Origin of the sequence: Pseudomonas sp. UBA6323 (assembly GCF_002439135.1) — a bacterium.
Lineage (GTDB): Bacteria > Pseudomonadota > Gammaproteobacteria > Pseudomonadales > Pseudomonadaceae > Aquipseudomonas.
In genome coordinates this window covers 59,172-114,888 of record NZ_DJSX01000093.1, presented here as the reverse complement: position 1 = coordinate 114,888, position 55,717 = coordinate 59,172, and the positions used below count along the sequence as shown (strand labels likewise).

General features: G+C 62.5%; 54 protein-coding genes and 1 pseudogene. 42 read left to right on the top strand and 13 right to left on the bottom strand.

What is annotated here, in order from left to right; genetic code table 11:
• Positions 1-216 precede the first annotated feature (216 nt).
• The 4 genes from B3P22_RS22110 to B3P22_RS22095 all read left to right on the top strand — a co-directional run bounded on the left by B3P22_RS22110 (position 217) and on the right by B3P22_RS22095 (position 2,665).
• Positions 217-612: a DUF6957 family protein gene (locus B3P22_RS22110; protein WP_003464209.1), complete on the top strand. Its 396-nt coding sequence runs from the start codon at positions 217-219 to the stop codon at positions 610-612.
• Between the two features lie 36 nt (positions 613-648).
• Positions 649-993: a hypothetical protein gene (locus B3P22_RS22105; protein ID WP_050572642.1), complete on the top strand. Its 345-nt coding sequence runs from the start codon at positions 649-651 to the stop codon at positions 991-993.
• 227 nt (positions 994-1,220) lie between these two features.
• Complete coding sequence (locus B3P22_RS22100; protein ID WP_125835803.1) at positions 1,221-1,469, top strand: hypothetical protein; 249 nt, start codon at positions 1,221-1,223, stop codon at positions 1,467-1,469.
• A 404-nt stretch (positions 1,470-1,873) separates the two neighbouring features.
• Entirely contained in the window at positions 1,874-2,665 is a 792-nt protein-coding gene (locus B3P22_RS22095; protein WP_230585266.1) for a site-specific integrase, read from the top strand.
• Positions 2,666-2,703: 38 nt separating this feature from the next.
• On the opposite strand, the gene B3P22_RS22090 is transcribed toward B3P22_RS22095, so the two are convergent.
• The 4 genes from B3P22_RS22090 to B3P22_RS22075 form a co-directional block, all read right to left on the bottom strand.
• Complete coding sequence (locus tag B3P22_RS22090; RefSeq protein WP_080695116.1) at positions 2,704-3,183, bottom strand: very short patch repair endonuclease; 480 nt, start codon at positions 3,181-3,183, stop codon at positions 2,704-2,706.
• A gap of 319 nt (positions 3,184-3,502) precedes the next feature.
• Positions 3,503-3,667 (bottom strand): hypothetical protein, encoded by a 165-nt coding sequence (locus tag B3P22_RS22085; RefSeq protein WP_010563435.1) that lies wholly within the window; start codon positions 3,665-3,667, stop codon positions 3,503-3,505.
• Positions 3,667-4,701 carry a DUF4105 domain-containing protein gene (locus B3P22_RS22080; protein WP_003464218.1) on the bottom strand — a complete coding sequence of 345 codons (1,035 nt, stop codon included), beginning with the start codon at positions 4,699-4,701 and terminating at the stop codon, positions 3,667-3,669. Before B3P22_RS22080 ends, B3P22_RS22085 begins: the two co-directional genes overlap by 1 nt.
• A complete protein-coding gene (locus tag B3P22_RS22075) occupies positions 4,698-6,575 on the bottom strand; it encodes an esterase/lipase family protein (RefSeq protein WP_010563434.1) in 1,878 nt (625 codons plus the stop codon). The genes B3P22_RS22080 and B3P22_RS22075 overlap by 4 nt, the downstream gene beginning before the upstream one ends.
• 345 nt (positions 6,576-6,920) lie before the next feature.
• Here B3P22_RS22075 and phaR point away from each other — a divergent pair, with 345 nt between their 5' ends.
• Positions 6,921-7,445, top strand: a complete 525-nt coding sequence (phaR, locus tag B3P22_RS22070) for a polyhydroxyalkanoate synthesis repressor PhaR (RefSeq protein ID WP_010563433.1) — start codon at positions 6,921-6,923, stop codon at positions 7,443-7,445.
• 34 nt (positions 7,446-7,479) lie between these two features.
• Here the strand turns inward: phaR and B3P22_RS22065 are convergent, their stop codons facing one another.
• Entirely contained in the window at positions 7,480-8,046 is a 567-nt protein-coding gene (locus B3P22_RS22065; protein WP_003464225.1) for a phasin family protein, read from the bottom strand.
• Positions 8,047-8,104: 58 nt separating this feature from the next.
• Between B3P22_RS22065 and B3P22_RS22060 the strand changes: the two genes are divergently transcribed.
• Genes B3P22_RS22060 through gltS form a run of 6 tightly spaced genes read left to right on the top strand, consistent with a single transcriptional unit; the run spans position 8,105 to position 14,989 of the window.
• Positions 8,105-8,254, top strand: coding sequence for a hypothetical protein (locus tag B3P22_RS22060; RefSeq protein ID WP_153336801.1), 150 nt, complete (start codon positions 8,105-8,107; stop codon positions 8,252-8,254).
• 39 nt (positions 8,255-8,293) lie between these two features.
• Entirely contained in the window at positions 8,294-10,843 is a 2,550-nt protein-coding gene (locus B3P22_RS22055; RefSeq protein ID WP_003464227.1) for a DUF3141 domain-containing protein, read from the top strand.
• The gene (locus B3P22_RS22050) at positions 10,840-11,772 is read left to right on the top strand and encodes a phosphate acetyltransferase (RefSeq protein WP_003464230.1); all 933 of its coding nucleotides are present in this window, start codon (positions 10,840-10,842) and stop codon (positions 11,770-11,772) included. The genes B3P22_RS22055 and B3P22_RS22050 overlap by 4 nt, the downstream gene beginning before the upstream one ends.
• The gene (locus B3P22_RS22045) at positions 11,769-12,977 is read left to right on the top strand and encodes an acetate/propionate family kinase (protein ID WP_003464233.1); all 1,209 of its coding nucleotides are present in this window, start codon (positions 11,769-11,771) and stop codon (positions 12,975-12,977) included. Before B3P22_RS22050 ends, B3P22_RS22045 begins: the two co-directional genes overlap by 4 nt.
• On the top strand, positions 12,974-13,753 hold the full coding sequence (fabI, locus tag B3P22_RS22040) for an enoyl-ACP reductase FabI (protein ID WP_010563431.1): 780 nt from the start codon (positions 12,974-12,976) through the stop codon (positions 13,751-13,753). The genes B3P22_RS22045 and fabI overlap by 4 nt, the downstream gene beginning before the upstream one ends.
• A 15-nt stretch (positions 13,754-13,768) precedes the next feature.
• Positions 13,769-14,989, top strand: a complete 1,221-nt coding sequence (gene gltS, locus B3P22_RS22035; RefSeq protein WP_296272540.1) for a sodium/glutamate symporter — start codon at positions 13,769-13,771, stop codon at positions 14,987-14,989.
• Positions 14,990-15,040: 51 nt separating this feature from the next.
• Here gltS and B3P22_RS22030 read toward each other — a convergent pair.
• Positions 15,041-15,979 (bottom strand): annotated as a pseudogene (locus B3P22_RS22030) (AraC family transcriptional regulator); the annotation flags it as partial.
• Positions 15,980-16,262: 283 nt separating this feature from the next.
• On the opposite strand from B3P22_RS22030, the gene phbB reads away from it, so the two are divergent.
• The 13 genes from phbB (at position 16,263) to B3P22_RS21965 (ending at position 32,196) form a co-directional block, all read left to right on the top strand.
• The gene (phbB, locus tag B3P22_RS22025; protein WP_011911905.1) at positions 16,263-17,018 is read left to right on the top strand and encodes an acetoacetyl-CoA reductase; all 756 of its coding nucleotides are present in this window, start codon (positions 16,263-16,265) and stop codon (positions 17,016-17,018) included.
• A gap of 36 nt (positions 17,019-17,054) precedes the next feature.
• Positions 17,055-18,233: an acetyl-CoA C-acetyltransferase gene (locus B3P22_RS22020; protein ID WP_003464250.1), complete on the top strand. Its 1,179-nt coding sequence runs from the start codon at positions 17,055-17,057 to the stop codon at positions 18,231-18,233.
• A gap of 140 nt (positions 18,234-18,373) precedes the next feature.
• Positions 18,374-20,074: a class I poly(R)-hydroxyalkanoic acid synthase gene (gene phaC, locus B3P22_RS22015; protein ID WP_296272539.1), complete on the top strand. Its 1,701-nt coding sequence runs from the start codon at positions 18,374-18,376 to the stop codon at positions 20,072-20,074.
• A 25-nt stretch (positions 20,075-20,099) separates the two neighbouring features.
• Positions 20,100-21,173, top strand: a complete 1,074-nt coding sequence (locus B3P22_RS22010; protein ID WP_003464255.1) for an HlyD family secretion protein — start codon at positions 20,100-20,102, stop codon at positions 21,171-21,173.
• Positions 21,170-23,908: a ribosome-associated ATPase/putative transporter RbbA gene (gene rbbA / locus B3P22_RS22005; protein WP_106733390.1), complete on the top strand. Its 2,739-nt coding sequence runs from the start codon at positions 21,170-21,172 to the stop codon at positions 23,906-23,908. Before B3P22_RS22010 ends, rbbA begins: the two co-directional genes overlap by 4 nt.
• A 1-nt stretch (position 23,909) precedes the next feature.
• Positions 23,910-25,025, top strand: coding sequence for an ABC transporter permease (locus tag B3P22_RS22000; protein WP_038664457.1), 1,116 nt, complete (start codon positions 23,910-23,912; stop codon positions 25,023-25,025).
• A gap of 65 nt (positions 25,026-25,090) precedes the next feature.
• A complete protein-coding gene (locus B3P22_RS21995; RefSeq protein ID WP_038664460.1) occupies positions 25,091-26,542 on the top strand; it encodes a TolC family outer membrane protein in 1,452 nt (483 codons plus the stop codon).
• Positions 26,539-26,754, top strand: coding sequence for a YgdI/YgdR family lipoprotein (locus tag B3P22_RS21990; RefSeq protein WP_010563423.1), 216 nt, complete (start codon positions 26,539-26,541; stop codon positions 26,752-26,754). The genes B3P22_RS21995 and B3P22_RS21990 overlap by 4 nt, the downstream gene beginning before the upstream one ends.
• A 141-nt stretch (positions 26,755-26,895) precedes the next feature.
• Positions 26,896-28,323: an arginine-ornithine antiporter gene (arcD, locus tag B3P22_RS21985; protein WP_011911900.1), complete on the top strand. Its 1,428-nt coding sequence runs from the start codon at positions 26,896-26,898 to the stop codon at positions 28,321-28,323.
• Between the two features lie 51 nt (positions 28,324-28,374).
• Positions 28,375-29,625, top strand: a complete 1,251-nt coding sequence (gene arcA, locus B3P22_RS21980; RefSeq protein WP_296272538.1) for an arginine deiminase — start codon at positions 28,375-28,377, stop codon at positions 29,623-29,625.
• A gap of 63 nt (positions 29,626-29,688) precedes the next feature.
• Positions 29,689-30,699 (top strand): ornithine carbamoyltransferase, encoded by a 1,011-nt coding sequence (locus B3P22_RS21975; RefSeq protein ID WP_197854904.1) that lies wholly within the window; start codon positions 29,689-29,691, stop codon positions 30,697-30,699.
• 157 nt (positions 30,700-30,856) lie between these two features.
• On the top strand, positions 30,857-31,783 hold the full coding sequence (gene arcC / locus B3P22_RS21970; RefSeq protein WP_197854903.1) for a carbamate kinase: 927 nt from the start codon (positions 30,857-30,859) through the stop codon (positions 31,781-31,783).
• 47 nt (positions 31,784-31,830) lie between these two features.
• Positions 31,831-32,196, top strand: a complete 366-nt coding sequence (locus B3P22_RS21965; RefSeq protein WP_197854902.1) for a DUF5064 family protein — start codon at positions 31,831-31,833, stop codon at positions 32,194-32,196.
• 120 nt (positions 32,197-32,316) lie between these two features.
• On the opposite strand, the gene lpdA is transcribed toward B3P22_RS21965, so the two are convergent.
• Together lpdA and B3P22_RS21955 are read right to left on the bottom strand one after the other, a co-directional pair.
• Positions 32,317-33,717, bottom strand: a complete 1,401-nt coding sequence (lpdA, locus tag B3P22_RS21960; RefSeq protein WP_296272537.1) for a dihydrolipoyl dehydrogenase — start codon at positions 33,715-33,717, stop codon at positions 32,317-32,319.
• A 15-nt stretch (positions 33,718-33,732) separates the two neighbouring features.
• Entirely contained in the window at positions 33,733-34,932 is a 1,200-nt protein-coding gene (locus B3P22_RS21955) for a Bcr/CflA family efflux MFS transporter (RefSeq protein WP_296272536.1), read from the bottom strand.
• Positions 34,933-35,025: 93 nt separating this feature from the next.
• Between B3P22_RS21955 and B3P22_RS21950 the strand changes: the two genes are divergently transcribed.
• The 5 genes from B3P22_RS21950 to B3P22_RS21930 all read left to right on the top strand — a co-directional run bounded on the left by B3P22_RS21950 (position 35,026) and on the right by B3P22_RS21930 (position 38,913).
• On the top strand, positions 35,026-35,595 hold the full coding sequence (locus B3P22_RS21950; RefSeq protein ID WP_296272535.1) for a PaaI family thioesterase: 570 nt from the start codon (positions 35,026-35,028) through the stop codon (positions 35,593-35,595).
• 29 nt (positions 35,596-35,624) lie between these two features.
• Entirely contained in the window at positions 35,625-36,191 is a 567-nt protein-coding gene (locus B3P22_RS21945; protein ID WP_296272534.1) for a TetR/AcrR family transcriptional regulator, read from the top strand.
• A 422-nt stretch (positions 36,192-36,613) separates the two neighbouring features.
• On the top strand, positions 36,614-37,420 hold the full coding sequence (locus tag B3P22_RS21940) for an outer membrane protein OmpK (protein ID WP_296272533.1): 807 nt from the start codon (positions 36,614-36,616) through the stop codon (positions 37,418-37,420).
• Between the two features lie 119 nt (positions 37,421-37,539).
• Positions 37,540-38,385: a DMT family transporter gene (locus tag B3P22_RS21935; protein ID WP_296272532.1), complete on the top strand. Its 846-nt coding sequence runs from the start codon at positions 37,540-37,542 to the stop codon at positions 38,383-38,385.
• 54 nt (positions 38,386-38,439) lie between these two features.
• Positions 38,440-38,913 carry an LEA type 2 family protein gene (locus B3P22_RS21930; RefSeq protein WP_296272531.1) on the top strand — a complete coding sequence of 158 codons (474 nt, stop codon included), beginning with the start codon at positions 38,440-38,442 and terminating at the stop codon, positions 38,911-38,913.
• Positions 38,914-38,939: 26 nt separating this feature from the next.
• Here the strand turns inward: B3P22_RS21930 and B3P22_RS21925 are convergent, their stop codons facing one another.
• Positions 38,940-39,734 (bottom strand): gamma-glutamyl-gamma-aminobutyrate hydrolase family protein, encoded by a 795-nt coding sequence (locus B3P22_RS21925; protein WP_296272530.1) that lies wholly within the window; start codon positions 39,732-39,734, stop codon positions 38,940-38,942.
• A 452-nt stretch (positions 39,735-40,186) separates the two neighbouring features.
• On the opposite strand from B3P22_RS21925, the gene B3P22_RS21920 reads away from it, so the two are divergent.
• Both B3P22_RS21920 and B3P22_RS21915 read left to right on the top strand, forming a co-directional pair.
• Positions 40,187-40,528, top strand: coding sequence for a zinc ribbon domain-containing protein YjdM (locus tag B3P22_RS21920; protein WP_296272529.1), 342 nt, complete (start codon positions 40,187-40,189; stop codon positions 40,526-40,528).
• Positions 40,529-40,602: 74 nt separating this feature from the next.
• Entirely contained in the window at positions 40,603-41,325 is a 723-nt protein-coding gene (locus tag B3P22_RS21915) for a substrate-binding periplasmic protein (protein WP_296272528.1), read from the top strand.
• Between the two features lie 4 nt (positions 41,326-41,329).
• Here the strand turns inward: B3P22_RS21915 and B3P22_RS21910 are convergent, their stop codons facing one another.
• The 4 genes from B3P22_RS21910 to B3P22_RS21895 all read right to left on the bottom strand — a co-directional run bounded on the left by B3P22_RS21910 (position 41,330) and on the right by B3P22_RS21895 (position 45,676).
• Positions 41,330-42,103, bottom strand: a complete 774-nt coding sequence (locus B3P22_RS21910) for a hypothetical protein (RefSeq protein ID WP_296272527.1) — start codon at positions 42,101-42,103, stop codon at positions 41,330-41,332.
• A gap of 142 nt (positions 42,104-42,245) precedes the next feature.
• A complete protein-coding gene (locus B3P22_RS21905) occupies positions 42,246-43,577 on the bottom strand; it encodes a spinster family MFS transporter (RefSeq protein ID WP_296272526.1) in 1,332 nt (443 codons plus the stop codon).
• 161 nt (positions 43,578-43,738) lie between these two features.
• Entirely contained in the window at positions 43,739-44,761 is a 1,023-nt protein-coding gene (gene hemH / locus B3P22_RS21900; RefSeq protein WP_296272525.1) for a ferrochelatase, read from the bottom strand.
• Between the two features lie 12 nt (positions 44,762-44,773).
• Complete coding sequence (locus B3P22_RS21895) at positions 44,774-45,676, bottom strand: TIGR01777 family oxidoreductase (protein ID WP_296272524.1); 903 nt, start codon at positions 45,674-45,676, stop codon at positions 44,774-44,776.
• A gap of 204 nt (positions 45,677-45,880) precedes the next feature.
• Between B3P22_RS21895 and B3P22_RS21890 the strand changes: the two genes are divergently transcribed.
• The 11 genes from B3P22_RS21890 to B3P22_RS21840 all read left to right on the top strand — a co-directional run bounded on the left by B3P22_RS21890 (position 45,881) and on the right by B3P22_RS21840 (position 55,604).
• Complete coding sequence (locus tag B3P22_RS21890; RefSeq protein ID WP_296272523.1) at positions 45,881-46,867, top strand: NAD(P)/FAD-dependent oxidoreductase; 987 nt, start codon at positions 45,881-45,883, stop codon at positions 46,865-46,867.
• Positions 46,864-47,106: a TIGR02450 family Trp-rich protein gene (locus B3P22_RS21885; protein ID WP_296272522.1), complete on the top strand. Its 243-nt coding sequence runs from the start codon at positions 46,864-46,866 to the stop codon at positions 47,104-47,106. The genes B3P22_RS21890 and B3P22_RS21885 overlap by 4 nt, the downstream gene beginning before the upstream one ends.
• Positions 47,107-47,272: 166 nt before the next feature.
• On the top strand, positions 47,273-48,223 hold the full coding sequence (locus B3P22_RS21880; protein WP_296272521.1) for a DUF523 and DUF1722 domain-containing protein: 951 nt from the start codon (positions 47,273-47,275) through the stop codon (positions 48,221-48,223).
• A 4-nt stretch (positions 48,224-48,227) separates the two neighbouring features.
• On the top strand, positions 48,228-49,184 hold the full coding sequence (locus B3P22_RS21875; RefSeq protein WP_296272520.1) for a MerR family transcriptional regulator: 957 nt from the start codon (positions 48,228-48,230) through the stop codon (positions 49,182-49,184).
• The gene (gene phrB / locus B3P22_RS21870; RefSeq protein WP_296272519.1) at positions 49,172-50,608 is read left to right on the top strand and encodes a deoxyribodipyrimidine photo-lyase; all 1,437 of its coding nucleotides are present in this window, start codon (positions 49,172-49,174) and stop codon (positions 50,606-50,608) included. The genes B3P22_RS21875 and phrB overlap by 13 nt, the downstream gene beginning before the upstream one ends.
• Positions 50,605-51,027: a nuclear transport factor 2 family protein gene (locus tag B3P22_RS21865; RefSeq protein ID WP_296272518.1), complete on the top strand. Its 423-nt coding sequence runs from the start codon at positions 50,605-50,607 to the stop codon at positions 51,025-51,027. Before phrB ends, B3P22_RS21865 begins: the two co-directional genes overlap by 4 nt.
• Positions 51,024-51,779 carry an SDR family NAD(P)-dependent oxidoreductase gene (locus tag B3P22_RS21860; protein ID WP_296272517.1) on the top strand — a complete coding sequence of 252 codons (756 nt, stop codon included), beginning with the start codon at positions 51,024-51,026 and terminating at the stop codon, positions 51,777-51,779. The genes B3P22_RS21865 and B3P22_RS21860 overlap by 4 nt, the downstream gene beginning before the upstream one ends.
• Positions 51,776-53,023, top strand: a complete 1,248-nt coding sequence (locus B3P22_RS21855; RefSeq protein WP_296272516.1) for an NAD(P)/FAD-dependent oxidoreductase — start codon at positions 51,776-51,778, stop codon at positions 53,021-53,023. The genes B3P22_RS21860 and B3P22_RS21855 overlap by 4 nt, the downstream gene beginning before the upstream one ends.
• Positions 53,023-53,823 (top strand): DUF1365 domain-containing protein, encoded by an 801-nt coding sequence (locus tag B3P22_RS21850; protein ID WP_296272515.1) that lies wholly within the window; start codon positions 53,023-53,025, stop codon positions 53,821-53,823. Before B3P22_RS21855 ends, B3P22_RS21850 begins: the two co-directional genes overlap by 1 nt.
• Positions 53,810-55,084, top strand: a complete 1,275-nt coding sequence (locus tag B3P22_RS21845; protein WP_296272514.1) for an SAM-dependent methyltransferase — start codon at positions 53,810-53,812, stop codon at positions 55,082-55,084. Before B3P22_RS21850 ends, B3P22_RS21845 begins: the two co-directional genes overlap by 14 nt.
• Positions 55,077-55,604: a DUF2878 domain-containing protein gene (locus B3P22_RS21840; RefSeq protein WP_275547124.1), complete on the top strand. Its 528-nt coding sequence runs from the start codon at positions 55,077-55,079 to the stop codon at positions 55,602-55,604. The genes B3P22_RS21845 and B3P22_RS21840 overlap by 8 nt, the downstream gene beginning before the upstream one ends.
• Positions 55,605-55,717 lie beyond the last annotated feature (113 nt).

Genomic DNA, 55,717 nt, shown 5'->3' with positions numbered 1-55,717 from the left:
AGATGACCGTGGAATCCGCACATTTATCAGCATGACCGCTCGAAATCGCCAAGCCAGATGCCTGTTTCACAACGGGTCGACGCGATCATCAAATCCATCGTGGATGCCCGCCCTCAGCGCATTCATCTGCTCGACTCGGACTTTGCGGCCCTGTTGTGCAGCATTGAGCTTGAGGAGCACCACCATAGCAGCGCTCAGCACGAACAGCCTTAGACCATGGCCACACTTAGGGAAATGGCGGACTTGCTGTATTCAGCAGGCGAGCCGATGAGCGGCAGTGGCATGAACGACACTGAGGCCATGGCCTATGCACGGCAGCATTTTGTTTATGGCGGCTATTGCTTGGTGCGGAACTGGCGGTGGCTTGATCTGGATGTCACTGAAAGCCAGCGCCTACAACTGGCAAAGACCCGACGACAACCTGCTCTGGTCTATGCACACACGGTTATCTTCGACAGTGAAAGACGGTGGGATGTCGGAGACTTCGTCCGAACGTCGCTTCTGCACCATCACGAGGAGTTCCATTTCAGAACGCTCAATACAGCCTACTTGCTTCTAGGACCAGGCACGCGCATCCAGGTCAGCGCAGACGCCGTTGCGAGCATTTTCTGATCGAGCCAACACATTTACTGATCTGTCGACATAGCCATGTATACACACCCAGTCTTGCAGAAGCTGCTGGAGCAGGTCGAAGACCTTCCTTTCAGCAGACCCGTCACCGGATACCTGACTGATGCCTATATTCGCGGATCAAGCGGCTACGGGATCACTTACCGGCATGTGAGAGCTGATCGTTTCAGTGACGGTGCCTACATTCATACATCAGCCATCGTTCAGGCTGAGCGAGAGGGGCCGTTTTGGGTGCTGCACACGCTAAGTGGCAGCTTCTACGTAATCCTCAGCTTCAACATTTTAAAAGGTGCGCAATCGCTGGATGACTATCTGCATCGAATGCTAACTATGGAGTATCCAGAGCCATGGCAGCTGCACTAGCAGTGCGATGGGATAGCCGATGCGACATGACCTGCGTATCGCAGGAGGCACTGCGACACTCAGTGAGTGTCGCGGAACCCCTATGCGACACACGTGGACTGTCGCACAGATACGCTGCGACACGCTGGCCATGTCGCAACGATACACCGTGTATGTCGCACCATGACTTTGCGACACTCGGGGTCGTGCCGCTAGCGGCAGTTTGAGTGCCCAATACGGCGCTGAAAGTGGCCCAAACCGACACCGAGCTGGCCAGTTATGGCGCTCAGCGTGCCAAAACTGGCACTCCTTTTTTTGGTTATATTATCGCTACAACCCTTGAAAACACTGACTTCGGCGACTTTTTTCATAACCAAATCGCCACTGCGTGGCTAGCATTTTTGAATGCCCCATTTCGACACGCCAGCCACGCACCGCTTCGCGCTACCCCGGCTCGTCCTTTCAGCGCCATGGCGCTGGCTGCTCTTCGATTTTGATGACAAAACGCTTGCGCGCGCTTTTGCTCACGGCGCACGCTGAATTTAGATGAAGCGGGTCGCGTGAGTGAGAGCGCGCAACCCTTACTCGCGCCGCGAGTAAGGGGGCGTTGAGGCAGTTCGGACGTAACGAGAAAAACGGAGCGGCTGCGGAGTGTTTCAGTGGAGTTCGAGCTGACACAACGCCGTTCGCGAAGCGGCTTAGCTTTGTCATCAAAACAACAAGAAGAGAGATGACAGCGATGCAACCTACGACCTTGCAGCGGTACCAAACCCGGGCACAAAACTTTTATCGGTCTCACTGCGGTGAGGACGATCCATCTTCGGCGCAGATCTGCGCAGCTTTGCTTGCCTGTGCACCGGACTATCGACCGAATGCGTTCAGCACCCTCAAGAACACCCTAATGAATGACCAGCTTGCCCGGCGAAACATCGAGGCAGCAAACACCATCAGAGCGCTGGTCAACCCGGTCACGGCACCAGGCAGTCAGATAGTGAAAAAGCCCAAGCCGGGGCAGATTCGGAAAGTCCCCTTCGAAGACTTTAAATTGCTGCACCAGCACCTGCGCGCAGGCGGCAATCTCGACGAAGCCGCATCACTGGTGCTCGCTTATTGCCTCGGTGTACGCCCATGCGAGATGCGCACGATCACTATCTCCGGCAACCACGTGCACATCATTGGAGGCAAGAAATCGGCTGAACTGCACCGTGGCGCTGACCGCACCTTGGTAATCGACAAACCAAGAACGCTGAAGTTGGTGGAATGGGCCGCGCAGTGGATGGCCGGGTGCCCACGCACTAATACCGCCATCAGAGACTGCCTGCGCAAGGAGTGCCGACGCCTCTGGCCCAAGAGGAAAAAGCAGCCAACGCTGAAAAGCTTCCGGCACCAGATGGGATCAATTCTGAAAGCATCCGGAGAAAGCCCAGAAAGCATGGCTTACATCATGGGGCACCAGTCCATCTCGTCGATCAGCGTGTACGGTGATGGCCGACTGGGCGCAGGCATGAAATCACATGTACGCCCCGCAGAGAGCGCCGTCTTGGCGAGCATTCGCCAGCCGCAGAAGCCACCTCGATATGGTCAGGGGCGCATTCTGGGAGCAATCGAATTTCCCGCCGCAACCCGGGGCCATTGGTATACGGAGATGAAGCAACGGCAAGCAGGCAAGATCCTACCTGCTCCGCAGTCGTAGCCACGTGACTGCTGTGAGTGGCCCCTAGTCGCAGGGATCTATAGCTCGCATGAAAAATCTCCAGACATGCTCGGGGCTATTGAATGAGCTATTGCGGCCAAGCACTCTGGGGCCGGGGAAGTATGGCTGTGGCACCTTGTGACCACCACCGTGGATGGGCACCACCCACATTCCCACAGCTGTATCACCCGCCACCCCGATGCCAGTAACACAGCCTTGTTCCTGGTATCTCGGGCGACGTTCTGGTCAAATTTTCTCTGCCAGAAGTCCAACCGGGTCTTGGGGCTAGTAGCGTAGCGACATCCGGGGTGTCTGTGCCAAAAGCAACCGTGAACAAAAATGCAGACACGATAGCGAGAAAGCACCAAATCAGGCTTTCCAGGAAGATCCTTCTGGTGCAGGCGATACCTGAAACCATGCCGATGCAGCAGGCGTCGGACCTTCATTTCTGGTGACGTGTTGCTGCCCCGAATGCCCGCCATCATGCGAGACCTGACTTCCTTACTGACTATGTCCATGACTCAAGGCCAAAAGAATCTTTTCGATAGTACGCCCACAGACCCTACAGGTGAGCTCGACCACGCCATTCAGGTGGTGGACCTCTTCGCGGGGCCGGGTGGCCTGGGTGAGGGATTCACTTCATTCGGGGACGGTAGACGGTTCGACATAGTTGTGGCAACCCAAGCGACATCACCCATTGGTAAAGTCATCAGGCTACTTTATCGAAATTCAAAACTAGCTCACCAATACCCCATCGAGAGCCTCCGCCCCGACTTAAGCTCACGGAACGGGCGCTCTGCTGCAAAAACTAACAAACAACGAGTGCAGGATGGTTCATTACCTCAGCTCAATGTAGATTTTGTAACCAATGGTAGCCAACATCACCACTATCCCTGTGGCCATCACCAGCACACCACTGTCCCGTTCCCGCCGGCTGTAGCCGACCATCAGGAGCAGGAATCCCAGGCCGATCAGGCCAATCATCACTTCAAGTTCTCGCATCAGTCTCTGCCTTCATCATTGTGGCTGGTATCGGTGGGAGAGACCCAGCCGGGCACTCCGCGCCGGATCTGCCTGGAAAAATCGCTCGCATCGTTGGCCATCCGTGCCCGTTCGGTAAAGCGCCCGTGCTGACGCAACGTATCGAGGCTGTAGCCACCCTGCAGGCCACCGACCGACATGACATAGGCCGGCAGGTAGCCTGTCAGCAGCAAACGGTAATCGACCGGCAGTCCGCCAATGATCGTCTGCAGCATGTCGAAAACGATGGTGGTGCAGTTGGCCGTAATGGTGTTGTAGAAACGCGGCTGATCGACCAGGGCGTTGGCCTGCTGCACATAGGAGAGCAGCAACGCACGCATCGCCTCGTCGGGCATAGCAATACGATAGAGATAGCTGTCTTCGCCGCGCACGTTGGTGCGCACGCGCAAGGCATCACGCTCGTCAGTGGCGACGATGCTCAACTCGAACTGCTTGAAGAAACCGCCAATCTCCGAATAGGCCTCGCCTTGCTCCTTGCGCACCTCAACGGTGAACGTCAGAAAACGCCCATCCGTGAAGCCGAAAGAAACCAGAACATGGGCGATGGCCGGCATGCCCCAATAGGAGGTGATCAGGTCGACCGAGGCGAGCTGGTCGAGATCGTAGCGACGTGTTTCCCAGGCAACGTCATAGTCATCATCGCTGCGCCAGTTGAAGTTGCGCACATTGTGCAGGATGAGCTGATTGCCCACGAGCTCGCCCTGGGTCATCTGCGCGACATCACCAGCCCAGATACGCTGGTTTGACGGTTCCAGGCTTGTCCACCAGACCAGCAACGCGGCGAAGACAAGCACCTGACCGACAAGCGCCAGTATGGGACGCCCGCGCCACAGCAGAACCTGCAGAATGCAGCCAAGCAGGCACCAGCCCGCAATCAGCACCCAGGTTGCCAGCCCTCCAGTCTGGTAGAACAGCGCCAGCACGCCCCAGGCCATGATCAGAAAAAACGACAGCGCGAGGACACTGCGCAGGAGAAGACCCAACAGCCCGTTCATGGCGCTCGTACCGTAGCCACCTTGGGGCTGGCCAGGCCGGTGAGGTGTTCATGCAGCACGCGGCGAATTTCGATGATCGCCTGCGGTGTTTCCTGCACGCTGTGCCACGATGGCACGACCAGCTCCGAGTCGGCGCCAGCCAGGTGCGAGCTGGCGTACGGCACCACGCCGTCACTGGACAGCAGGACCTCGAGGTCTGGCGTGTAGTTGCCGATGATCGAGTGATAGTGCACTCGTGGCGAAATGGGCAGGTCGGCTGCGGCCTTGACGAAGGGGTCCTGGTTGCTCAGGTTGTCGATGCTGTTGAGGGGGCGCACCAACGCGACCGGTGCCGCCGCATTGGGGTCAACCAGCACTTGGGCAACCTCCTTGAAACGGTTCAACATCGACACCGGCATCTTCACCAGCCCTGCGGCCCAGCGCGACACGCGATTTTCGGCAAACGGGGTACCCCGGTGTGGCGCCGCAGCGAATACGGCCCGGCTCACCTGAGGCAATGGCTCGAAATACAGGTAGGGCCCGAGCTTCGCCCGGGCTTTTTCCAGGCGCGCGCCTTGCATCCCGTAACTTCCCAGCATGGCATCCCACAACTGGTCACCCGATGAGGACAGCATCAGCCGTGACAACACGCCCCCCATGCTGTGCCCGACCAGCACCATATCGTGGCTGGCCTTGGCCGTGCCTTGCGGATCGAAATTCGCCAAGGTCTGCTCGATGGCCTCGCGGATGGCCTGATTGTTGACGGCCAGCGGCAGGTTGGTCGGGTAGTAGACCTGCCAGATCTGGTAATTGCGGCGCAGTTCCTCGTCGCCCAGCACTTCATTGGCCACGTTGATCCAGGCCTCCGGGCTGCTGGCCAGGCCATGCAGCATGACCACGATGCGCCGGTCGGGATCGAACGGCTGCAGCAGGTAGACATGGGGGCGTTCCAACACTTCGCCGCGTCCGACCAGAGTCAGCAGGGACTGCCGGGCAAACCCGGAACGCGCCAGCCACAGGCCATAGCCCGACGTGAAGTTGGCCGCCAGGGGCGCCTGCACACCTGCCATGTCCACCGAATCCTGCCGGTAGGGGTCATAACCGATCACTTCCACCTGATAGGTGGACAACACCTGCTCCAGGGTCTCCCCGGGAAAGCGCGCCACGGCAGTAATCGCCGGGAAGGGGGTTTCGCTCCAGGGTATTTCATCGCTCCCCTTGCTCACCACGCGCTTGGCCGTCACCGCTACCAACTCGGCACCCAGTCCATCCCGACGGTACTGGTTGCGCAACCCGCCAAAGGACAGGGACGCAGCCGGAATCAGCTCCTTCGGCAACAGGCGGTCATCGGCCAGCCTCACATCGGTCATGCGCCCGCCGATCGTCCAGCGCCCGGTCTTGAGGCGGAAATTACCCTGAGTGTCCTCGGGTGATGGTGGCCGTCCACGGTAGCGATCGAAGACCTCGACGAGCGCCTGCTGCACCGAAAAGTTGTAGTAGTCGCGCACCTGCGTCTGCCGGTCTTCCAGGGCGCGCTGGCTCGGTGTGCGGGTGGTCAGGAAGAGGTAGGCGTAGGCATACCGGGCACTCTCCAGGTAGGCATCGGTGCGGGCCTCCGCCGCCATCACCTTGCCGCCGTCCTGGGCTTCCTTCAGCCACAGCTCGGCCAGCGTGGAAAGCCGCTGTTCGTCACGCAACCCCGTTGTGCTGTCCAGCGCCTCGCGGCAGGCCGGCAGGTCAGCAAGGCAGCGCTTCTCATCACTGCCCACGACCTGCAGGGCAGCAACCGCCGAAGCACTGAGGTTGCCGGTGGTCAACACATCACCGCGGCGCTGGGCCAGGTAATCATTGTTGCTGACCGCCGTGACCTTGACCCCTGCACACCCGGCCAGCACTAGAACCAGCAGGACTGACGGAAAGCAACGCAGTGAACGACTCACAGTGAACGAAGTGGTGGTATAAGTTGAAGAGCTCACAATCGGTAGATACCCATTACGTCGGAGATGGCGCGGATCATCACGATCCGCATATGGTTCAGACGCCATCTCGACTGATACAGCGCGAAGTGATTCTGCTGGCGGTAGATGCCAGCCCCAAGTAAGTATCTGCGAATATCTTACGGCCTTATATCCGAAAAACTAAAACAACCAATTATCCCCGCATTAACAATATATCTACACCGGGAGAGGCCTGAGATAATACCTGCCACAGACACTCCGACTCATAATGAGACGCTACACATGTCCGATGACGGCCACAGAGCCCCACGCCTGATCAAGAAATACGCCAACCGCCGTTTGTACGACACCCATACCAGCACCCACGTCACCCTCCCCGACATCCGCCAGTTGGTCATCGACGAAGTACCGTTCCAGGTGGTCGACGCCAAGACTGGCGAGGATCTGACTCGCAGCATCCTGCTGCAGATCATTCAGGAAGCGGAAAGCGACGGCGAGCCGCTCTTCTCCAGCGATATGCTCAAGGGCATCATCCGTTTCTATGGCCCATTCCAGGGCATGCTCGGCAACTATCTGGAAAAGAGCATCCAGACTGTGATCGAAATCCAGACCCAGACCGGGGTGCAATCCTCACAGGCCTGGAGCGACTTTATGCACAAGCAGGTGCCCGTCATGCAGGAGATGATGAGCCAGTACGTAGAACAGTCGAAGAAGCTCTACTTGGGCACCCAGAACCTATTCGGTATGTTCGGCGGCATCCCACCCGGCAATTTCAGGCAGACGAAAAAAGACGGTGATGAGCAATGAAACTCATCACCGTCCGTGACACGGCCGCCCTGCCTTACTTGCGCCCGCCCGCAGCCTTGCCGGCTTCACGAGTGGCCTGACCGGCCGCGGAAGCGGCGGCAGCGATGCCGTTCTCAGCGATCTCGGCTGCCTGCTTGGCGGCTTTCTGCGCGCTTTCATAGACACTGCCGGCGCTTTCCAGTGCCGACTTGAGCACGGCTACCGCCGGTTCCGCACCCGCCGGGGCGTTTTTGGCGATAACGTCCACCAGTTCCCGCACCTGCTTGGTGCCCGCCTCGACCTGGCGCTCGGCAAGCTTGGCGATATCCGCCTGCGTGCTGGAGACCAGATCGTACACCTCGCGATTGAACTCCAGCAGGCGCTCCGCCTGGGCTGCCGGCTGAGCGAAGGACGCCTGCAACTCGGCGAAGGCCTGCGGGTCACGCACTGACAGCAGCTTGCGCAAGCTGTCGAACTGCTCGCCACTGGAAGCGCGTAGCGCCTTGAATTGCAACTGACTGAGCTGCTCGACGCTCTCGAATACCTTGCCACTGATCTGCTGCAGCAGGTCAAGGTTGGCTTTCTGTGCGCTTTGCAGTTTTTCCGAATCAAAAAAAGACATGGTCGGATCTCCTGGCAATGGGGAAGGCCACCTACGGCCTGACACGCGAAAGCCATCCATGATGGAGCTGCCGCGCCAGCATAATATTGCACCGCACAAAAAAGATCGCAAGAGCTTTTTTGCACTGCAAAAAAATTTTGCCCAAGCCGCAGCGATTCGCTATAAACCTAGCCTTAACGCCATGCAGCCTCTCCAAGGGGAGGATTGAGCGCAGGCCTTTAGCACGCCACCGAGATAGGAAATGCTCATGAGCCAGGAAAGTTTTTTTGCGAAGCGAGAAGACAGCTTTTCCTCATTCCATAATCTGTTCGAACACCTCAGCCGTCTGCAGCAGTTGCACGGCAAGCTTATGCTCGATGCCTTCGGCCAACGCCATGCGGCCCTGCTCGCGCCCCTCAACGAAGGTCGCCTGCGTGCCCCCAGCCCGGGAGACTGCTGGGAATACCTGGTCGACTGCGGGCAACGCGGCCTGCTGTTCTGGGATGCACTGCGCCAGCGTGGCGACAATACCCTGGCCCACGAGCGCGCCGGCTATCCCCTGCTGCTCAAGTTTCCCTACGAGGTGCTGATCGACGGCCACGACCTGCCTCATCCGGTCAACTATTCCCTGCTGCGCATCCTTCCAACGGCTGACCAGCCAAGCGATGCCACGCGTCAGCCGGTCATCGTCATCGATCCGCGCGGCGGTCATGGCGCCGGCATCGGCGGCTTCAAGCAAGACTCCGAAATTGGCGAAAGCCTGCGCGCCGGGCATCCGACCTATTTCATCGCCTTCAGCCATGCCCCCGCGCCCGGCCAGACCCTGCTCGACATCGCCGAGGCCGAAGCCCGCTATATCGAAACGGTCAGCGCGCGCCATCCCGAGGCCGGCAAGCCGGTGGTGATCGGCAACTGCCAGGCCGGCTGGGCGCTGATGGGCCTGGCGGCGGCACGTCCGGAACTGCCGGGCCTGGTGATCGTCAACGGTGCGCCGCTGTCCTACTGGGCCGGCGTCAACGGGCGCAACCCGATGCGCTATGCCGGCGGCCTGCTCGGCGGCGCCTGGATGACCCGCCTGGGCAGCGACCTGGGCAACGGCCGCTTCGACGGCACCTGGCTGGTGAGCAACTTCGAGAGCCTGAACCCGGCCAACACCTACTGGAGCAAGTACTACAACCTGTTCCGCGACGTCGACGCCGAAACCCCGCGCTTTCTCGATTTCGAACGCTGGTGGGGCAGCCCGACCCTGCTCAACAGCGAGGAGATCGAGGTGATCGTCGACGACCTGTTCATCGGCAACCGCCTGGCCGGCGGTTCCGGTCGCACGAGCGGCATCGATCTGAAACGCATCGAGGCGCCCGTGGTGGTGTTCTGCTCGTACGGCGACAACATCACTCCGCCGCAGCAGGCACTGAACTGGATAGCCGACGTCTACCCCAGCGACCTGGCACTGCGCAGCGCCGGACGCACCATCGTCTACCTGCAGCATGCCAGCATCGGCCACCTGGGCATCTTCGTCTCCGGCAAGGTCGCCCGGCGCGAACACCGGCAGCTGCTCGGCGCCATCGATGCCATCGCCCTGCTGTCGCCTGGCCTGTACGAGTTGATGATCGACGATCTACCGGCATCCCCCAGTGGTGACCAGGCGTATCAGGTACATTTCGAGTCCCGGCGTATCGCCGATATTCTCGCCCACGATGAAGATGGCCGAAGCGACGAGCGTGAATTCGCCCTGGTCGACCGCGTCTCCGGACTCAACAGCACGCTTTACGACTGGTTCGTGCGGCCCTGGATGCGCAGGGCGATCAACGAACCACTCGCCGAATCCCTGCGCAAGAGCCACCCATTTCACCAGCAGCAGATCGTCTGGAGCAGCCTCAATCCAGCCCTCTGGTGGCTGGCGGGAAGCGCGGCCCTGACCCGCACCAATCGCCGCCCGGCATCCCCCAACAACCCCCTGCTTGCCTGGCAAGAGGTATTCTCCAGCGTCATCGAGGCCCAGCTCGATGGTTATCGCGACATCCGCGATGCATCCCAGGAGTTGCTCTTCCACAGCTTCTACGGCGGGCTGAGCACCCTGACCGGAGGGCAAGCACCGCGCTCGCAACAGAGCCACATAGAACAACGGGACAAGGCTCTGATCGAGCATCTGCACGACTCGCTTCTCCAGGGTGGGGAGCGGGAAGCGCTCATTCGCATTTTCTGCCTGCTCGCACGTGCCAGCGGCAGGTTCGGCAAAGAACGCATCGAAGAGCTCGCCCAGCGCGCTCGCACGCTCTCGCAACAGCTCGGCATCGACCCTCTCGCCGTACGTGACAGCGTCCGCCTGCAGGATCTACTGGTCTTCGCCCACCCCGAGGAAAGCCTGAACACCTTGCCCCTTTTGCTAGCCAAGGCCAGCCAGCGTGAAGTCGTCCTGACAGCCGCCACGCACCTCGTGCCTGAGTTGCTGTACGCCGAGGGTGCCGTGGGTGATCTTTGGCGTCGGTTGCATGATCTGCTCGAACACCCATTGCCGGATTTCGCCCAACCATCCGTGCCACTCATCACGGTGGACAGCCCGCCAGAGCAAATCCAGGCAAGCCTGCGCCTCCCCGAGGCGGACGCCCCTACGTCCAAGGCCGCCACGCGACCAAGGAAGAAAAATGCCGCCCGGCCTGCCAAGGCGCAGGCACAGACTGATGCCAGCCCGCCCCCGGCAGCGACCCGGAGCAGGAGCCCAGTGGCCGCGCCGGAAAAACCAGCACGCATCAAGGCAACCCGCTCCGCGCCCGCACCTGGCCTCGCGAGCCCGGACAAGGGAGGCAACGCCGAATGAGCTTGGATCACTACCAGGCGCTGCTGAACCGCTGCGCCGAGATTGGCCCGCTGCCCACCATCGTCGTGCATCCTTGCGAGGCGAACGCGCTACGCGGGGCGCTGGAGGCCACCCAGGCCGGGCTGATCACACCGATTCTGGTTGGCCCGCGCCAGAAGATTGCGGCAACCGCCAGCGAAGCCGGTCTGGATATCGACGGGCTGACCGTGGAGGACGTGCCACACAGCCACGCCGCCGCCGAGCGTGGTGTCGCCCTGATCCGCCAAGGCCGTGGCGAGTTGCTGATGAAAGGCAGCCTGCACAGCGATGAACTGCTGCATGCCGTGGCCGACCGCGAAAACGGTCTGCGCACGGAACGGCGCCTCAGCCATGTGTTCGCCATGAGCGTGCCCAGCTACCACAAGCCGCTGTTCGTCACCGACGCGGCGGTCAACATCTTCCCCGGCCTGGAAGACAAGGCCGACATCTGCCGCAATGTGATCCAGATGCTGCACGCTCTCGGCATCGAACAGCCCAAGGTGGCGCTGCTGTCGGCGGTGGAAACCGTCACCGCCAAGCTGCCTTCAACCCTGGAGGCCGCCGCACTGGTGGTCATGTCCCGGCGCGGACAGATCGACGGCGCGCTGCTCGACGGGCCACTGGCCTTCGACAATGCGATCAACGCCGAAGCCGCGCGGGTCAAGGGTATCCACTCAGAAGTCGCCGGCGACCCGGACATCCTGCTGGTACCGGACATGGAAGCGGGCAACATCCTCGCCAAGCAGCTGATCTATCTAGCCGGAGCCGAAGCTGCTGGCATCGTCCTTGGCGCCCGAGTACCTATTGTTTTCACCAGCCGCGCTGACAGTCCAAGAGCGCGCATCGCCAGTTGTGGGCTGGCCGTGCTACTTGCCGAAGCACGGCGCGCTCGCCTGGGGATACCTGTATGAGCCCTGTTCAGGACGAACTCATCGTCACCGTCAACGCAGGCTCTTCGAGCATTAAGACCGGCCTATTCTCCGGTCGCCGGGGCGAAGATCAACCTCGCTTGCTGGCGCGCGGAAAGCTGGACGGGATTGGCGTGGCGCCACGTCTACAGGTCGTCATGGCCGACGGAACGATAATGCAGGACACGAGTTTCGAGCCGGAACAGATTGCCAATATGCAGGCGGCCTTCCAGCAGATCTATCGTGTCCTTGAAGAAGGCCTACAGGATCGCCCACCGGTGCTGATCGGCCATCGTGTGGTGCACGGGGGCATGGATTTCAGCGCACCGGTGCGCGTGGATCACACTACACTGGCACGTCTGAAGACGCTGGAGCCTCTGGCACCACTGCATCAACCGCACAACCTCGCGGCAATCCATGCCGCGCTCGAGCACGACCCTCAACTGCCCCAGATCGCCTGCTTCGACACGGCTTTCCATGCTGGACGCAATGAAATCAGTCAACTCTTCGGCTTGCCCTACGCGCTATACGAACAGGGCGTACGCCGTTACGGCTTTCATGGCCTGTCCTTCGAATACGTCAGCCAGCGCCTAATCGACAAAACACCGGAGCTCGCTACTGGCAAGCTGGTCATCGCTCACCTAGGCAATGGTTCCAGCCTTTGCGCTATCGAAGCTGGCCGCAGCATCGAAATGACAACAGGTTTTAGTGCTCTCGACGGCTTACCCATGGGAAGCCGCTGCGGCGCCGTGGATCCAGGCGTATTGCTGTACCTGCTGGGGCAAGGCATATCTGTTGATGAGCTGGAAAAACTGCTGTACAGACAATCCGGCCTGCTCGGCATATCCGGGGTCAGCAGCGACATGCGCAAGCTACGCGCCAGCAACGAGCCGCGCGCGGCCCTGGCCATCGACTACTACGCCTACCGTATCGCCCAGGAAGTCGGTCGGCTTGCCACATGCCTGGGCGGACTGGACGCACTGGTATTCACGGCCGGTATCGGCGAGAAGGATGCTGAGCTGCGTGCCCAGGTACTACAGCATCTCGCGCCGCTCTTCGGGCTGCAGCTAGACGACACGGCGAACCGACGCAACGCCGAGCTTATATCCGGTACATCCAGCACCCGATCAGTATGGGTCATCCCCACCGACGAAGAGAGCATCATCGCGCGCCATAGCTGGCACCTGTATCAGGAGCAACACCCATGAGCATCAAAGAAAGTCTGTCCCTGGCTGGCAAGCGCGGCCTGGTGGTAGGCATCGCAAACACCCATTCGATCGCCTGGGGCTGTGCCCAAGCGCTACATGAAATGGGCGCGGAACTGGCCATCACCTGGCTGAATGAGAAAGCCAGGGCGCATGTCGAGCCCCTGGCGCAACAGGTGCAAGCCAGCGTGCGGATGCCGCTGGACGTCACCCGGCCCGGCGAGCTAGAGGCTCTATTCGAGCACATTACAGAGCAATGGGGATCACTGGACTTCGTCGTACACTGCCTGGCCAGCGCACCCAAAGAGGAAATCCGCGGCCGCCTGCTGGACAGTTCCAGCAGCGGCTTTCAGCAGGCCATGGACATTTCCTGCCACTCCTTCATCCGCATGGCGCACCTGGCCGAGCCGTTGATGCCCCAGGGCGGCAGTCTGGTAACCATGAGTTACTTGGGAGCCCAGGAAACGATCGAAGGATACGCACTGATGGGCCCAGTCAAAGCCGCCCTGGAATCAAGTGTGCGCTACCTGGCCACCGAGCTGGGGCCACACAACATCCGCGTGCATGCCATTTCCCCCGGCCCCATGCCGACTCGAGCAGCATCCGGGCTGAAAGACTTTGATCACCTGCTGCAAACCTCTACCCATCGCGCGCCCCTGCGCCGCCTAGTCAGCTTGGAAGAAGTCGGCGGTCTGTGCGCATGGCTGGTCAGTAATGCCAGTCAGGGCCAAACTGGCGGCGTCCACTTCGTCGATGGCGGCCTGAACATCCTCGGCTAACCGCAAGGACTCTTCATGCAGGACAATACCTTTCTCGTTGAGGGGCTGGTCAGTTTTACTCTGGCGATCATGCTGCTGTTCGCGGGCAAGAGGCTCGCACAGCGTTACGAACCACTAGGCCGCTACAGCATTCCAGAACCAGTGCTCGGTGGCTTCCTTTGTGCCGCTGTTACCGCCGTTCTGTTCTACATACTGGATATCGAAGTGGTCTTCGACCTGGAGGTACGCGATGTACTGCTGCTCTACTTCTTCGCAGGCATCGGGTTGAAGTCGGATATCCGCAACCTGGTCAAGGGTGGCCGCCCGCTGCTAATTCTGCTGGTACTCGCCAGCGTGTTCATCGTCTTGCAGAACCTGCTGAGTATGGGCGTGGCCAGCGGTTTCGGCCTGGATCCCAGAGCCGGCCTGATGCTCGGCTCGATCTCGCTCACCGGCGGCGTCGGTACCACCCTGGCCTGGGCACCGCTGTTCACCGAGCAATTGGGCATCGAAAATGCCATGGAGCTAGGTATTGCCAGTAACACAGTGGGGTTGATCGCAGCGTGCTGTATCGGCGGGCCGATCGCTAACTACCTGATACGCCGCCACGCCTTAACCCCCTCTCGCGATTCAGACCTGGAAGTTGGAGTACCAGCAACCTCGGCAGACATCTCCGCCCCCATCAGCCATTACGACATCCTGTGGGCCTGGATGTGGTTGAACATGACGCTGATGTTGGGCCACGGCTTCAACTTGCTGCTGCTCAACAGCGGAATCACCCTCCCCTCGTTTGTCAGTTGCCTGTTGGCCGGGATCGTCATTCGTAACCTGTTGCAAGCAGCCATCGGCGGTCAACGCATCAAGCACTGGAGCGGAGCCGGCCAAGGGTTGGCGCTGATATCCGATATCTGCCTGGGTATGTTTCTAGTCATGGCGCTGATGGGACTGCAGTTGTGGCAGTTAGGCGGTGTTCTGGTCTTCGTCGTCACAGTCCTAGCATTGCAGATAACATTGACGATCCTCTATACCGTATTGCTGGTTTTCCGTTGTATGGGCCGCAACTACGAAGCCAGCGTGATAGCCGCCGGCTTCGGCGGCATCGCCCTGGGTTCAACTGCAACGGCCATCGTCAACATGACGGCAGTTACTCAGCGCTACGGAGCCGCGCACCAGGCGTTCATTATCGTTCCGCTGGTCTGCGGCTTCTTCATCGATATCGTCAATGCACTGATCATCAGCCTGATGAGCGGCATCTGAGACATCCTCATGGGGCGTACTCTGCTCGCCTTCGTCCAGCCGGTATCGACCCGGAGACCTCCCGAACCAGCGCAGGCAGGCCTTGTGGAAACTGCTCTGATCGTGGAACCCCAGGTACTCGGCCACCTGGGTCAGACTGTATGAGCTGCGGCACAGGTAATAATCGGCCGACTGCCGGCGAACATCACCGAGAATGTCCTTGAACTTCAGCCCTTCCTTTTCCAGGCCTCGCTGCAGGGTACGCTTGCTTATGCAAAGAGCCAGTCCGATCGACTCCATGTCGCATCCTTCCTGACCCAGGCGCTCGATTATCAGGCCACGCACGCGCCCCCCCAAGGAGACACCACCCAACTGCCCCAGACGAAACTCGGCGAAGCGCTTATGTAACAACGCAAGCGCCTCATTGGCCGTGCTCAACGGGCGCAACAATTCTTGCTGGTCGAACAGGACACTAGTGTGCTGGGCACCGAAACGTAACGAACACCCGAATAACTGCTGATATTCAGGGAGATTACCCGGCTCGTCATGGACAAAATCGAATTGCAGCGGTTGCGGCAGCCCTCCCCCCATCAGCCAACGGCAAAAACCCAACAGGGCTGCGGCACCGGCATCCTCAAACGCTCGATTTCTGGGACAGCCCTCTTCAGGATGCTCCAAACATGTCAAACGCAGACGCCCGCCTTGCTCAGGAGACAGTGCGAGAGTGACACCATTGCCAAGTAGCAAGTGAAAACGCACAAAATGCTCCAGAGCCTGTTTCAGGTTGGCACTGGACATCATCACGTAGCCCACCAACTGGAAACTGCCAGGTTTGAAATGCACGGCAGCCTTGAGGCCGAGATTCGGATTGTCCGAATCCAACTCGGCCAGCGCCATCAGTCGATAGGCGCTAGCGCGCGTGAAGAACGCATCCTCCTGTGCCAGCAAACACATATCGATTCCTGCCTCACGACACAAACGCACCGCATCCAGTCCCTCCGCCTGCAGCATAGCCACCAGCATCCCGACGTAACTGGAACTGATCCTGTACATAGCATCCCTCTGCGCCCGTTCCCAGCCGAAAGGCAAACGATTGATCGCCGTGAAATACGCATATTAGAGGCCCGCAAGGCATTCTTCCTGATCCAGATCAAGACCAGGCCGAACCACTGTCAAAACGCGACAGAATTGGCGCGCAAGGACAACCCAGCGTCACCCAGAAACATTGTTCCTGCCCGTGAAGCACCGGAAGCTTGACCAAAATATCAAGGCTTCGATTAAGGAGGCATGGTCAGTGGCTACTTCGAGTAATTCGACACGTATAGCACTGGTCACCGGCGGCATGGGCGGCATCGGCACAGCGATCAGCCAGCGCCTGCACCAGGATGGTTTCACCGTAGTGGTGAGTTGCGGCCCCTACTCAAGCCGCAAAGCCTCTTGGATGGCGAAGCAATTAGAGGCTGGCTTCCACTTCCACTGCATCGACTGCGACATCACCGACTGGGACAGCACCCGCCAGGCTTTTGAGATGGTGCGCGAAAATGTCGGCCCGATTGATGTACTGGTCAACAATGCGGGGATCACCCGAGACGGTACGCTACGCAAGATGCCTCCCGAAAACTGGAAAGCAGTGATCGATACCAACCTCACCGGCCTGTTCAACACAACCCGTCAGGTCATCGAGAGCATGCTGACCAAGGGCTGGGGGCGTGTCATCAACATATCCTCGATCAATGGACAGCGGGGTCAGTTCGGCCAGACCAACTACTCTGCAGCCAAAGCCGGTATCCATGGTTTCAGCATGGCTTTGGCCCGAGAAGTGAGTGGCAAGGGCGTGACCGTCAATACGGTTTCCCCTGGCTATATCAAGACAGATATGACTGCGGCAATTCGCCCAGACATCCTTGAAGGCATGATTGCCGGAATCCCCGTCGGTCGCCTCGGCCAGCCTGAGGAAATTGCCTCGATCGTAGCCTGGCTAGCCTCTGATCAATCCGCCTATGCCACCGGCGCCGACTTCTCGGTGAACGGCGGCATGAATATGCAGTGATGCGCAATCGACTAGTCATAACATGAGGCATTCCAGATGATCGACGTCGTTATCGTCGCTGCAACCCGCACCGCCATCGGTAGCTTCCAAGGCAGCCTGGCCGAGATTCCGGCACCGGAACTCGGCGCCATCGTCATCCGGCGCCTGCTCGAGCAGACCGGCCTCGATGCTGCCCAGGTCGATGAAGTGATCCTCGGCCAGGTGCTCACTGCCGCGTCCGGACAGAACCCCGCACGCCAGGCTGTGATTCGCGCCGGCCTGCCCCACGTCGTTCCTGCGATGACCCTGAACAAGGTCTGCGGCTCGGGCCTCAAGGCCCTGCACCTGGCTGCCCAGGCTATCCGTTGCGGCGATGCCGAGGTGATCATTGCCGGCGGCATGGAGAACATGAGCCTGTCGCCCTACGTGCTGCCCAAAGCCCGCACCGGCCTGCGCATGGGCCATGCGCAGATGCTCGACAGCATGATCGTCGATGGCCTGTGGGATGCCTTCAACGATTACCACATGGGCATCACCGCCGAGAACCTGGTGGACAAGTACGGCATCAGCCGTGAAGCCCAGGACGCCTTTGCCGCCGCCTCGCAGCAGAAGGCCGTGGCCGCCATCGAAGCTGGTCGTTTCGACGCCGAGATAACCCCGGTGCTGATCCCGCAGCGCAAGGGCGATCCAATCGCCTTCGCCCGTGACGAGCAGCCGCGTGCCGGCACCACCGCCGAGTCGCTGGCCAAACTCAAGCCGGCGTTCAAGAAGGACGGCAGCGTTACCGCCGGCAATGCCTCCAGCCTCAACGATGGCGCCGCCGCCGTGCTGCTGATGAGCGCAGCCAAGGCCAAAGCGCTGGGCCTGTCGGTGCTGGCGAAAATCAGCGCCTATGCCAACGCAGGCGTCGATCCGGCGATCATGGGTATCGCCCCGGTCTCGGCCAGCCGCCACTGCCTGGACAAAGCCGGCTGGAGCCTGAACGAGCTAGACCTGATCGAAGCCAACGAAGCCTTCGCCGTCCAGGCACTGGCCGTTGGTCAGGAGCTGGGCTGGGATGCCGCCAAGGTCAACGTCAACGGCGGCGCCATCGCCCTTGGCCACCCGATCGGCGCCTCCGGCTGCCGCGTGCTGGTCAGCCTGCTGCACGAGATGATCCGCCGCGATGCCAAGAAAGGCCTGGCGACGCTGTGCATCGGCGGCGGCCAGGGCGTGGCGCTGGCCATTGAACGCTGACTAACGATTTCGCGGATCTATCGGGCGAGCTCCCCTGCACCCTCACCGCCTGGATGGCGGTGAGGGTATTCCCCGAAATGATCGCACCGTGCCCTTTGCCGGGCGCGGCCTTTTTTCATTTTCTTGGACAAACCATGAACATGAACAATTCACATTCTTTCGCTCACTACTGGTCAGGACAGGCGCCTTTCATCACCAGCTTCGCCCTACAGCAACTGCGCCTGTACGTAGCGCAAAACTCTTGGTTCAACGGGCATGACCAAAGCCAGTGGTTCAATGTCTCCCCCGAAGCGTTGGAACAATTGCAGGTTGACTACCAGCAACAATGGACAGCGCTTGGCCAGCAACTGCTGGCCCGTCAACCGTTCGACTTCGACGACCGGCGTTTCGCTAGTGGCAACTGGAGTGAACCGTTGTTCGGTTCCATGGCCGCCTTCTACCTGCTGAATTCCGGATTTCTGCTGAAATTGCTGGAGCTGCTCACCATCAAAGAAGAGAAGCCACGTCAGCGTCTGCGCTACCTGATCGAGCAGGCAATCGCCGCAAGCGCCCCGAGCAACTTCCTGCTGAGCAATCCCGATGCCCTGAAATGCCTGGTGGAAACCCAGGGGGCCAGCCTGCTCAGTGGTCTATTGCATCTGGCCGGAGACCTACAAGAAGGCAAGTTGCGTCAATGCGACCGAGGCGACTTCGAAGTTGGCGTGAATCTCGCCGTCACTCCCGGTGAGGTGGTGCTGGAAACTCCGCTGTTCCAGTTGATCCAATACCTGCCGCTCACCGATACACAGTACCAGAGGCCAATATTTATCGTCCCGCCGGCCATCAACAAGTACTACATCCTCGACCTCAGCCCGGAAAATTCTCTGGTTCGCCATCTGCTGGAACAGGGTCACCCGGTATTCCTGATGTCCTGGCGCAACTTCACCCAGAAACAGGCTGACATCACCTGGGAGCAGATCATCCAGGACGGAGTGATCAGCGCCCTACGCACTACCCGGGTCATCAGTGGCGAGCGTCATCTGAACTGCCTGGGCTTCTGCATCGGCGGCACCCTGCTGAGCTGCGCGTTGGCAGTGCTGGCTGCGAGGGGCGACCACGACATTGCCAGTCTGAGCCTGTTCGCCACCTTCCTCGACTACCTTGATACCGGGCCGATCAGTGTCTTTGTCGATGAGCAACTGGTGGCCTACCGCGAGCGCACCATCGGTGGCCATGGTGGTAAATGTGGCCTGTTCCGCGGAGAGGATATGGGCAACACCTTCTCCCTGCTGCGGCCCAACGAGCTGTGGTGGAACTACAACGTCGACAAGTACCTCAAGGGACAGAAACCACGCGCCCTAGATCTGCTGTTCTGGAACAACGACAGTACCAACCTACCTGGCCCCATGTACTGCTGGTATCTGCGCCACACCTACCTGCAGAACGACCTCAAGTCGGGCGAGCTGGAGCTGTGCGGGGTCAAGCTGGATCTGCGCTCCATAGAGGCGCCAGCCTACCTCCTCGGAACCCACGATGACCACATAGTCCCATGGCGCAGTGCCTATGCCAGCACGGCTCTTCTTGGGGGATCGAAACGCTTCGTCCTCGGATCTTCTGGCCACATCGCCGGAGTGATTAACCCACCAGCAAGCAACAAACGCCATTACTGGGTAAACGAGCACATCACGCCGATTGCTGACGACTGGCTACAAAGCGCTCAACAACACGCAGGTAGTTGGTGGGTCGATTGGTTCGCCTGGCTGGCCGGGCATGCCGGCCAGCTCCGGCCCGCCATCACGCGGATGGGCAATGCCGAATACCCTCCCCTAGAACAAGCGCCTGGGCGCTACGTGAAGCAATGACCGCCCGAAGTTTAGGAAACCCTCGATGAAGCCACAACAGAAGAAAACCCTGATCCACACGGCCTCCGCCGTCGCCCTGGCCGCCGTGGCCGCACTGGTCTGGCTGGAACTGCGCCCGAGCGGCCTGGGTTCCGGTTTCGCCAGCGCCAATGGCCGGATCGAGGCAACCGAAGTGGACGTCGCCACGAAACTAGCTGGCCGTCTGCTGCAGATCGACGTCGACGAAGGCGATTTCGTCGCCGCCGGACAAGTACTCGCGCAAATGGACATCCAGGTGCTCACCGCCCAGTTGAGCCAGGCCCAGGCCCAGGTTCGCCAGGCGCAGAACGCCACCCGCACGGCCCATTCCCAAGTTTCCCTGCGCATCAGCGAGAAAGCCACCGCCGAAGCCGTTGTGCACCAGCGTCAGGCCGAGCTGACTGCGGCGCAGAAGCGCTACGCCCGTACCGAGACCCTGGTCAGACGCAATGCCTTGCCCCAGCAGAAACTCGACGATGACCTGGCCGCCCTGCAAAGCAGCCAGGCCGCACTCAGCGCCGCCCGTTCCCAGGTTCTGTCGAGCCAGGCCGCCATAGATGCTGCGCAATCGCAGGTGATCGAGGCCGAATCCAGCGTGGAGGCAGCCCAGGCCAGCGTCGAGCGGCTGCAAGCGGATATCGAGGACAGCCGGCTAAAGGCGCCCCGAAGTGGCCGTGTGCAGTATCGCGTCAGCCAGCCAGGTGAAGTCTTGGGTGCCGGCGGCAAGGTACTCAATCTGGTCGACCTCAACGACGTGTACATGAACGTCTTCCTGCCGGCGCAACAGGCTGGTCGAGTCGCCCTGGGCGCGGACGTGCGACTGATCCTGGATGCCGCACCGCAATATGTAATTCCAGCCAAGGTGACCTTCGTCGCCAGCGTCGCACAGTTCACCCCCAAGACAGTGGAAACCGCCAACGAACGGGAAAAACTGATGTTCCGGGTCAAGGCCCGAATCGATCCAGAACTGCTGCAAAAACACCTCGAACAGGTCAAGACCGGGGTTCCCGGCATGGCCTACCTGAAACTTGACGCCGCCGCCGAGTGGCCCGAAAGCCTGCACGTGCGAATCACACCATGACAGCGAACGACCCCAGCGTGGTGCAACTGATCGAGGTCAGCCTGCGCTACAACAAAACCTGCGCGGTGGACGCGGTCACCCTCGACATCCCCGCCAACCGCATGGTCGGCCTGATCGGCCCAGATGGCGTGGGCAAGTCCAGCCTGCTGGCCCTGATCGCCGGGGCGCGTAGGATGCAGGACGGCACGATACGGGTGCTCGACGGCGACATGGCCGATGCCGGCCACCGCCGCGACGTCTGCCCGCGCATCGCCTACATGCCCCAGGGCCTGGGCAAGAATCTCTACCCGACCCTGACCGTGTTCGAGAACCTCGACTTCTTCGGCCGCCTGTTCGGCCAGGATGAGCAGGAGCGCAGGGCGCGGATTGCCGACCTGACGCAAAGCACCGGCCTGGCGCCGTTTGTCGAACGCCCGGCGGGCAAGCTGTCCGGCGGCATGAAACAGAAGCTCGGCTTGTGCTGTGCGCTGATCCACGATCCGGATCTGTTGATCCTCGACGAACCCACCACCGGCGTCGACCCGCTGGCGCGCAACCAGTTCTGGGAATTGATCGAGCGCATTCGCAAGCGCCGCCCCGGCATGAGCGTGCTGGTCGCCACCGCCTACATGGACGAAGCCCAGCGTTTCGACTGGCTGGTGGCCATGGACGACGGCAAGGTGCTGGATATCGGAACCCCTGGCGAACTGCTCGAACGCACCGGCACCGACAATCTGGAAGAAGCCTTCATCGCCCTGTTGCCCGAAGCCAAGCGCAGCGGCCACCATACCCTAGTGATTCCACCGCGCCCGGCGGCCAGCGGCGAGAATGCGGTGGCCATCGAGGCGCACGGCCTGACCTGCCGCTTTGGTGATTTCGTCGCCGTCGATCATGTAGATTTCCGCATCGAGCGCGGGGAAATCTTCGGCTTCCTCGGCTCCAACGGCTGCGGCAAGTCGACCACCATGAAGATGCTCACCGGGCTGCAGCCGGCCAGCGAAGGCGAAGCCTTCCTGTTCGGCAAACCGGTCGACCCAAGGAACATCGACACCCGCCGCCGGGTCGGCTACATGTCCCAGGCGTTCTCGCTGTACAGCGAGTTGAGTGTGCTGCAGAACCTCGACCTGCATGCCCGGCTGTTCGAAATCCCGCCGCAACGGCGTCCCGCGCGCATTCAGGAAATGCTCGACAGGTTCGATCTTCAGGGAGTCGCCGAGCAGTTGCCGGAGGATCTGCCCCTGGGGGTGCGCCAGCGCCTGTCGCTGGCGGTGGCGGTGATTCACCAGCCGGAGATCCTGATCCTCGACGAGCCGACTTCCGGCGTCGACCCGGTAGCCCGCGACGGCTTCTGGGAGCTGTTGATCGACCTGTCGCGCAAGGATGGCGTGACCATCTTCATTTCCACCCATTTCATGAACGAGGCGCTGCGCTGCGACCGCATGTCGATGATGCACGCCGGCCGCGTGTTGGACAGTGACACGCCGCAGGCGCTGATGGCCAAGCGCGGCCTGTCCACCTTGGAAGAAACCTTCATCGCCTACCTGCGCGATGCCGCTGACGACACACCGGCGGACGCCCCGCAGCAGGCACCAGAGGAGGCGGAATTCGTCCATGCCAGCGCGGCAAAATCATGTTTCAGCCCTCGGCGCCTGTACAGCTACGCCCAGCGCGAAGCCATGGAACTGCGCCGCGATCCTGTTCGCGCCACCCTGGCCTTGATCGGTACGGTTCTGCTGATGTTCATCATGGGCTACGGCATCAACCTGGATGTCGAGGATCTGAGCTACGCGGTACTCGATCGCGACCAGACCACCACCAGCGCCGCCTATGCCGAGACCCTTACCGGCTCGCGCTATTTCCAGGAAAAACCGCCACTGCGCGACTACGACGAACTCGAACGGCGCATGCGCCAGGGCGATATCAGCCTGGCCGTGGAGATTCCGCCAGGCTTCGGTCGCGAGCTCAAGCGCGGTGACGTACCACAGCTGGGATTCTGGGTCGACGGCGCCATGCCGACCCGCGCCAATACGGTCAAGGGCTACGTACAGGGCATCCACCAGGGCTACCTGCAGCAGCTTGCCGCGACGGCTCCCGGGAATGCGGCCCGCAGCCAGTTCGACATCGCCCTGCGCTACCGCTACAACCCCGATGTGCAAAGCCTGCAAGCCATGGTGCCGGCGGTGATCCCGATCCTGTTGATGATGATTCCGGCGATGCTCACCGCCCTGGGCGTGGTGCGGGAAAAGGAGCTGGGCTCGATCACCAACTTCTACGTCACGCCGGTGACCCGCCTGGAGTTCCTGATCGGCAAGCAGTTGCCCTATATCGCCCTGGGCATGGCCAACTTCTTCATGCTGGTGGCCTTCTCGGTCTGCTTCTTCGATGTGCCGGTCAAGGGCAGCATGCTGACCCTGACACTCGGCGCACTGCTCTACGTGACCTGCGCCACCAGCCTCGGCCTGCTGATCTCCTCGGTGCTCAATAGCCAGATCGCCGCGATCTTCGGCACCGCCATCGCCACCGTGGTGCCGGCTACGCAATTCTCCGGTCTGATCCACCCGGTATCGGCCTTGGAAGGCGCCAGCGCCTTGATCGGCAACCTCTACCCGACCAGCCATTTCCTGATCATCAGCCGTGGCGTGTTCTCCAAGGCGCTGGGCCTGGCCGAACTCTACCCCTACTTCATTCCCTTGCTGATCACCATCCCCACACTGACCCTGCTCAGCGTCGCCGGCCTGAAGAAGCAGGAGAAATAAGATGCGCAAACTGAACAACATCCTGCAGTTGGGCATCAAGGAACTGCGCAGCCTGTATCGCGACCCGGCCCTGTTGCTGCTGATCCTCTACGCCTTCACCCTGAGCATTTACTCCCAAGCCAACAGTGTGCCGGAGTCGCCGCACCGGGCCAGCATTGGCGTGCTCGACGAGGATCGCTCGCAACTGTCGACGCGCATCGTCGGCGGCTTCCAGTTGCCCTACTTCATCAAGCCCGCGGCCATCGACCTGGAAACCATGGACAGCGGCATGGACGCCGGGCGCTATACCTTCACCCTGAACATCCCGCCGCAGTTCCAGCAAGATCTGCTAGCCGGACGCCAGCCAACCATCCAGCTCAATGTCGATGCCACACAAGTCAGCCAAGCGTTCACGGGGGCTGGACATATCCAGCAGATCATTAATGACGAGGTCGGCGAGTTCCTCAGGCGCTTTCGTGGCGCCAACGCGGTACCCGTCGAAGCGGTGGTACGCATGCAGTACAACCCCAACCTGGTGCAATCCTGGTTCGGCTCCGTCAACGCAATCGTCAGCCAGATCACCATGCTGTCGATCATCCTCACCGGCGCCGCACTGATCCGCGAACGCGAACACGGCACCATCGAGCACCTGCTGGTGATGCCCGTCACGCCGTTCGAGATCATGTCGGCCAAGGTCTGGTCGATGGGCCTAGTGGTGCTGGCCGCCACCGCCCTGTCCATGCGCATCATCATCGAGGGCTGGCTGGCCGTCCCCATTCCCGGCTCCGTGCTGTTGTTCCTCGGCGGTGTCGCCCTGCACCTGTTCGCCACCACCTCGATGGGCATCTTCTTCGGCACCCTGGCCCGCTCGATGCCACAGCTGGGCCTGCTGATCATTCTCGTGCTGATGCCTCTGCAGATTCTCTCCGGCGGCATGACCCCGCGCGAAAGCATGCCGGAAGTCGTACAGAACGTCATGCTGGCGGCACCCACCACGCACTTCGTCGAGCTAGCCCAAGCCATTCTCTTCCGTGGCGCCGGCCCGGCTGTCGTCTGGCCGCAAATGCTTGCCCTAGGCGCCATCGGTAGCGTGTTTTTCATCGGTGCCTTGTCGCGGCTGCGCAAATCCCTGCATTGAGAAGGCCATCCACACGGTGCCATTCGAATAGACATGCAAGACAGACCAAATAAGGAAACTAATACGTGGAGATAACCACAACCGCTAGGTTGGCCCTGGTGACAGCCATCTGCCTGGGCATCCCAGCACAGGGCTGGGCAACCTCCCTACCCACCCCGGCCAAAACCGACCTGGTCACCGTGTACAAACAAGCAGCGAAGAACAACGCCGATATCGCTGCCGCTCGCGCCGACTACCAGGCGCGTCGCGAAGTGGTGCCGCAGGCGCGTGCCGGGCTGCTGCCCAACCTGTCGGCGGGGGCCAATTATGGCGATACCCGCACCGAGCTCGATTCGCCGAGTAACACCCTGTCGCGCAGCGGTCTGGTGTATCAGGCCAACCTGAGCCAGCCACTGTTCCGTGCCGATCGATGGTTCCAGCTGCAGGCGGCCGAGGCGACCAGTGAGCAGGCGGCGCTGGAGCTGTCAGCGACCGAGCAGAGCTTGATTCTGCAGAGCGCCGAGACCTACTTTGCCGTGTTGCGCGCCCAGGACACCCTGGCCTCGACCCGTGCCGAAGAGGCGGCGTTCAAGCGCCAGCTGGATCAGGCCAACGAGCGCTTCGATGTTGGCCTTTCCGACAAGACCGACGTGCTCGAAGCGCAGGCCGGTTTCGACACTGCCCGAGCCAACCGCATTCTCGCCGAGCGCGCCGTGGATGATGCCTTCGAGGCCCTGGTGGCGCTGACCAATCGCAGCTACACGGCAGTCGAAGGTATCGTGCATACCTTGCCGGTATTGGCGCCGACACCGAACGACGCCAAAACCTGGGTCGATACCGCCGCTGCGCAGAACCTCAATCTGCAGGCCAGCTTCTTCGCGGTCGATGCTGCCGAGGAAAACCTGCGCCAGCGCAAGGCCGGCCATGCGCCGACCCTGGATGCCGTGGCCAGCTATCAGAAGGGCGACAATGACAGCCTGGGCTTTACCAACTCTGCTGCGTCACCCACTACATACGGTGGCGATGTTTCGCAGCGCTCCATCGGCCTGCAACTGAATATCCCGCTGTACAGCGGCGGCCTGACCAGCTCGCAGGTGCGTGAGGCCTATCAGCGCCTGGGGCAGACCGAGCAGTTGCGCGAAAGCTTGCGCCGCCAGGTGGTGCAGAACACCCGTAACCTGTTCCGTGCGGTGAATACCGACGTGGAGACCGTGCAGGCGCGCCGCCAGTCGATCATCTCCAACCAGAGCGCCCTGGAAGCCACCGAGATCGGCTACCAGGTCGGCACCCGCAACATCGTCGATGTGCTCGATGCCCAGCGTCAGCTGTACAGCGCGGTGCGCAACTACAACGACGCGCGCTATGACTACATCCTCAACAACCTGCGCCTGAAGCAGGCCGCCGGCACCCTCAGTCCGGCTGACCTGGAAGCGCTGGACAGCTTCCTCAAGCCTGACTACAACCCGGACAAAGACTTCCTACCGGAAGAAACATTAGAAGCCAACTTTACTGACGACAACTTAGGAGCATCATCATGAAAAAAATCTGCCTTGTACTTTCCGCTCTGACTCTCAGCCTGCTTGCTGGCTGTTCTACCCCCTCGCTGATCGTGCTCAACAGCGGTCAGGAAATCCAGACACTAGACGAACCCAAATACGATGCAAAAAGTGGTTTCTACGAATTTAAGCAACCTGACGGGAAACCCCAACGTATAAATAAAGATCAGGTGAATACCATCAGGACGCTCTGATTCAGCAATGACAGCGGTTTCGTGATACCACCTTCAAACTTTCTAACCCCATTTATCACGACTGCATTGAACTTGTTAAACATTAGGAAAACTCCGAAAGAGTCTGCCCGGTAGTTATTACTAGACCAAGGAGGTCTCGCTATGTCTGACTCGACTCAAAAACTGCGCCTCGGCGCGTTGATCGCTCTGGTTGTTGGTTCAATGGTTGGCGGCGGGATCTTCTCCCTGCCGCAGAATATCGCCGCCAGTGCCAGTGCCGGCGCCACCCTTATTGGCTGGCTGATCACCGGTGTCGGCATGCTCACCCTGGCTTTCGTCTTCCAGACCCTGGCCAACCGCAAACCCGACCTCAATGGCGGGGTGTATGCCTACGCTAAGGCCGGCTTCGGCGACTACATGGGTTTCTCCTCGGCTTGGGGTTACTGGATCAGCGCCTGGATCGGCAACGTCAGCTACATGGTGTTGCTGTTCTCCACCCTCGGCTACTTCTTTCCGGTATTCGGCGAGGGCAACACCCTGCCGGCGATCATCTGCGCCTCTATCGTGCTCTGGCTGCTGCACTTTCTGGTGCTGCGCGGGATCAGGGAAGCGGCCTTCATTAATACCATCACCACCATCGCCAAGATGCTGCCGCTGGCGCTGTTCATCGTCATCGCCGCCGTCGCCTTCAAGATGGACGTGTTCACCTCGGACTTCTGGGGCAGCGGCAACACCGAGCTCGGCAGCGTGATGGATCAGGTGCGCAACATGATGCTGGTCACCGTCTGGGTGTTCATCGGTATCGAGGGTGCGAGCATCTTCTCCGCCCGCGCCGAGAAACGCAGCGATGTCGGCAAGGCCACCGTCATCGGCTTCATCGGCGTGCTCCTGCTATTAGTGCTGGTCAACATCCTCAGTCAGGGCATCCTCGCCCAGGCCGAACTGGCCGGACTGAAAAACCCGTCGATGGCTGCCGTGCTGGAACAGGTAGTCGGCCCCTGGGGGGCGCAACTGATCTCCATCGGCCTGATCATCTCGCTGGCCGGGGCGCTGCTGTCGTGGACACTACTGTGCGCCGAGATTCTCTTCGCCAGCGCCAGTGACCACACCATGCCGGAGTTCCTGCGCAAGGAGAACGCCAACCAGGTCCCGGCTAACGCGCTGTGGCTGTCCAACGGGCTGATCCAGCTGTTTCTGATCATCACCCTGTTCAGCGAGTCCACCTACCTCAGCCTGCTGTATCTGGCCACCTCGATGATTCTGGTGCCGTACTTCTGGTCGAGTGCCTACGCCGTGCTGCTGGCCTTGCGCGGCGAGACCTACGAAAACGCCGCCGGCGAACGCAACAAGGATCTGCTGATCGCGCTGATCTCCACGCTGTATGCGGTGTGGCTGGTGTACGCCGCCGGCGTGCAGTACCTGCTGCTCTCCGCGCTGCTCTATGCCCCTGGCGCAATCCTGTTCGCCAAGGCCAAGCGCGAGCTGGGCCAACCGGTGTTCACGGGCGTCGAGAAGCTGATCTTCATCGCCGTACTGATCGGCGCCGGCATTGCCGCATTCGGCCTGTATGACGGTTTCCTGAGTTTGTAAAAGTGCCGCCCCGGACCTTCCGGGGCCACGTTCCACGAGAAGGAGTTTGACATGTCCAAGAAAGCCCTAGGCGTTCATTCCGAAGCCGGCAAGCTGCACAAGGTGATGGTCTGCTCTCCGGGCCTCGCCCACCTGCGCCTGACACCCGCCAACTGCGACGAACTGCTGTTCGACGACGTGATCTGGGTATCGCAGGCCAAGCGCGACCATTTCGACTTCATGACCAAGATGCGCGAGCGCGGCATCGAGGTCGTGGAGATGCACAACCTGCTGGAAGAGACCATCAGCGATCCCGCCGCGCTGAAGTGGATCCTCGACCGCAAGATCACCCCCAACAGCGTCGGCCTCGGCCTGCAGAACGAAGTGCGTTCTTTCATCGAGGGCCTGGAGCCACGGCGCATCGCCGAGTTCCTCATCGGCGGCGTTTCCGGGGCCGATCTGGTCAAGCACAAGGATTCCGCGGCGGCGAAGATGTTCAACGCCTACCTGGGCGAATCCAGCTTCATCTTCCCGCCGCTGCCCAACACCCAGTTCACTCGCGACACCACCTGCTGGATCTATGGCGGCGTCACCCTCAACCCGATGTACTGGCCGGCACGCCGTCAGGAAACCCTGCTCGCCAGCGCCATCTACACCTTCCACCCGGACTTCGCCAATGAATCCTTCGAGATCTGGTACGGCGATCCGGACAAGGATCACGGCTCGGCCACCCTGGAAGGCGGCGACGTGATGCCCATCGGCAACGGCACCGTGCTGATCGGCATGGGTGAGCGCAGCTCGCACCAAGCCATCGGCCAGGTGGCGCGTGCGCTGTTCGCCAAAGGCGCGGCAGACAAGGTCATCGTCGCCGGCCTCGGCCGCTCCCGTGCGGCCATGCACCTGGACACCGTATTCAGCTTCTGCGACCGCGACCTGGTGACCATTTTCCCGGAAGTGGCCAACGGCATCGTGCCCTTCACCCTGCGCCCGGACGAAAGCCGCCCCGGCGGCATCGATGTGCGCCGCGAGGACAAGTCCTTCGTCGAGGTCGTCGCCGCGTCCCTCAACCTGCCGAAGCTGCGCGTGGTGGAAACCGGCGGCGATGCCTACGAGGCCGAGCGCGAGCAATGGGACGACGGCAACAACGTGGTCTGCCTGGAGCCGGGCTTGGTGGTCGGCTATGACCGCAACACCTACACCAACACCCTGCTGCGCAAGGCCGGCGTCGAGGTCATCACCATCAGCGCCAGCGAACTGGGGCGCGGCCGTGGCGGTGGCCACTGCATGACCTGCCCGATCATCCGCGACCCCATCGACTACTGATCCAGCCAGCCCCGGCGGGCATCCACCGCCGGGGGCGTTTCAACTACCCACGAGGAGAGAATCATGGCTTTCAATATGCGCAATCGTAATCTGCTCAGCCTGATGCATCACAGCACCCGCGAGCTGCGTTATCTGCTCGACCTGTCGCGCGACCTCAAACGCGCCAAGTACACCGGCACCGAGCAACAGCACCTCAAGCGCAAGAACATCGCGCTGATCTTCGAGAAGACTTCGACCCGCACCCGCTGCGCCTTCGAGGTGGCGGCCTACGACCAGGGCGCCAACGTCACCTACATCGACCCCAACTCGTCGCAGATCGGCCACAAGGAATCGATGAAGGACACCGCCCGCGTGCTCGGCCGCATGTACGACGCCATCGAATACCGCGGCTTCAAGCAGGAGATCGTCGAAGAACTGGCCACCTACGCCGGCGTGCCGGTGTTCAACGGCCTGACCGACGAATATCACCCGACGCAGATGCTCGCCGACGTGCTGACCATGCGCGAGCACGCCGACAAGCCGCTGCACGACATCGCCTACGCCTACCTCGGTGATGCACGCAACAACATGGGTAACTCGCTGCTGCTGATCGGCGCCAAGCTCGGCATGGACGTCCGCATCGCCGCCCCCAAGGCACTCTGGCCGAGCGACGAACATGTTGCCGCCTGCAAGAAATTCGCCGAGGAAAGCGGCGCACGCATCCTGCTCACCGAAGATCCGAAGGAAGCGGTCAAGGGCGTGGACTTCGTCCACACCGACGTCTGGGTTTCCATGGGTGAGCCGGTCGACGCCTGGGGCGAGCGCATCCAGGAGTTACTGCCCTATCAGGTCAACGCCGAGATCATGAAGGCCGCTGGTAATCCGCGAGTGAAGTTCATGCACTGCCTGCCGGCCTTCCACAACAGCGAAACCAAGGTCGGCAAGCAGATCGCCGAACAGTATCCGAACCTGAAGAACGGCATCGAGGTGACTGAAGAGGTGTTCGAATCGCCCTGGAACATCGCCTTCGAGCAGGCGGAAAACCGCATGCACACGATCAAGGCGATATTGGTTTCGACCCTGGCTGACATCTGACGCTGCACGCTTGCCTCCCCTCTCCCGCTTGCGGGAGAGGGGGCCGGGGGAGAGGGTCTGTCCGGTGACGCAGTCACGTAGCCCGGATGAAATCCGGGAATAGCTCCTTCACCTCCCCATATGGCAGCCGGGCCAAACCTCGAACAAGGAGAACACCATGCGACTCGTCATCGCCCTGGGCGGCAACGCCCTGCTTCGCCGCGGCGAAGCCATGACTGCGGAAAACCAGCGCGAAAATGTGCGTATCGCCTGCCGGCAAATTGCCAAGGTAGCGCCCGGCAACGAGCTGGTGATCGCCCACGGCAACGGCCCGCAGGTCGGCCTGCTGGCCCTGCAGGGCAACGCCTATGATGCGGCCAACCCCTACCCGCTGGACGTACTGGGTGCTGAAACCGAAGGCATGATCGGCTACATGATCGAACAGGAGCTGGGCAACCTGCTGCCGTTCGAGGTGCCCTTCGCCACCATCCTCACCCAGGTCGAAGTGGACGGCGCCGACCCGGCGTTTCAGAAACCTACCAAACCCATCGGCCCGGTTTACCCCCAGGCAGAGGCCGAACGCCTGGCTGCCGAGAAAGGCTGGAGCATCGCCCCGGACGGCGACAAGTTTCGCCGCGTGGTAGCCAGCCCCAGACCACAACGAATCTTCGAAATCCGCCCGATCAAATGGCTGTTGGAAAAGGGCAGCGTGGTGATCTGCGCCGGTGGTGGCGGCATTCCCACCATGTACGACGGCAAGCAGCTACGCGGCGTCGAGGCGGTGATCGACAAGGACCTGTGCTCGGCACTGCTGGCCGAACAACTGAATGCCGATTTGCTGGTGATCGCCACCGATGTCGACGCGGCCTACGTCGAGTGGGGCAAACCCGGACAGAAATCCATCGCCGCCGCCCACCCCGACGAAATGGAAAAACTCGGCTTTGCCGCCGGCTCGATGGGCCCCAAGGTGCAGGCCGCCTGCGAGTTCGCGCGCAACACCGGCAAAACCGCCGTGATCGGCTCGCTGGAAAACATCGAGGCCATCGTTCAGGGCAGCTCCGGTACTCGCATCGGTCTGGACACCGAAGGCATCGATTACCGCTGATCCGTGACGAGGCCACGGCCTCGCCGCGTTCTCGCAGGAGCACAGAAATGTTCACCCCCGGCCATCTGCACCGTGACAACCTCGACCGCCCGGAAGGCCTGCGCCTGGCGCCGCCCTTCTCGGTGGATTTCTACTACGAAGTACGCAACGACACGCAGCAGGGGCCGATGCTGCATATGCGCATGGTTGGCGAGGTGGATGGCCGGCACTTCGAGGAGGCCTTCGAACTGCACCGCGACGTGGCCTTCAATTTCGCCAGCGTCGCCACCCGCATCGCCGCCCGCCATGGCCTGCCGCCCAACTGCAGCCCGGTCATGCGTGGCCGCGACGAGTACGACAAGGTATTCGCCGATATCCGCAACAAGCTGCACATCAAGCCAGGTGAACCGGTGAATCTCGAGCACGTTCCCTGATAAAGCCCGGATGCAATCTGGGCGCGCTTGGCGCATTTACCGGATCGCATCCGGGCTACGAGCCCTGGCGCGTGCCAAGGTGCAACCCGAAGAGACCGGCGGACAAGGGCTAAACGCCCACTAAGCCTGCATCGTCCAGCCATGCACGCCCATCGCTGCCTGGCGCCCGGCCTCGGAGCGGGTCGGGTGTGGGTGGCAGGTCAGCGCGATGTCCTCGGCCGAGGCGGAGAACTCCATGGCCACGCAATACTCGCCGATCAACTCACCCACGCTCGGGCCGATCATGTGCACTCCGAGAATCTGGTCGGTGTTGGCATCGGCGAGGATCTTCACGAAACCTTCGGTCTCGTGGTTGATCTTCGCCCGGCTGTTGGCGGTGAAGGGAAACTTGCCGACCTTGTAGGCACGCCCCTCTGCCTTCAGCTCCTCCTCTCCCTTGCCGACGCTGGCCACCTCTGGGCGCGTATAGATCACGCCGGGAATCACCCCGTAGTTGACCTCCGCAGCGTGCCCGGCGATGCGCTCGATGCAGGCCACCGCCTCGTCCTCGGCCTTATGCGCGAGCATCGGTCCGGAGGTGACATCACCAATCACCCACACACCGGGCACGCCGCTCTGATGTTTTTCGTTGCCCAGCATGCCGCGCTTGTCGGTATTCAGGCCGACGCTCTCCAGCCCCAACCCCGTGGTGTAGGGGCGTCGGCCGATGGCCACCAGCACGTAATCGGCGTCCAGGGTCTCGCTCGGACCGCCAGCGGCCGGCTCCAGCGTCAGGGTCACGCCGGACTGGCTCGTCTTCGCGCCCGTGACCTTGGCGCCCAACTTGAAGCCCATGCCCTGCTTGCCCAGGGTGCGCTGCAGGGTCTTGGCGGTTTCGCCATCCAGGCCGGGACAGATGCGCTCCAGGTACTCCACCACCGTGACCTGGCTGCCCAGGCGGCGCCAGACAGAACCCAGCTCCAGGCCAATCACCCCAGCACCGATTACGACCAGATGCCTGGGCACCTCGGGCAGCGACAGCGCGCCGGTGGAGTCGAGGATACGCGCATTGTCGATGCTGACCCCGGGCAGCGGCGTCGGTTCGGAGCCAGTGGCGATGACGATGTTCTTCGTCTCCAGCAGCCGCTCGCCGCCCTCGTGCAGTTTGACCTGCACGCGGCCAGGGCCGTCGATACGCCCCCAGCCCTTGATCCATTCCACCTTGTTCTTGCGAAACAGGAATTCCACGCCCTTGGTCAGCGCTTCGACGCTGTCCGCCTTCTGCTTCATCATCTGCGCCAGGTTGAGCGTCGGCGTGACTTCCACACCCAATGCACTCAGCTCGCCACCGGCCGCCGCCTCGTAGAGTTCGGAGGCATGCAGCAGCGCCTTGGAGGGCATGCAACCGACGTTCAGGCAGGTGCCGCCGAGGGTCTCACGCCCTTCCACGCAGGCCACCTTCAGGCCCAACTGGCCGGCACGAATGGCGGCGTTGTAGCCGCCGGGGCCGGCGCCGATGATGACCACGTCATAGCTGCTCATTGCTTTGTCCTCGAATCAGGGAAGTTTGCCGACCACCGCAGCCGTAACGGCCGGGCGGACACGCAGAAGGTGGAAGAACAGAAACGCCAGCACGGCGAACAGCGCGTTCAAGGCAACCATAGGCCAGGCCGAGCCATCCTGCAGGGCGCCGAGCAGCAATCCCGCCAGGGTGGCGCCAGCCATCTGCGAGAAGCCCATCAGCCCTGCTGCCAAGCCGGCGCGCTGCGGATTGGGAAGCACCGCGCCGGCCACGGCGGCGGGCAGCAGCATGCCGCCGCCCAGCGTCACCAGCACCTGCGGCAGCGACAGCCCCAATAGCGACAGGCCGAACAGCAGGTAGACTGCCAGGGTCAGCAGCGACCCGAGCAGCACCAGCGCCACGCCGATCCCGACGACCCGCTGCGGTCCCAGTCGCTGTACGTTGCGCAGGGTGAACAGCGCACCGCCGAGCAGGCCGGAAACCATCAGGGCAAAGGTCAACCCGTACTGCGCGGCGCTCAGCCCCAGCAAACCGATGTATATCGACGACGAGCCGGCCACCACGACGAACATCGCGCCGTAGGTACAGGCGATGGTCAGCGCCAACGATCGGCAACTGGGCAGTACCTGCAGATAGTTGGCCAGCAGCCCCTTGAAACGACCAGCCTGCGGGTCACGCTGCAGATGCGTCTCGCGGTAGCCGCCAAGCACGGACAGCAGCGCCAGGCTGCCAAGCACCAGGGTGGCCAGCAGTGGCGCACGCCAGCCTCCATACTGGGTCAGCAAACCGCCGACCACCGGCGACAGCACGATCGCCGCGAACATACCCAGCACCGTCAGTGCCAGGGCCGGCCCCGCCTGCTCCTGCCACACATCGCGGACGATGGCGCGCGCCAGTACCAGCGCAGCGCAGGCGCCCAGACCCTGCAGTACGCGCATGCCGATCAGCACCTCGATATTCGGCGCTAGCAACATGCCCAGGGTCGCCAACAGATAGAGACTCAGCCCGAGCAGCAATACCGGGCGCCGCCCCAATCGATCGGACAGCGGCCCGAGCAGCAGTTGTCCCAGGCCAAAGGCACAGACGAATAACGAAAGCGCCAGCAGGCTGCTGCCGGGCTCGGCACTCAGCCCTCGCTCCAGCTCGCCCAACGCTGGAATCAGCAGCTGCGTGGAGGTTTCCCCGAGCGCAGTGAGCAGCATCAGGATGATCAACAACGTTTGAGATGGACGCATGACAGGCTCCGAGCCGGATGACTGGCGGCTATTTATATTTCAACCATAATATGAAACATTGAATGTCGTCCATCATCTTTACTAGGAGCCCGTATGACCGCCTTATCACGTGAGGCCCGCCTCGCCAGCTGGGTCGCGGAGGAACAGACCATTCGCAGCCAGCTCGCCGCCCCCGGCACGCTCAGCCTAGCCGAAGTGGCGGCCATGACGCCGATGGATTTCTTCGGCGGTATCGGCCGCGGCGACCTGCCGTCACCACCGATCAACGCCGTGCTCGACTTCACTCCGATGCATTGGGCCAGCGGCCTGTTCGTCTTTCAGGGCACGCCGGGTCAGCGTCACTACAACCCACTGGGCAGCGTGCATGGCGGCTACATCGCCACCCTGCTCGACTCCTGCATGGGCTGCGCCGTGCATACCCTGCTCAAGCCGGGCCAGGGCTATACGACCACAGACCTGCGGGTGAGCTACATCCGTGCGCTGCGCAGCGAGGCCGGCCCGGTGCGCGCCGAAGGCCGCATCATCCACCTCGGTCGCTCCACGGCCCTGGCTGAGGGTCGCCTGTATGACGTCGATGAACGCCTTTATGCCGTTGCCTCCACCACCTGCCTGATTCTCGACATGAACGCCCCGCGCCAGAACAGCGACGCAGGTGTAAGATGACGACCGGCATCTGAAACACGGGAAAGCCCATGCGCTATTCGGAAGATCACAAGGCCAAGACCCACCAACGCATCATCGAGGAGGCGGCCCTGCGCTTTCGCCGCGACGGCGTCGGCGCGACCGGCCTGCAACCGCTGATGAAAGCGCTGGGCCTGACCCACGGCGGCTTTTACGCCCACTTCAAGTCAAAGGATGATCTGGTGGAGACCGCGCTTCGTCACGCCGCGCAGGAGCTTTCCAACAACGCCGAATCACTGGGCAAGGAGGCGGAGGCGCCGCTCACGCGCTTTATCGCCAGCTACCTGTCCAGCGCGCATCGCGCTAACCCAGGCGCCGGTTGCCCGCTGCCTACCATGTCTGCCGAGCTGGGCCAGCGCGGCGCAGCCAGCGAGACCACCGACGCCCTGGTACGCGAACGTCTGATGCGGATCGAAGGCGACCTCGACAGCGATAAAGCCGACGAGCAAAGCGTACTGCTGCTCTCAGCCATGGTCGGCGCCCTGATGCTGTCACGCAGCGTCAAGGATCCTGAGCTGTCCGACCGCCTGTTGAAAACGACCCGGCGCCTACTGATCGAACAGGCGCAGGGCCGCTAACAGCAAGGCGGCGCCCTCCCTACGCGTTCCCCTCCAAGGGGTGCGCTGCGGGCAGCGATCTTGCGCTCGGGCGCTCATACGTCCGTCACATCCCAAGCACCTCATATGCGCAGCGCCTGACATCACTCAGACGGCGGCGCACCAAGTTATGGCCGTTTTTGTCTTGTCGGTCAGAAAACGGTGCAACAAGCATATGAAAGCTGCCCCGAGACGCATGCGTATCCAATTGATTTGCAACGGCTATGAGCAAACACGAGAATTGGCGCCCTTTTTGCTCAGAGCAGTACCAGCCTGACCGGGCGGACAGGTTTAAAACGCCGGGCGCGTTTTCTCACGTCGCCTCGCGACAGCCCAAAGGTTGTCTGCCGGGACGGCAAGCCACAAAAAATCATAACGACACGTCTTAACCACCAGGAGCTTCCATGAATCGCACACTCTCTTCGCTGGTGCTCGCCAGCGGTCTGCTGGCGGGCGGCCAGGCCGTCGCCGATGATCTGCTGCACTGGCAGAACAACAGCCTGACCTACCTCTACGGGCAGGACTTCAAGATCGATCCGGAGATCCAGCAGACCATCACCTTCGAGCATGCCAGCGGCTGGAGTTTCGGTGACCTGTTCTTCTTTACCGACCTGATCAAATTCAACACCGACGCACAGAACGGTAACGGCGACGGCCATACCTACTACGGCGAATTCAGCCCGCGTCTGTCGTTCGGCAAGATCACCGGCGCCGACCTTTCCTTCGGCCCGATCAAGGACGTGCTGCTGGCCTTCACCTACGAGTTCGGCGAGAAGGACGTCGATGCCTACCTGCTCGGCCCGGCATTCGACCTGGATATCCCTGGTTTCGACTACTTCCAGCTCAACACCTACCTGCGCAAACCGGACGGCAGCCGCCCGGGCAAGAACGTCTGGCAGATCACCCCGGTGTGGAGCTACACCATTCCGGTCGGCGACTCGGACATCCTCATCGATGGCTTCATGGACTGGGTGGTGGACAACGACAGCAACCGCCGCGGCGACTACCAGGCCAACCTGCACTTCAACCCACAGATCAAGTACGACCTGGGCAAGGCGATGAAGTGGGGCGAGAAACAGCTGTACGTAGGCATCGAATACGACTACTGGAAGAACAAGTACGGCATCAAGGATGGCGGTTTCGTCAGCGACAACTTCGTCGGCCCGACCAACCAGAACACCGCCAGCCTGTTGGTCAAAGCGCATTTCTGATCGACGCCCGCGCCTAAGTGGCCAAGGTCGCAGGGATTTGCGACCTTCCGCCAATGCCAAGCGTCCGCCGGACGTGTTTAGCTGCGAGGCATCACCAGACCTTCACCCAAGGATGGACGATGCCTCCGCGTATCCTGCTGCTCACCTCCCTTGCCATGCTGGCATTCGCCGGCAACTCGCTGCTATGCCGCCTGGCACTGCGTGAAACCGAAATCGACGCCGCCAGCTTCACCGCCATTCGCCTGCTCTGCGGTGCAGTGACCCTGTGGTTATTGCTGAAATTGCGGCAACGCGGCCAACCCATGGCCGGCAGTTGGCCTGGCGCACTGGCGCTGTTTATCTATGCGGCCGCCTTTTCCTTCGCCTACCTGCAACTGGACACCGGTGCCGGCGCCCTGCTGCTGTTCGGCGCGGTGCAGTTGAGCATGCTGCTCTGGGGCTGGCTGCGCGGCGAACGCCTGGGCCTGGCCGCCAGCCTCGGTACGGCGCTGGCCACGGCGGGCCTGTTGGCGCTGCTGCTACCAGGCGCCAGCGCGCCACCGTTGCTGGCCGCATTGCTGATGCTGCTGGCCGGTGTCGCCTGGGGCGCGTACTCCCTGCTTGGACGCGGCCAGGGCGATCCACTGGCGGTCACCGCCGGCAATTTCATACGCGCAACGCCGCTGGCATTACTGCTGGCGGCGCTACTGTTAGGACAGCTCGACTGGGATGGGCCTGGCCTGGTCTACGCACTGCTGTCCGGCGCGTTGACCTCGGGTATCGGCTACGCCATCTGGTACAGCGCACTGCCCGGTCTGCGTGCCAGCCAGGCGGCCACGGTGCAGTTGAGCGTACCGATCCTCGCCGCCATCGGCGGCAGCCTGCTGCTGGGCGAAGCGCTGAGCCTGCGTCTGATGCTCAGCGCCGTTGCAGTGCTCGGAGGCATCGCGCTGGTACTGGGCAGCCGGCAACGTGTCGGGAGCTAATTACACGCACAGCGGTCTTTTATCCTGAACCCACAAAGTCCAGGGAAGATCGCCATGCCCCGTCTGCTCCGTCTTTGCCTTGTCACCCTGTTCGCCGCTGGCCTCAGCGCCTGCGCCAGCCTGGGCAACCGTGATCCGTTGCGGGTCGATCTGGTCGGCTTGGAGCCTTTGCCCGGCCAGGGCCTGGAGGTGCGCTTCGCGGTCAAGCTGCGGGTGCAGAACCCCAATGACAGCTCGGTGAACTTCAATGGCATGGCGCTGGATCTGGACGTGAACGGCCAGCCGCTGGCCAGTGGCGTCAGCGACCAGAGCGGCAGCGTGCCGCGCTTCGGCGAAACGTTGGTGAGCGTGCCGGTGAGCATTTCGGCGTTTTCGGTAATGCGCCAGGCCTGGGGCGTCGCAGGCTATCAACCGGGCCAGGAAGTGCCCTACGTATTGCGCGGCAAACTGGCCGATGGCCTGTTCGGCACGCGCCGCTTCAGCGACAGTGGCACTCTTAACTGGCCGCAGCCGCCAAGCCCCTACTGATTCAAAGGCCGGCGGCGGCGCCTGGTTCAGGCAGCCTGACGGCTGCTACGCGAGGCCACACGACGGTGACAGGCGTCACCGAAAGCCTGGAAGATCTTCACCGAATCCGGGTTCAGTGCAGCCTGCCATTCCGGGTGCCACTGCACCGCGACGAGGAACGGCGACAGGCTTGGCGCGTGAACCGCCTCGATCAGGCCATCCTCGGCGGTGGCCAGCACTTCCAACCCCTTGCCCAGGTTGCGAATGGCCTGGCCATGCAGGGAGTTGACCTGAATCTTGTCCTTGCCCAGCAATTCGGCGAACCAGCTGCCCGCTACCGGGCGCACGCTGTGGCTGGGTGCGTACTGCACCTCGACCGGGTCATCGGGATTTTCACGATGATCGTTGAAGCCGGGCTCGGCATAGACCTTCTGGTAGATGTCCCCGCCCAGCGCCACGTTGATTTCCTGCATGCCACGGCAGATGCCGAAGATCGGCAGGCCGCGGGCGATGGCGGCACGAATCAGCGGCAGGTCGAACAGATCGCGGTCACGATCCTGACCCTTGTTCGGCGTTTCGTTCTCCTGCCCATAAAGCGCCGGGTCGATGTTACTGCCGGCACCGGTGAGGTACACGCCGTCGGCCATATCCAAGTACCGCTCGAGATCCTCGATGCCACAGCAGGTCGGCACCAGTACCGGTACGCAGCCGGAGAACTCGACCAGAGGCTGGATGTATTTGTGGGTCATTACCTGATAGTCGTGGCCCTTGCGCTCTTGAGCGCCCATGGACATCAACACGACGGGTTTGCGAGCGGTGCTGCGAATCTTGTTGTCGGACATACGTCACCTTGGAACAGGCCGGGCCTGTCGTTGCTGTGCAGACCGGTGTCCGGCAGAGGCTCTGCCTACACGGTTGGCCTGTTTGGCTAACCCCGTGCACCCATGCTCTTCCTGAGCCAGCGTGTCGCCTTCCGACGGCGGCTCGAACCGGGTCAGCTCCATCCAGAGAGGGGCTGCAGCGATGCTGCCCGTTACCCGGTTCGGCAACGGAATCTGCCGCCAGTCTGCCCGAGCCGTAAAATATGTCAAACGAATACGCTTAAAATCTTTTGACGAATCATATTCGTTAACCGCTCTTGAAGGCGCAAAACGGGCATCCCCAGTAAAACCGGCCTCAACAAAAGCCCAATATTTAAAACACTCGACTGCCAGACGCGCCTCGCCCTAGAGCAGCGCTCGTCGACAAAACCCTATATAATCTGCGGTTTTCTCATGACCCCCGAGGATACCCCTTGACCGCTCTGCCGCCCTGCCCCAAATGCAACTCCGAATACACCTACGAAGACGGCGATCAGTTGGTCTGCCCCGAGTGCGCCCATGAATGGAAAGCCGGCGAGAATGCCGAGGCCAGCGACGACGCGCGCGTGATCAAGGACTCGGTCGGCAACCTGCTGCAGGACGGCGACACCATCACCGTGATCAAGGACCTGAAGGTCAAAGGCTCCCCGCTGGTGGTCAAGGTCGGCACCAAAGTGAAGAACATCCGCCTGGTCGACGGCGATCACGATATCGACTGCAAGATCGATGGCATCGGCGCGATGAAGCTCAAGTCCGAGTTCGTGCGCAAGGTCTGATATTCATCGTTTCAGCCGCCTCGTTCGCAGAAACTGACTAGCCTGAATACAGGTCGGTCACAAGGTATCCCGCCATGCGCTATCTGCTGTTCGCTCTGCTGGCTCTGACCCATTCGCTGGCAGCGCAGCCCTGGCGGGTCGTGGGCGACGAGCAGTTCGCGCCCTACAGTTTCGTCACTGCCGAAGACGATACGCCACGCGGGCTCGATGTCGAACTGATCGACGCCGTGCTACACGAAGCACAAGTACCCTACGAAATTCGTCTGTATCCCTGGGAGCGAGTCAAGCGCATGCTCGATCGTGGCGAAGTGCAGATGGCCTTCCAGTTCGCCGGCACCGCGCAACGTCAGCAGCAATACGAACTGGTCGGCCCGCTGCGCAGTGGCTCCACCGTATTCATGACCACCGCCAAGACCGCGATCACGGACTGGAAGACGCTGGACGATCTTTCGCCCTACGTGATCGGCCAGGTCCGCGGCTATGCCTATGAAGAGAAATTCGATCGCGCCGATCTGGCCCGCGACAGCAGTGCACAGAACCCACGGCAACTGGTATCGATGCTGCTGGCCGGGCGCATCGACATCATCGTCGGTGACCACACCCAGCTGCTTTATTTCATTCGTGAACAGCGCGCCCAGAAGCAGGTGCGCGTGCTCCCTCGCCCGCTGATCCGGATGCCGCGCTTCGTCGCCTTCGCCAAAGGCGATACCGAGCGCGCCCGGCAATTTTCCGAAGCCCTGGTGCGTCTGCGCAAAGCCGGAACGCTGGAGGAGATCCAGCAGCGCTGGCATCCGTGACGCGCTACTGCACCGGCAGGAAGTTCAGCAGGAACAGGCTCTGCGCATAGTTGGCCCCCATGCGCCGGTAGCGCTCCTCCAGCACGTGCGTGAGCAAGTCAAGACGCGCCACCATCTTGCCGAACTCCACCGCGTAGCTGAGGTTGGCACCCTGTTCGGAGAACTCGTTGGACAGCAGCAACGGCCGGCCTGCAGCGTCTCGCCGCTGCGACAGCATCCAGCCGGCCTTCTCCAGGTTGCGCGCGGCGTTGTGGATGAATTGCGCATCGAAGCTATCGGTCAGATAGAACTCTGTGCGGCCACCGTGCGCGGTGACCAACATGCTGCCGATGGCATAGGTGAAGGCCGCCACGCGGTCCCCCTGAAACCCGGGGCTCAAGGAATAATCCAGCGCGGCGACATCGCGCCGGCCGCCCAGAGTCGGCCAGTCCTGATTGTGCTCGATGGCGTACTGGATGGCGCGCTCGGCCGCCGCGGCGTCGGGCAGGGAGTTCTTGCGCCATTCGCGCGGGTTGCGCTGGTACAGCTTGTTCATCAGCCGATAAAGGCTGTTGAGGTTGTTGCGCATGGCCAGGGTCGCCATGCGGTCGACGTCGGTCTGCAGCACTTCGGCGGGCTTGAGCGGGCTGCGCGTGTTTACGATGGAGTCGTTGTCCAGGCGGCCCGTGCAGCCGCCCAGCAACAGGAGCGCAGCGAGCCCCGGCAGCACTAACCGTCGCCACACTATCGAGTCGTTGAATGCCCTGCCCTGCACGGCAGACACTGGCCTCGCTCCCATCCGGAGGTTCCCTGGCTGGCGCGCGCCGGAGTGACGCGCGCAACACTCAGAACCTCAGTAAAGCGCAAAAATTCCATGCTGCCCGTGCGCTGGCGCATAAACCGTGCCGGACAACGCCCGGCAAGGCAGAAAAGGCGCCTGTTCAGGCCGGGCTGGCAGCCCATTGCTCCAGTCGCGTCACGCTCTCACGATAGGGCTTGAGACTCTTGGCCAGCAGGATGACCGACGTCAGCACCGCCAGGGTGGTGACGATCAGCAGCGAATAGCGCAGCGCCGCATCGTCGGCAAAGACGAAGTCGGTGACCAGCGCCACCGCGGTCGGACCTACCCCCAGGCCGAACAGAGTAATGACGAACAGGTAGATGGCCGACGCCTGTCCCCTCATCGAGTTAGGCATGATTTCCTGAATCGCCGCAGGCGCCACACCAAACGGCATGCTCAGGCAGAACACCGTCGGCGCCAGCAGCACACTGGCCCAGAGCGCGGAGTCCATCAGCGGGAACAGCGCTACCAGCGGCAGCGCACCGAGTGCGGCGTACAGACCGACGCGCATGTTGGCGTCAGTGCGCCCACGCTTGGCCATCAGGTCCGCCAGGCGTCCGCCGAAGACGATGCCGAGGCAGCCGAACACCGCGACGATGCAACCATAGACGATGCCAACCTGGCCGGCGTCCCAGCCATAGGTACGGATATAGAAGGTCGGCACCCAGGCCGCGCTGCCGTAGCCGGCGAAGGCCAGACCGGCGAAGCCGAAGTTGTGCAGCAGCACGGTACGCCGGTTGGCGCGAATGTAGCGCCCCACTTCGCTGAGCGGCACCGCCACGCCCGCGCCGGCGCCACGCCGGGCCGGCTCCTTGACTGCCAGCATCAGCAAGGTGAACAGCACGCCGGCGACACCGAGAATCAGGAAGATCAGCTGCCAGGGACGCACCTCGCCCAGCACCGGCAGGGTCACGTCGCCCTGCGCCGAGGCGAATTGGATGACCAGACCGCCCACCAGAAAGGCCAGGCCCGAGCCCAGATAGACCCCCATCGAGTAAACGCTGATTGCCGTAGCCCGGCGCTCGGCGGGAAAGCTGTCAGCAATCAGCGAATAGGCTGCAGGCGAAAGCGCCGCCTCCCCCACACCGACACCGATGCGGCAGAGCAGGAACTGCCAGTACATCTTGGCCATGCCACAGGCAGCTGTGGCAGCGCTCCAAAACAGGATGCCCACGGCGATCAACCCTCGCCGGCTGCGCGTATCGGCCACGCGCCCGAGAGGAATCCCGCATATCGTGTAAAACAGGGCAAACGAGAGGCCCATCAGCAGGCTCATCTGCGTGTCATTGATCGCAAGATCGCGGCGGATGGGCTCGACCAGCAGGTTCAGAATCTGCCGATCGACGAAGGACAGCACGTAAGCCACCATCAGGATGGCGACAGTGACCCAGGCTCGGGCACTGGAGGGGTAGCCGTTATTGTTGTTATGCACGGACGCTCTCCTCGGCACCGCAGAATGCGATGCGGCGGTTGAAAGTGGCGTCAGCTTAGGACGATATAAACAGCCGTGAGTATCGCTCGAAGGTGTTATCAGGTCGGCGAATGCTTCATACCTGCCGAGGCGAATGGCTCGCCTCGGCGATCAGGTCCGACTCAGATGGACAAGGGCGCTCGCTCGCACAGCGCGTTCAGCGCCGCTACCCAGTCCGGGTGATCGTTCAGGCAGGGCACCAGTTGCAGGCTCTCGCCACCGGCCTCGACGAATTGCTCGCGGCCGCGATCACCGATTTCCTCCAGGGTCTCGATGCAGTCGGCGACGAAGGCCGGACACATTACCAGCAGCTTCTTCACTCCTTGCGCGGCCAACTCATCGAGACGCGCCTCGGTGTAGGGCTCGATCCACTTGGCACGCCCCAGGCGCGACTGGAAACTTACCGACCATTGCTCCGGGCCCAGGCCCATGCGCTCGGCGAACAGCTCGGCGCTGCGCAGGCACTGCGCGCGGTAACAGTTAGCGAGCACCTCGGGCGAAGCGCTGCGGCAGCAGTCGTCGCCTTTAAGGCAATGGCCACTGGGATCGAGCTTGTGCAGGTGACGCTCCGGCAGGCCGTGGAAGCTCAGCAACAGGTGGTCGAAATCCTGCTCCAGATAGGGTTTGGCACTGGCCACCAGGGCATCGAGGTATTCCGGCTGGTCGTAGAACGGCGGCAGTATGGATAGGCGCAGGTCCAGCCCGCACTCACGCACCACCCGCTTGACCTCTTCGATTACCGTGGTCGTGGTGCTGTCGGCGAACTGTGGATACAACGGCGCCAGCGTCACCTGGCGAACGCCTTGAGCGGCCAGGCGTTGCAGCGTCGACTCGATGGACGGTTCGCCGTAGCGCATGGCCAGTTCCACCGGGCCATGACTCCACTGAGCTTTCATCGCCTCCTGCAGGCGGCGACTGAGCACCACCAGCGGCGAGCCTTCATCCCACCAGATCGATGCATAGGCATGCGCCGACGCCGCAGGGCGCTTGATCAGGATCAGCGACACCAGCAGGCGACGCAGCGGCCAGGGCAGATCGATCACGTAGGGATCCATCAGGAACTGATTAAGGTAACGGCGGACATCGGCTACTTCGGTGGACGCGGGCGAACCCAGGTTAACCAGCAACAATGCGTGATCGGTCATGCGAAATCCTAGTCAGTGATGGCTCAGCAAATCCACCAGAGCCACATCCAGATGGGTGAAACGAAAACTGAAGCCCGCCTCCAGCAGGCGCGTCGGCACGGCACGCTGACCGCCGAGCAGCAACTCGGACATCTCGCCCAGCGCAGTACGCAGCACGAAGGCCGGTACCGGCAGTAGGGTCGGGCGACTCAGTGCCTGCCCCAGCGCCTTGGTGAACTCGACGTTGCGCGCCGGTATCGGCGCGCAGGCATTATAAGGACCGCGAGCATCGTCTTGCTGCAAGAGAAAATCGATCAGGCCGATTTGATCGGCGATATGAATCCACGGCATCCACTGCCGGCCATCGCCGAGGCGGCCACCCAAGCCGAACCTGAATGGCGGCAGCAGGCGTTTGAGCACGCCGCCATCGGGGCTCAGCACCAGGCCGGTACGGATCAGCACCACGCGAACCCCCAGCTCCTCGGCACGCAGAGCGGTCTCCTCCCAGGCGCCGCACAACTGCGCGGCGAAATCATCGGTCACCTGCAGCGTGCTTTCGCTCAGCTCACGTTCACCGCCGTTGCCGTACCAACCCACTGCCGAGCCAGACAACAAGACGGCCGGGCGCTGCGTACGGCCCTGCAACCAGGCCAGCAATTGCTCGGTCAAACCAATACGGCTGGACCACAGCAGCGCCTTACGCTTGCTGCTCCAGGGTTTGTCGGCAATCGGCGCGCCGGCCAGGTTGATCACGGCGTCCAGGGGCTCGTCAGCCAGCTCCTCGAGCTGGGCGATACCGCGTACGTCGGAGCCGCACAGACGTGCGACCTTGCTGGGTTCACGACTCCAGACGGTGAGGCGGTGGCCCCGCTCGGCCCAGTGCGCACAGAGCGCCCGACCGATGAGACCGGTACCGCCGGTCAGCAGGATGTGCATGGCATCGTCCTCGCTTGGCAATGGAAGTAACTTCACCTTTAGTCTGGTTCATGACGCGCACACGTGCCTTTATCGAATGCCGCGTTTGTCCTAAACCTAAAGCAAGGGAGCGCCACTTTCGGTGACATCTATACATGAAAACATCCTTGTATAGCTTTTGTCCAAACCTTAGCCTGTAGAGCATTCAGCGCTGACGAGGTAACCATGAACGCACCCATCGCCATCATTGGCACCGGCATCGCAGGGCTCTCCGCCGCCCAGGCCCTGCATGCCGCCGGGCAGGACATCGAACTGTTCGACAAGAGTCGCGGCAGCGGCGGGCGCATGGCCAGCAAACGCAGCGACGCCGGCAGCCTGGATCTGGGCGCACAGTACTTCACCGCCCGCGACCGGCGCTTCGTCGAAGTGGTGCAGCAATGGCAAACGCGGGGCTGGGCCGCCGAGTGGCAGCCAAGTCTGTACAACGCTCAGGATGGTCAGCTCAGCGCCTCGCCGGATGAGCAGGTGCGTTGGGTCGGCAGCCCACGCATGAGCGCCATCACCCGCGCCATGCTCGGTGCCCTGCCGGTCAGGTTCAACTGCCGCATCACCGAAGTTTTCCGCGGCGACCGCTACTGGAGCTTGCTGGACGCCGACGGCAACAGCCACGGCCCCTTCAGTCACGTCATCGTTGCCACGCCCGCGCCGCAGGCCAGTGCCCTGCTGGCGGCCGCACCGAAACTGGCCGGCGCCGCAGCGAGCGTGGTCATGGAGCCGACCTGGGCAGTGGCGCTGGGCTTCGACAGCGCGCTGGACACCCGCGTGGAGGGCTGCTTCGTGCAGGACAGCGCGATCGACTGGCTCGCCCGCAACCGCAGCAAACCCGGCCGAGACAACCACTTCGACACCTGGATACTGCACGCCAGTAGCGCCTGGAGCCGACAGCATCTGGACCTGGCCAGGGAGGCGGTGATCGAACAACTGCATGGCGCTTTCGCCGAACTGATCGGCTGCACGGTGCCGCCACCGAGTTTCACCCTCGCTCACCGCTGGCTCTACGCCCGGCCGGCGCAGGCGCACCAGTGGGGCGCGCTGGCCGATGCCGACCTGAGGCTGTATGCCTGTGGCGACTGGTGCTTGTCCGGTCGCGTCGAGGGTGCCTGGCTCAGTGGCCAGGATGCGGCGCGGCGCCTGCTCGAGCACCTGCAGTGAGTTTGCCCAACCACAGGCCTGGCAGGCGTCATCTCAACCCGCGCAAGCTGCTGCTGTCGAAGTGGACGGCAGCGCAACCACAGAATCGCGAGCGCCACTTCCTGGTCACCGAACTGATCCGCGACGAGGCCGACAATATCCTTGGTGTCGAACTCCAGGCGGTACTCACCCGACGCAGCCAGCAACTCGATTGGCGTCAACTGCAGGATTGCGAGCGCTGGCTACAAGGCTGGCGCTGATCCTCCTCCCCGCTCTCAACGGCGCCGCTTCTGCGGTTGCCGTGTGCCTGCCCGACAAAGCAATACAAAAGCTGTACAAATGATTTGACTTGTACAACCGCACACTTATGATGGACGCAAGTTGTACATGATCAACTTCATGTACAAGGTTCTTCGAGGTCGGGTTATGCAAGCGAGCAAAGCCAAACTGGGTATCAGCGCCTGCCTGCTGGGTGCCGAGGTACGCTACAACGGCGGCCACAAGCTGTCGCGCCTGTGCAGCCGCAGCCTGGCCGAACACTTCGACTTCGTTCCGGTCTGCCCGGAAGTCGGGATCGGCATGCCGATCCCACGCGAGCCGATTCGCCTGGTCGGTGATCCGCAGGCGCCGCGCGCTGTCGGCACCGTCGACCGCTCGCGCGACGTGACCGATGCGCTGGCCGCCTATGGCGAACGCATGGCGAGCGAACTGCAGGGCATCAACGGCTATATCTTCATGCAGCAATCGCCCTCCTGCGGCCTGGAGCGAGTCAAGGTCTATCAGGACGGCGGTCGCCCGAGCGAGCCAGGCCGCGGCATCTTCGCCGCCACCTTCTGCGCGCTGCACCCGGACCTGCCGGTGGAGGAAGACGGTCGCCTCAACGATCCGGTGCTGCGCGAGAACTTCATCACCCGCGTTTACGCCCACGCCGAATGGCAGCGCCTGCTGCAACAGGGGCTGACCCGTCGCGCGCTGATCGGTTTTCACTCGCGCTACAAGTACCTGCTGATGGCCACCGACCCGCTGCGCTACAAGTCGCTGGGGCGCCTGCTCGGCGAACTGAGCCAACACGACCTCGGCGAACTGGCGCCGCACTACTTCAGCGAGCTGATGAGCGCGCTGAAGAAATGTGCCACCCGCGGCACCCACAGCAACGTGCTGCAGCATCTGAGCGGTTATCTCAAGCGCACCCTGAGCCCTGACGAGAAGCAGGAGATGCAGCAACTGATCGGCCAGTACCGCGAGGGCATCGTGCCGCTGGTGGTGCCGTTGACGCTGCTCAAGCACCACTTCCGCCGCCACCCGGATCGCTACATCGCCGAGCAGGCCTACCTGCAGCCACACCCTGAGCCTCTTGCCCTGCGCAACGCGCTGTGACGCCATGACCCGCGAAACCGCTGCCGACGAAGACAGCAGCCATGATTACCGCCAGGCGCTCGACCAGGGCTACCTGCCGATCCGCGAGGTGGCGCGCAGCACCGGCATCAACCCGGTGACCCTGCGCGCCTGGGAGCGCCGCTACGGCCTGATCGTGCCGTACCGTACGCCCAAGGGCCATCGCCTCTATTCGCCGGCCAACCTCGAACGCATCAACGCCATTCTCGCCTGGCTGGCCCGCGGTGTTGCCGTCGGCCAGGTCAAGGCGCTGCTCGACCACGGCCAGGTGCCCCAGGCCACCGGCAGCGACAACTGGACACGCCAGCGCAACGAGATGCTCGGCTGCATCGTCCAGCTCAATGAACGTCGCCTGGACGATCGCTTCAACTCGGCACTGGCGCTCTACCCGGCCAGCACCCTGGTCGAACAGCTGTTCTGGCCACTGCTCGGCGACCTGCACCAGCGCTGGCAGGGCCAGTTCGGTGCTCGCGCCGAGCAGGTGTTCTTCCTGTCCTGGCTGCGCAGCAAACTGGCCACCCGCATCTACCACTGCAATCGCCAGGTCGGCGGCGCGCCGCTGCTACTGGTCAACCTGGGCAAGGCGCCGATGGAGCCGGGCCTGTGGCTGTGCGCCTGGCTGGCCAGTGCCAGCGATTGCCCGGTGGAAGTCTTCGATTGGCCGCTGCCGCCCAATGAATTGCTGACGGCGCTGGAACACATCGCACCGCGTGCCGTGTTGCTCTATGCCGAGGACGCACTGGACGGCACCCTGGTGCGCCGCCAGTTGCCACGCCTGGCCGAACAATGCCCGGTGCCGCTGCTGATCGCCGGCCCGGCTGCCTACATTCACCGCGACGCCCTCACTGGCCTGGATTCGGCCAACGACCCGCTCGCCGCGCATGCCTGGCTGCAGCGTCACCGCCTGCTAAGCGCTCAAGAGGTAACCCCATGCAACAACTGATGTGGTTTCGCAGTGACCTGCGCATTCAGGACAACACCGCCCTGAGCCAGGCCATGAGTAGCGGCTCGACCATCGCCCTGTATCTCGTCACACCGGGCCAATGGCAGCGCCACGACGATGCACCGTGCAAGGTGGACTTCTGGCTGCGCAACCTGCGTGAGCTGAGCCAGGCTCTGGCCGCACTCAACGTGCCGCTGCTGGTGCGCCAGTGCCATGACTGGAGCGAAGTGCCGGTCCTGGTCGCCGATGTCTGCCAGGAGCACAACATCTGCGCCGTGCACGCCAACGAGGAATACGGCATCAACGAAAGCCAGCGTGATCGGCAGGTCAGCGCCTACCTCAACCAGCAGGCGATCACCTGGCACAGCCATCTCGACCAGCTTCTGTTCAAGCCGGGCAGCGTGCTGACACGGTCCGGTGGTTACTTTCAGGTCTACAGCCAGTTCCGCAAGGTCTGCTACGAGCGCCTGCACACAGCCATGCCGGCGCCGGTCGCGCTGCCAAAGGCGCAGACGCCGCTGTACGTGAAGCGCGACGCCATTCCCGACAGCGTCAAGGGCTTCGCCACGCCCAGCGACGGCTTGCGCCTGCTGTGGCCCGCCGGAGAGCAAGCGGCGCAGCAACGTCTGGAGCACTTTGCCGACGAACAGGTGGCCTTCTACCAGGACGAACGCGACTTCCCCGCCAAACCGGGCACCAGCCAGCTTTCGGCCTACCTGGCCGCCGGCATCCTCTCGCCCCGGCAATGCCTGCATGCCGCCCTGTCCGCCAACCGTGGCGAATTCGACAGCGGCAACCAGGGCGTCGTTACCTGGATCAATGAGCTGCTTTGGCGCGAGTTCTACAAGCACATACTGGTCGGTTACCCGCGGGTATCGCGGCATCGGGCCTTTCGCCTGGAAACCGAGGCGCTGCCCTGGCGCAACGCGCCGCAGGAGCTGGCCGCCTGGCAGGAGGGCCGCACCGGCCTGCCGATCATCGACGCGGCCATGCGCCAGTTGCTGGAGACCGGCTGGATGCACAACCGCCTGCGCATGGTCGTCGCCATGTTCCTGACCAAGAACCTGCTGATCGACTGGCGCGAGGGCGAGCGCTTCTTCATGCGTCACCTGATCGATGGCGACCTGGCTGCGAACAACGGCGGCTGGCAGTGGAGCGCCTCCACCGGCACCGATGCCGCGCCCTACTTCCGCATCTTCAACCCGATCAGCCAGTCGCAGAAATTCGACCCCGATGGCCAGTTCATTCGCCAGTGGGTGCCGGAGCTGGCCGCGCTGAACAAGCGCGACATCCATGATCCGTCCGCGCTCGGCGGCCTGTTCGCGCCATCCGGTTATCCGCGGCCGATCGTCGACCTGTCGCGCTCGCGCGAGCGCGCCCTGGCCGCGTTCAAGAACCTTCCGGGCCGCGAGGTCATGGCATGAGCACTTTCCTACGCGACTTCGCCGAGCGCTTCGCCGCGCTGAACAAGGACAACCTCGACCGCCTGGGCGAGCTGTATAGCGACGACGTGCTGTTTCGCGACCCGCTGCATGAAGTGCGCGGCCTGAGCGAGATGCGCCGCTACTTCGCCGAGCTGTACGCCAACGTCGAGGCGCTGCGCTTCGACTTTCACGGTTTTGACCAGGTTGCTGACGGCGAAGGCTACCTGCGCTGGACCATGTACTACCGCCACCCGCGCCTGCGCGGCGGTGCCGAAATCGCCGTGGAAGGTTGCTCGCACCTGCTCTGGCGCGAGCGCGTCTACCGGCACCGCGACTACTTCGATGCCGGCGCGCTGCTTTACGAGCACCTGCCCGTGCTTGGCCGCGTGATCGCCTGGCTGAAACGGAGGCTGGCATGAAACGCATCTGGCTGACCGGCGCCAGCAGCGGCATCGGCGCTGCCCTGGCCGAGGAACTGCTGCGCGCCGGCCATCGACTGGCGCTCAGCGCCCGCAGCACGGGCCCGCTGCATACCCTGGCCGCACGTTATGGCGAGCAGGTACTGGTGGCCCCCGGTGATCTGACCGACCCCGAGCAGGTGCGCGCCATCGGTGAGCGCATCGCCCAACAGTGGGGCGCGCTGGACTGCGCGATCCTCAACGCCGGCACCTGCGAGTATGTCGACGTACGCCAGTTCCAGGCGGCGATGATCGAACGCGTGGTCAACGCCAACCTGTTTTCCGCCAGCTACTGCCTAGAAGCCGCCCTGCCTCTGCTGCGCCAGGGTGAGCGCCCGCATCTGGTCGGGGTCGGCAGTTCGGTAACCTTCCTGGCGCTGCCACGAGCCGAAGCCTACGGCGCCTCCAAGGCGGCCATGCGTTATTTGCTGCAGACGCTGCGCATCGACCTGGCGGCAGAAGGCATCGACGTCACCCTGGTTAGCCCCGGGTTCGTTGATACCCCCCTGACGCAGAAGAACGACTTCCCCATGCCCATGCGCTGGCCGGCGGAGCGCGCCGCCCGGTATATCGCCGCGCGCCTGGACAAGCGTCCGCACGAAATCGCCTTTCCCACTCCCTTCATCGCCGTCCTGAAACTGCTCGGCAGCCTGCCCAGCAGCCTGCAACTGGCCATAGGTCGCCGTCTGGCGCGTAACGAGGACAACGCATGAAAATCGCCATCGTCGGCAGCGGCATCGCCGGCCTGACCTGTGCCTATTTGCTCAACCGCCGGCACGACATCCAGGTGTTCGAGGCCAGCGACTGGATCGGCGGCCATACCCACACCGTCGACGTGCAGGTGGAGGGGCGAAACTACGCCATCGACACCGGTTTCATCGTCTTCAACGACTGGACCTACCCCAACTTCATTCGCCTGCTGGAGCAGGTCGGGGTGCGCTACAAGCCCACCGAAATGAGCTTCTCGGTAAGCGACCCGGCCACCGGCGTGGAGTACAACGGCCACGACCTCAACACCCTGTTCGCCCAGCGCAGCAACCTGTTGTCGCCGGCCTTCTGGGGCATGCTGCGCGACATCCTGCGCTTCAACCGCCAGTCGCTCGACGACCTGGCCAGCAACCGCATCGGCGCCGATGTCACGCTCGGCCAGTATCTCGAGCGCAACTGCTACGGCCGCCGCTTCATCGAGCATTACATCGTGCCGATGGGCTCGGCGATCTGGTCGATGTCGCTGGCCGACATGCTCGGTTTCCCGCTGCAGTTCTTCGTGCGTTTCTGCAAGAACCACGGCCTGCTCTCGGTCAGCGACCGGCCTACCTGGCAGGTGATCGAAGGCGGCTCGCGCAGCTACGTGGCGCCGCTGACCGAAAGCTTCGCCGAACGTATTCGCCTCAACTGCCCGGTCAGCCGCGTCGTCCGTGATCAGGACGGCGTCACCCTACACAGCGCCGCCGGCAGCGAGCGCTTCGACAAGGTGATCTTCGCCTGCCACAGCGATCAGGCCCTGGCCCTGCTCGATCAGGCCAGCGCGCAGGAGCAGGACATTCTCGGCGCCCTGCCCTACGCCAACAACGACGTGGTGCTGCACACCGACACGCGCCTGCTACCCAAGCGCAAGCTGGCCTGGGCCTGCTGGAACTACCGGCTGGGCGGGCCGACCGATCAGCCTGCAGCCGTCACCTACAACATGAACATCCTGCAGGGCGTCGAGGCAGACAAGACCTTCTGCGTCAGCCTCAACCAGACGGCTGCCATCGACCCGACCAAGATCCTCGCGCGCTTCCAGTACGCCCATCCGCAGTACAGCCTGGCCGGCACCGCTGCCCAGGCGCGCTGGGAGGAATTGCTCGGCGCCCAGCACACTTATTACTGCGGCGCCTACTGGGCCAACGGCTTCCATGAAGACGGCGTGGTCAGCGCGCTGCGCGTGGCCCGCGCCTTCGGAGAAACGCTGTGATGCACAGCGCCCTGTACGGCGGCTGGGTGCAGCATCGCCGCTTCGCCCCGCGCGCCCATGCCTTTCGCTATCGCATGGGCCTGCTGTACCTCGACCTGAGCGAGCAGGCGCAGCTGTTCTCCCTGTCGAAGCTGGCCGGCTCCGGCCGCTTCGCGCCGTTCGCCTTCCGCGAGACCGACTATTTGCCCAAGGCCACGCGCCAGGGCGTGGCGCTGCACCAGGCGGTGCGCGATCTCGTCGAGGAGGCACTGGGCACGCGCCCGCAGGGTCGCATCTGTGTGCTGACACAGCCGCGCAGCTGGGGCCTGGCCTTCAATCCGGTGAGCATTTTTTACTGCCATGACACAGATGAACGCCTGGTGGCGATTCTCTGCGAAGTCAGCAACACGCCGTGGCGCGAGCGCTATCACTACGTGCTGCCGGCAGAGGGCGATGGGCGCCACCAGGTCAGCGTGGATAAGGCCTTCCACGTGTCGCCCTTCCTGCCGCGCGAGCTGGAATACCGCATGAGTTTCAGCGCGGTGGGCGAACGTCTTGGCGTGCACATGGCCGACTGGCAAGGCGAAACCAAGGTCTTCGATGCCAGCCTCAGCCTGCAGCGCCAGGCGCTCGACCGCGCCAGCCTGCATCGCTATCTGCTCAGCTTCCCGTGGATGGCCGGCAAGACCCTGGCCGCCATCTATTGGCAGGCCCTGCGCCTGCTGCTCAAGCGTATCCCGATTTTCGACCACACCCCCGCGCAAGGCCACTTGCGCGTTGCCCGCCCGCACGTGAAGGACATGCACCATGAAGAGCTCTAGCCTGACCTCTACCCGAAGCCTGGTACGCAGTGGCAACGGTATCGGTGCCAGCCTCTTGCGACGCGCCGTACTGCGCCAGCTGGAAAACCTGCGCCACGGTCTGCTGCTGATCCAGGAGGGCAGCGATACCCTGCATTTCGGCACGCCGCAGAGCGAGCTGCGCGCCGAGATCCGGGTGCACGACCCGGCCATCTGGGGCCTGGTGGCCGGCAACGGCTCCATCGGCGCGGGCGAGGCCTATATCCACGGTTACTGGAGCACGCCGGACCTGACTGCAGTGATCCGCATCTTCGTCGCCAACCTCGATGTGCTGGACGCCATGGAGGGCGGCCTGGCAAGCCTCGGGCGGCCGCTGATCCAGGGCCTGCACTGGCTCAATCGCAACACTCGGCAAGGTTCGCGGCGCAATATCGCCGCACACTATGATCTGGGCAACGATCTGTTCGAGCAATTTCTCGACTCGACCATGATGTACTCGGCGGCGATGTTCAGGACCGAGGACGACAGCCTGGAGCAGGCGCAGCTCAACAAGCTCGAGCGCATCTGCCAGAAACTCGCCCTGCAGCCCTCCGATCATCTGCTGGAAATCGGCACCGGCTGGGGCAGCATGGCGCTCTATGCCGCGAGCCATTACGGCTGCCGGGTGACCACCACCACGCTGTCGCGCGAGCAACATGCCTACACCGAGCGACGCATCCGCGAGCTGGGCCTGGAGGACCGCGTGACCCTGTTGCTGGAGGACTACCGCGACCTCAAGGGCCAATACGACAAGCTGGTTTCCATCGAGATGATCGAGGCAGTCGGTCACCGCTACCTGCCCACCTATTTCGAGCAGTGCGCGCGCCTGCTCAAGCCCGAAGGGCTGATGCTGCTGCAGGCCATCACCATTCGCGACCAGCGCTACGAGCAGGCCTGCCGCTCGGTGGATTTCATCCAGCGCTACATCTTCCCTGGCGGCGCCCTGCCCTCGGTGCAGAAGATGCTAGACGTGGTCACCCGGCATACCGACCTCAACCTGCATCACATGGAAGACTTCGGCCTGCATTACGCGCGCACCCTGCGCCTGTGGCATGACAACCTGCGCCAGGCCCGCCAGCGTCTGGAGCAGTTGGGCTACGACGATTACTTCTATCGCCTGTGGGAGTTCTACCTCTGCTATTGCGAAGGCGGCTTCCTCGAACGCACCATTGGCACCGCGCAACTGCTGCTGGCCAAACCGGCCGCTCGCCCTGCGCCACTGTTAGGAAACTTCGATGCCTAAGCTGATCGCCAACGCCCTCCTGTTCCAGCTCGGCTGGCTCGTCTGCGTGTTCGCCGGCGATGGCCCCTGGCTGCTGGTAGTGGCGGCGATCATCGGCGTGCACCTGCTGTGGGTCAGCAGCTGGGCAGCGGAAGGCAAGCTGCTGCTCAGCGTGTTTCTCGCCGGCAGTGCGCTGGACAGTTTTCTGCTCAACCTCGGGGTGTTCGACTTCGGCGAACCGCGCCAGTTGATCCCCCTGTGGCTGGCGCTACTCTGGCTGCTGCTGGCCAGCACGCTCAACCACTGCCTGGCCTGGACGGCGCAGCCCTGGTGGCGCGGCAGCCTGCTGGGCGCACTTGCCGCACCGCTGTCTTATTACGGCGGCGCCAAGATCGCAGGTGTGACCTTGCCGCTCGGCACCTGGCAAACCCTGGCCATTCTGGCGCTGATCTGGGCCGTTGTGATGCCGGTACTACACGGCTTCGCCAGGCTGTATCGCGCGCAATACGAGCAGCGCCTGCGCAGCCGACGCTCGGCTTAGGGTGGCGTCGCGCCTGTCAGCCCAAGTCCCTGATCGCCACGGCGTGGCGTACACTGCCGCGCCATGAGCGAGACCATCCCACACACCCAACTGCCGACCGTCCCAGAGATCAG

What these genes read in the sequence shown, in the direction of transcription:
- B3P22_RS21950 (WP_296272535.1), top strand. Translation starts at nt 35,026, where the DNA reads ATGACCGCCTTATCACGTGAGGCCCGCCTCGCCAGCTGGGTCGCGGAG.
- B3P22_RS21940 (WP_296272533.1), top strand. Translation starts at nt 36,614, where the DNA reads ATGAATCGCACACTCTCTTCGCTGGTGCTCGCCAGCGGTCTGCTGGCG.
- B3P22_RS22080 (WP_003464218.1), bottom strand. Translation starts at nt 4,701, where the DNA reads ATGAACGGGCTGTTGGGTCTTCTCCTGCGCAGTGTCCTCGCGCTGTCG.
- arcC (WP_197854903.1), top strand. Translation starts at nt 30,857, where the DNA reads ATGCGACTCGTCATCGCCCTGGGCGGCAACGCCCTGCTTCGCCGCGGC.
- B3P22_RS22065 (WP_003464225.1), bottom strand. Translation starts at nt 8,046, where the DNA reads ATGTCTTTTTTTGATTCGGAAAAACTGCAAAGCGCACAGAAAGCCAAC.
- B3P22_RS21865 (WP_296272518.1), top strand. Translation starts at nt 50,605, where the DNA reads ATGAGCACTTTCCTACGCGACTTCGCCGAGCGCTTCGCCGCGCTGAAC.
- B3P22_RS21850 (WP_296272515.1), top strand. Translation starts at nt 53,023, where the DNA reads ATGCACAGCGCCCTGTACGGCGGCTGGGTGCAGCATCGCCGCTTCGCC.
- B3P22_RS21840 (WP_275547124.1), top strand. Translation starts at nt 55,077, where the DNA reads ATGCCTAAGCTGATCGCCAACGCCCTCCTGTTCCAGCTCGGCTGGCTC.
- B3P22_RS21915 (WP_296272528.1), top strand. Translation starts at nt 40,603, where the DNA reads ATGCGCTATCTGCTGTTCGCTCTGCTGGCTCTGACCCATTCGCTGGCA.
- arcD (WP_011911900.1), top strand. Translation starts at nt 26,896, where the DNA reads ATGTCTGACTCGACTCAAAAACTGCGCCTCGGCGCGTTGATCGCTCTG.
- B3P22_RS22095 (WP_230585266.1), top strand. Translation starts at nt 1,874, where the DNA reads ATGAATGACCAGCTTGCCCGGCGAAACATCGAGGCAGCAAACACCATC.
- B3P22_RS22090 (WP_080695116.1), bottom strand. Translation starts at nt 3,183, where the DNA reads ATGGACATAGTCAGTAAGGAAGTCAGGTCTCGCATGATGGCGGGCATT.
- B3P22_RS21975 (WP_197854904.1), top strand. Translation starts at nt 29,689, where the DNA reads ATGGCTTTCAATATGCGCAATCGTAATCTGCTCAGCCTGATGCATCAC.
- rbbA (WP_106733390.1), top strand. Translation starts at nt 21,170, where the DNA reads ATGACAGCGAACGACCCCAGCGTGGTGCAACTGATCGAGGTCAGCCTG.
- B3P22_RS21855 (WP_296272516.1), top strand. Translation starts at nt 51,776, where the DNA reads ATGAAAATCGCCATCGTCGGCAGCGGCATCGCCGGCCTGACCTGTGCC.
- B3P22_RS22010 (WP_003464255.1), top strand. Translation starts at nt 20,100, where the DNA reads ATGAAGCCACAACAGAAGAAAACCCTGATCCACACGGCCTCCGCCGTC.
- B3P22_RS22085 (WP_010563435.1), bottom strand. Translation starts at nt 3,667, where the DNA reads ATGCGAGAACTTGAAGTGATGATTGGCCTGATCGGCCTGGGATTCCTG.
- phrB (WP_296272519.1), top strand. Translation starts at nt 49,172, where the DNA reads ATGCAACAACTGATGTGGTTTCGCAGTGACCTGCGCATTCAGGACAAC.
- B3P22_RS21925 (WP_296272530.1), bottom strand. Translation starts at nt 39,734, where the DNA reads ATGTCCGACAACAAGATTCGCAGCACCGCTCGCAAACCCGTCGTGTTG.
- B3P22_RS21845 (WP_296272514.1), top strand. Translation starts at nt 53,810, where the DNA reads ATGAAGAGCTCTAGCCTGACCTCTACCCGAAGCCTGGTACGCAGTGGC.
- B3P22_RS22020 (WP_003464250.1), top strand. Translation starts at nt 17,055, where the DNA reads ATGATCGACGTCGTTATCGTCGCTGCAACCCGCACCGCCATCGGTAGC.
- B3P22_RS22050 (WP_003464230.1), top strand. Translation starts at nt 10,840, where the DNA reads ATGAGCTTGGATCACTACCAGGCGCTGCTGAACCGCTGCGCCGAGATT.
- B3P22_RS21930 (WP_296272531.1), top strand. Translation starts at nt 38,440, where the DNA reads ATGCCCCGTCTGCTCCGTCTTTGCCTTGTCACCCTGTTCGCCGCTGGC.
- phaR (WP_010563433.1), top strand. Translation starts at nt 6,921, where the DNA reads ATGTCCGATGACGGCCACAGAGCCCCACGCCTGATCAAGAAATACGCC.
- B3P22_RS21910 (WP_296272527.1), bottom strand. Translation starts at nt 42,103, where the DNA reads ATGGGAGCGAGGCCAGTGTCTGCCGTGCAGGGCAGGGCATTCAACGAC.
- B3P22_RS21935 (WP_296272532.1), top strand. Translation starts at nt 37,540, where the DNA reads ATGCCTCCGCGTATCCTGCTGCTCACCTCCCTTGCCATGCTGGCATTC.
- B3P22_RS21880 (WP_296272521.1), top strand. Translation starts at nt 47,273, where the DNA reads ATGCAAGCGAGCAAAGCCAAACTGGGTATCAGCGCCTGCCTGCTGGGT.
- B3P22_RS21945 (WP_296272534.1), top strand. Translation starts at nt 35,625, where the DNA reads ATGCGCTATTCGGAAGATCACAAGGCCAAGACCCACCAACGCATCATC.
- B3P22_RS21955 (WP_296272536.1), bottom strand. Translation starts at nt 34,932, where the DNA reads ATGCGTCCATCTCAAACGTTGTTGATCATCCTGATGCTGCTCACTGCG.
- B3P22_RS21895 (WP_296272524.1), bottom strand. Translation starts at nt 45,676, where the DNA reads ATGCACATCCTGCTGACCGGCGGTACCGGTCTCATCGGTCGGGCGCTC.
- gltS (WP_296272540.1), top strand. Translation starts at nt 13,769, where the DNA reads ATGCAGGACAATACCTTTCTCGTTGAGGGGCTGGTCAGTTTTACTCTG.
- arcA (WP_296272538.1), top strand. Translation starts at nt 28,375, where the DNA reads ATGTCCAAGAAAGCCCTAGGCGTTCATTCCGAAGCCGGCAAGCTGCAC.
- hemH (WP_296272525.1), bottom strand. Translation starts at nt 44,761, where the DNA reads ATGACCGATCACGCATTGTTGCTGGTTAACCTGGGTTCGCCCGCGTCC.
- B3P22_RS22000 (WP_038664457.1), top strand. Translation starts at nt 23,910, where the DNA reads ATGCGCAAACTGAACAACATCCTGCAGTTGGGCATCAAGGAACTGCGC.
- fabI (WP_010563431.1), top strand. Translation starts at nt 12,974, where the DNA reads ATGAGCATCAAAGAAAGTCTGTCCCTGGCTGGCAAGCGCGGCCTGGTG.
- B3P22_RS21875 (WP_296272520.1), top strand. Translation starts at nt 48,228, where the DNA reads ATGACCCGCGAAACCGCTGCCGACGAAGACAGCAGCCATGATTACCGC.
- B3P22_RS22060 (WP_153336801.1), top strand. Translation starts at nt 8,105, where the DNA reads ATGATGGAGCTGCCGCGCCAGCATAATATTGCACCGCACAAAAAAGAT.
- lpdA (WP_296272537.1), bottom strand. Translation starts at nt 33,717, where the DNA reads ATGAGCAGCTATGACGTGGTCATCATCGGCGCCGGCCCCGGCGGCTAC.
- B3P22_RS22045 (WP_003464233.1), top strand. Translation starts at nt 11,769, where the DNA reads ATGAGCCCTGTTCAGGACGAACTCATCGTCACCGTCAACGCAGGCTCT.
- phaC (WP_296272539.1), top strand. Translation starts at nt 18,374, where the DNA reads ATGAACAATTCACATTCTTTCGCTCACTACTGGTCAGGACAGGCGCCT.
- B3P22_RS22110 (WP_003464209.1), top strand. Translation starts at nt 217, where the DNA reads ATGGCCACACTTAGGGAAATGGCGGACTTGCTGTATTCAGCAGGCGAG.
- B3P22_RS22055 (WP_003464227.1), top strand. Translation starts at nt 8,294, where the DNA reads ATGAGCCAGGAAAGTTTTTTTGCGAAGCGAGAAGACAGCTTTTCCTCA.
- B3P22_RS21860 (WP_296272517.1), top strand. Translation starts at nt 51,024, where the DNA reads ATGAAACGCATCTGGCTGACCGGCGCCAGCAGCGGCATCGGCGCTGCC.
- B3P22_RS21890 (WP_296272523.1), top strand. Translation starts at nt 45,881, where the DNA reads ATGAACGCACCCATCGCCATCATTGGCACCGGCATCGCAGGGCTCTCC.
- B3P22_RS21965 (WP_197854902.1), top strand. Translation starts at nt 31,831, where the DNA reads ATGTTCACCCCCGGCCATCTGCACCGTGACAACCTCGACCGCCCGGAA.
- B3P22_RS21990 (WP_010563423.1), top strand. Translation starts at nt 26,539, where the DNA reads ATGAAAAAAATCTGCCTTGTACTTTCCGCTCTGACTCTCAGCCTGCTT.
- B3P22_RS22105 (WP_050572642.1), top strand. Translation starts at nt 649, where the DNA reads ATGTATACACACCCAGTCTTGCAGAAGCTGCTGGAGCAGGTCGAAGAC.